General features: G+C 53.0%; 62 protein-coding genes and 1 pseudogene (1 of these 63 only partly in view). 27 read left to right on the top strand and 36 right to left on the bottom strand.

What is annotated here, in order from left to right:
• On the top strand, positions 1–817 hold the 3' portion of the coding sequence (locus AC3IX4_RS29075) for an MFS transporter (RefSeq protein WP_489261564.1). It extends 401 nt beyond the left edge of the window; only the last 817 of its 1,218 coding nucleotides appear in the window; its start codon lies beyond the left edge, outside the window; its stop codon occupies positions 815–817.
• Positions 818–870: 53 nt separating this feature from the next.
• Here the strand turns inward: AC3IX4_RS29075 and AC3IX4_RS29070 are convergent, their stop codons facing one another.
• The 5 genes from AC3IX4_RS29070 to AC3IX4_RS29050 form a co-directional block, all read right to left on the bottom strand.
• Complete coding sequence (locus AC3IX4_RS29070; RefSeq protein ID WP_489261563.1) at positions 871–1,941, bottom strand: flavin-containing monooxygenase; 1,071 nt, start codon at positions 1,939–1,941, stop codon at positions 871–873.
• 38 nt (positions 1,942–1,979) lie between these two features.
• On the bottom strand, positions 1,980–2,330 hold the full coding sequence (locus AC3IX4_RS29065; protein WP_460163331.1) for an ArsR/SmtB family transcription factor: 351 nt from the start codon (positions 2,328–2,330) through the stop codon (positions 1,980–1,982).
• A 318-nt stretch (positions 2,331–2,648) separates the two neighbouring features.
• A complete protein-coding gene (locus AC3IX4_RS29060; RefSeq protein WP_489261562.1) occupies positions 2,649–4,433 on the bottom strand; it encodes a UvrD-helicase domain-containing protein in 1,785 nt (594 codons plus the stop codon).
• On the bottom strand, positions 4,433–6,571 hold the full coding sequence (locus AC3IX4_RS29055) for an ATP-dependent nuclease (RefSeq protein ID WP_489261561.1): 2,139 nt from the start codon (positions 6,569–6,571) through the stop codon (positions 4,433–4,435). Before AC3IX4_RS29055 ends, AC3IX4_RS29060 begins: the two co-directional genes overlap by 1 nt.
• Positions 6,572–6,714: 143 nt before the next feature.
• On the bottom strand, positions 6,715–6,999 hold the full coding sequence (locus AC3IX4_RS29050; RefSeq protein ID WP_489261560.1) for a hypothetical protein: 285 nt from the start codon (positions 6,997–6,999) through the stop codon (positions 6,715–6,717).
• A 916-nt stretch (positions 7,000–7,915) separates the two neighbouring features.
• On the opposite strand from AC3IX4_RS29050, the gene AC3IX4_RS29045 reads away from it, so the two are divergent.
• On the top strand, positions 7,916–8,335 hold the full coding sequence (locus AC3IX4_RS29045; protein ID WP_489261559.1) for a hypothetical protein: 420 nt from the start codon (positions 7,916–7,918) through the stop codon (positions 8,333–8,335).
• Positions 8,336–8,517: 182 nt separating this feature from the next.
• Here AC3IX4_RS29045 and AC3IX4_RS29040 read toward each other — a convergent pair whose 3' ends face one another.
• From AC3IX4_RS29040 to AC3IX4_RS29005, 8 genes and pseudogenes are all read right to left on the bottom strand, one after another.
• Positions 8,518–8,772: a hypothetical protein gene (locus tag AC3IX4_RS29040; RefSeq protein ID WP_489261558.1), complete on the bottom strand. Its 255-nt coding sequence runs from the start codon at positions 8,770–8,772 to the stop codon at positions 8,518–8,520.
• A gap of 662 nt (positions 8,773–9,434) precedes the next feature.
• Positions 9,435–9,761 (bottom strand): DUF6388 family protein, encoded by a 327-nt coding sequence (locus AC3IX4_RS29035; RefSeq protein ID WP_489261557.1) that lies wholly within the window; start codon positions 9,759–9,761, stop codon positions 9,435–9,437.
• Between the two features lie 413 nt (positions 9,762–10,174).
• Positions 10,175–10,504 carry a nucleotidyltransferase family protein gene (locus tag AC3IX4_RS29030; RefSeq protein WP_489261652.1) on the bottom strand — a complete coding sequence of 110 codons (330 nt, stop codon included), beginning with the start codon at positions 10,502–10,504 and terminating at the stop codon, positions 10,175–10,177.
• Positions 10,505–10,970: 466 nt separating this feature from the next.
• Positions 10,971–11,608, bottom strand: a pseudogene (locus AC3IX4_RS29025) (SOS response-associated peptidase).
• Positions 11,609–11,671: 63 nt separating this feature from the next.
• On the bottom strand, positions 11,672–11,947 hold the full coding sequence (locus tag AC3IX4_RS29020; protein ID WP_411961253.1) for a bacteriocin immunity protein: 276 nt from the start codon (positions 11,945–11,947) through the stop codon (positions 11,672–11,674).
• Between the two features lie 7 nt (positions 11,948–11,954).
• Positions 11,955–13,286: an S-type pyocin domain-containing protein gene (locus AC3IX4_RS29015; protein ID WP_489261556.1), complete on the bottom strand. Its 1,332-nt coding sequence runs from the start codon at positions 13,284–13,286 to the stop codon at positions 11,955–11,957.
• A gap of 259 nt (positions 13,287–13,545) precedes the next feature.
• On the bottom strand, positions 13,546–14,481 hold the full coding sequence (gene sppA, locus AC3IX4_RS29010) for a signal peptide peptidase SppA (protein ID WP_489261555.1): 936 nt from the start codon (positions 14,479–14,481) through the stop codon (positions 13,546–13,548).
• 17 nt (positions 14,482–14,498) lie between these two features.
• The gene (locus AC3IX4_RS29005; RefSeq protein ID WP_411961250.1) at positions 14,499–14,864 is read right to left on the bottom strand and encodes a DUF1294 domain-containing protein; all 366 of its coding nucleotides are present in this window, start codon (positions 14,862–14,864) and stop codon (positions 14,499–14,501) included.
• Positions 14,865–15,333: 469 nt separating this feature from the next.
• On the opposite strand from AC3IX4_RS29005, the gene AC3IX4_RS29000 reads away from it, so the two are divergent.
• Genes AC3IX4_RS29000 through AC3IX4_RS28990 form a run of 3 tightly spaced genes read left to right on the top strand, consistent with a single transcriptional unit; the run spans position 15,334 to position 18,348 of the window.
• On the top strand, positions 15,334–16,098 hold the full coding sequence (locus AC3IX4_RS29000; RefSeq protein ID WP_489261554.1) for a toxic anion resistance protein: 765 nt from the start codon (positions 15,334–15,336) through the stop codon (positions 16,096–16,098).
• 13 nt (positions 16,099–16,111) lie between these two features.
• Positions 16,112–17,242, top strand: a complete 1,131-nt coding sequence (locus tag AC3IX4_RS28995) for a toxic anion resistance protein (RefSeq protein ID WP_411961248.1) — start codon at positions 16,112–16,114, stop codon at positions 17,240–17,242.
• Between the two features lie 11 nt (positions 17,243–17,253).
• Positions 17,254–18,348, top strand: coding sequence for a hypothetical protein (locus AC3IX4_RS28990; protein ID WP_411961247.1), 1,095 nt, complete (start codon positions 17,254–17,256; stop codon positions 18,346–18,348).
• A gap of 32 nt (positions 18,349–18,380) precedes the next feature.
• Here the strand turns inward: AC3IX4_RS28990 and AC3IX4_RS28985 are convergent, their stop codons facing one another.
• Entirely contained in the window at positions 18,381–20,159 is a 1,779-nt protein-coding gene (locus AC3IX4_RS28985; protein WP_489261553.1) for a hypothetical protein, read from the bottom strand.
• 475 nt (positions 20,160–20,634) lie between these two features.
• Between AC3IX4_RS28985 and AC3IX4_RS28980 the strand changes: the two genes are divergently transcribed.
• Together AC3IX4_RS28980 and AC3IX4_RS28975 are read left to right on the top strand one after the other, a co-directional pair.
• Positions 20,635–21,048: a hypothetical protein gene (locus AC3IX4_RS28980; RefSeq protein WP_489261552.1), complete on the top strand. Its 414-nt coding sequence runs from the start codon at positions 20,635–20,637 to the stop codon at positions 21,046–21,048.
• Positions 21,045–22,238 carry a helix-turn-helix domain-containing protein gene (locus tag AC3IX4_RS28975; RefSeq protein WP_489261551.1) on the top strand — a complete coding sequence of 398 codons (1,194 nt, stop codon included), beginning with the start codon at positions 21,045–21,047 and terminating at the stop codon, positions 22,236–22,238. Before AC3IX4_RS28980 ends, AC3IX4_RS28975 begins: the two co-directional genes overlap by 4 nt.
• Here the strand turns inward: AC3IX4_RS28975 and AC3IX4_RS28970 are convergent.
• The 4 genes from AC3IX4_RS28970 to AC3IX4_RS28955 form a co-directional block, all read right to left on the bottom strand.
• Positions 22,198–22,584, bottom strand: a complete 387-nt coding sequence (locus AC3IX4_RS28970) for a hypothetical protein (RefSeq protein WP_489261550.1) — start codon at positions 22,582–22,584, stop codon at positions 22,198–22,200. The genes AC3IX4_RS28975 and AC3IX4_RS28970 overlap by 41 nt on opposite strands.
• A gap of 258 nt (positions 22,585–22,842) precedes the next feature.
• Entirely contained in the window at positions 22,843–23,520 is a 678-nt protein-coding gene (locus tag AC3IX4_RS28965; protein ID WP_489261549.1) for a GNAT family N-acetyltransferase, read from the bottom strand.
• A gap of 333 nt (positions 23,521–23,853) precedes the next feature.
• Entirely contained in the window at positions 23,854–24,498 is a 645-nt protein-coding gene (locus AC3IX4_RS28960; RefSeq protein WP_411961242.1) for a hypothetical protein, read from the bottom strand.
• A 49-nt stretch (positions 24,499–24,547) separates the two neighbouring features.
• On the bottom strand, positions 24,548–24,742 hold the full coding sequence (locus tag AC3IX4_RS28955) for a hypothetical protein (RefSeq protein WP_411961241.1): 195 nt from the start codon (positions 24,740–24,742) through the stop codon (positions 24,548–24,550).
• Between the two features lie 707 nt (positions 24,743–25,449).
• On the opposite strand from AC3IX4_RS28955, the gene AC3IX4_RS28950 reads away from it, so the two are divergent.
• Positions 25,450–25,806 carry a hypothetical protein gene (locus AC3IX4_RS28950; RefSeq protein WP_489261548.1) on the top strand — a complete coding sequence of 119 codons (357 nt, stop codon included), beginning with the start codon at positions 25,450–25,452 and terminating at the stop codon, positions 25,804–25,806.
• An 8-nt stretch (positions 25,807–25,814) separates the two neighbouring features.
• Positions 25,815–26,330 carry a hypothetical protein gene (locus AC3IX4_RS28945; protein ID WP_489261547.1) on the top strand — a complete coding sequence of 172 codons (516 nt, stop codon included), beginning with the start codon at positions 25,815–25,817 and terminating at the stop codon, positions 26,328–26,330.
• 485 nt (positions 26,331–26,815) lie between these two features.
• Here AC3IX4_RS28945 and AC3IX4_RS28940 read toward each other — a convergent pair whose 3' ends face one another.
• On the bottom strand, positions 26,816–27,046 hold the full coding sequence (locus tag AC3IX4_RS28940) for a hypothetical protein (RefSeq protein ID WP_489261546.1): 231 nt from the start codon (positions 27,044–27,046) through the stop codon (positions 26,816–26,818).
• A 130-nt stretch (positions 27,047–27,176) separates the two neighbouring features.
• The gene (locus tag AC3IX4_RS28935) at positions 27,177–27,434 is read right to left on the bottom strand and encodes a hypothetical protein (RefSeq protein WP_489261545.1); all 258 of its coding nucleotides are present in this window, start codon (positions 27,432–27,434) and stop codon (positions 27,177–27,179) included.
• A gap of 385 nt (positions 27,435–27,819) precedes the next feature.
• Here AC3IX4_RS28935 and AC3IX4_RS28930 point away from each other — a divergent pair, with 385 nt between their 5' ends.
• From AC3IX4_RS28930 to AC3IX4_RS28915, 4 genes are all read left to right on the top strand, one after another.
• On the top strand, positions 27,820–28,365 hold the full coding sequence (locus tag AC3IX4_RS28930) for a hypothetical protein (RefSeq protein ID WP_489261544.1): 546 nt from the start codon (positions 27,820–27,822) through the stop codon (positions 28,363–28,365).
• A gap of 52 nt (positions 28,366–28,417) precedes the next feature.
• Complete coding sequence (locus AC3IX4_RS28925) at positions 28,418–28,693, top strand: hypothetical protein (protein WP_489261543.1); 276 nt, start codon at positions 28,418–28,420, stop codon at positions 28,691–28,693.
• Positions 28,694–28,806: 113 nt separating this feature from the next.
• Positions 28,807–29,601, top strand: a complete 795-nt coding sequence (locus AC3IX4_RS28920; RefSeq protein WP_489261542.1) for a hypothetical protein — start codon at positions 28,807–28,809, stop codon at positions 29,599–29,601.
• Positions 29,598–29,798: a hypothetical protein gene (locus AC3IX4_RS28915; RefSeq protein ID WP_489261541.1), complete on the top strand. Its 201-nt coding sequence runs from the start codon at positions 29,598–29,600 to the stop codon at positions 29,796–29,798. Before AC3IX4_RS28920 ends, AC3IX4_RS28915 begins: the two co-directional genes overlap by 4 nt.
• A gap of 474 nt (positions 29,799–30,272) precedes the next feature.
• On the opposite strand, the gene AC3IX4_RS28910 is transcribed toward AC3IX4_RS28915, so the two are convergent.
• From AC3IX4_RS28910 to AC3IX4_RS28870, 9 genes are all read right to left on the bottom strand, one after another.
• Positions 30,273–30,704, bottom strand: a complete 432-nt coding sequence (locus tag AC3IX4_RS28910) for a hypothetical protein (RefSeq protein ID WP_489261540.1) — start codon at positions 30,702–30,704, stop codon at positions 30,273–30,275.
• A gap of 237 nt (positions 30,705–30,941) precedes the next feature.
• Positions 30,942–31,370, bottom strand: coding sequence for a hypothetical protein (locus tag AC3IX4_RS28905; RefSeq protein WP_489261539.1), 429 nt, complete (start codon positions 31,368–31,370; stop codon positions 30,942–30,944).
• Between the two features lie 438 nt (positions 31,371–31,808).
• Entirely contained in the window at positions 31,809–32,372 is a 564-nt protein-coding gene (locus AC3IX4_RS28900; protein WP_489261538.1) for a thermonuclease family protein, read from the bottom strand.
• Positions 32,362–33,111 carry a hypothetical protein gene (locus AC3IX4_RS28895; RefSeq protein ID WP_489261537.1) on the bottom strand — a complete coding sequence of 250 codons (750 nt, stop codon included), beginning with the start codon at positions 33,109–33,111 and terminating at the stop codon, positions 32,362–32,364. Before AC3IX4_RS28895 ends, AC3IX4_RS28900 begins: the two co-directional genes overlap by 11 nt.
• A 124-nt stretch (positions 33,112–33,235) precedes the next feature.
• Positions 33,236–34,198 (bottom strand): phosphoadenosine phosphosulfate reductase domain-containing protein, encoded by a 963-nt coding sequence (locus AC3IX4_RS28890; RefSeq protein WP_489261536.1) that lies wholly within the window; start codon positions 34,196–34,198, stop codon positions 33,236–33,238.
• A 67-nt stretch (positions 34,199–34,265) separates the two neighbouring features.
• Positions 34,266–34,892, bottom strand: a complete 627-nt coding sequence (locus AC3IX4_RS28885) for a hypothetical protein (RefSeq protein WP_489261535.1) — start codon at positions 34,890–34,892, stop codon at positions 34,266–34,268.
• Positions 34,893–35,161: 269 nt separating this feature from the next.
• Positions 35,162–35,428, bottom strand: coding sequence for a hypothetical protein (locus AC3IX4_RS28880; RefSeq protein ID WP_489261534.1), 267 nt, complete (start codon positions 35,426–35,428; stop codon positions 35,162–35,164).
• A gap of 354 nt (positions 35,429–35,782) precedes the next feature.
• The gene (locus tag AC3IX4_RS28875) at positions 35,783–37,459 is read right to left on the bottom strand and encodes a DUF4942 domain-containing protein (protein WP_489261533.1); all 1,677 of its coding nucleotides are present in this window, start codon (positions 37,457–37,459) and stop codon (positions 35,783–35,785) included.
• 534 nt (positions 37,460–37,993) lie between these two features.
• The gene (locus tag AC3IX4_RS28870; RefSeq protein ID WP_489261532.1) at positions 37,994–38,791 is read right to left on the bottom strand and encodes a phosphoribosyltransferase family protein; all 798 of its coding nucleotides are present in this window, start codon (positions 38,789–38,791) and stop codon (positions 37,994–37,996) included.
• An 84-nt stretch (positions 38,792–38,875) separates the two neighbouring features.
• On the opposite strand from AC3IX4_RS28870, the gene AC3IX4_RS28865 reads away from it, so the two are divergent.
• From AC3IX4_RS28865 to AC3IX4_RS28850, 4 genes are all read left to right on the top strand, one after another.
• Complete coding sequence (locus tag AC3IX4_RS28865) at positions 38,876–39,265, top strand: hypothetical protein (protein ID WP_489261531.1); 390 nt, start codon at positions 38,876–38,878, stop codon at positions 39,263–39,265.
• An 81-nt stretch (positions 39,266–39,346) separates the two neighbouring features.
• A complete protein-coding gene (ligD, locus tag AC3IX4_RS28860; protein ID WP_489261530.1) occupies positions 39,347–40,312 on the top strand; it encodes a non-homologous end-joining DNA ligase in 966 nt (321 codons plus the stop codon).
• Positions 40,313–40,347: 35 nt separating this feature from the next.
• Positions 40,348–40,623, top strand: a complete 276-nt coding sequence (locus AC3IX4_RS28855; RefSeq protein WP_489261529.1) for a hypothetical protein — start codon at positions 40,348–40,350, stop codon at positions 40,621–40,623.
• 67 nt (positions 40,624–40,690) lie between these two features.
• On the top strand, positions 40,691–40,933 hold the full coding sequence (locus AC3IX4_RS28850) for a DUF2188 domain-containing protein (RefSeq protein WP_489261528.1): 243 nt from the start codon (positions 40,691–40,693) through the stop codon (positions 40,931–40,933).
• Positions 40,934–40,938: 5 nt separating this feature from the next.
• Here the strand turns inward: AC3IX4_RS28850 and AC3IX4_RS28845 are convergent, their stop codons facing one another.
• On the bottom strand, positions 40,939–41,982 hold the full coding sequence (locus tag AC3IX4_RS28845; protein WP_489261527.1) for a hypothetical protein: 1,044 nt from the start codon (positions 41,980–41,982) through the stop codon (positions 40,939–40,941).
• A 370-nt stretch (positions 41,983–42,352) separates the two neighbouring features.
• Between AC3IX4_RS28845 and AC3IX4_RS28840 the strand changes: the two genes are divergently transcribed.
• The 7 genes from AC3IX4_RS28840 (at position 42,353) to AC3IX4_RS28810 (ending at position 44,895) form a co-directional block, all read left to right on the top strand.
• Positions 42,353–42,571 carry a hypothetical protein gene (locus tag AC3IX4_RS28840; RefSeq protein WP_489261526.1) on the top strand — a complete coding sequence of 73 codons (219 nt, stop codon included), beginning with the start codon at positions 42,353–42,355 and terminating at the stop codon, positions 42,569–42,571.
• A 52-nt stretch (positions 42,572–42,623) separates the two neighbouring features.
• On the top strand, positions 42,624–42,902 hold the full coding sequence (locus tag AC3IX4_RS28835; protein WP_489261525.1) for a hypothetical protein: 279 nt from the start codon (positions 42,624–42,626) through the stop codon (positions 42,900–42,902).
• 19 nt (positions 42,903–42,921) lie between these two features.
• Positions 42,922–43,176, top strand: a complete 255-nt coding sequence (locus tag AC3IX4_RS28830) for a cupin domain-containing protein (protein ID WP_489261524.1) — start codon at positions 42,922–42,924, stop codon at positions 43,174–43,176.
• A gap of 107 nt (positions 43,177–43,283) precedes the next feature.
• A complete protein-coding gene (locus AC3IX4_RS28825) occupies positions 43,284–43,553 on the top strand; it encodes a hypothetical protein (RefSeq protein WP_489261523.1) in 270 nt (89 codons plus the stop codon).
• A 103-nt stretch (positions 43,554–43,656) separates the two neighbouring features.
• The gene (locus AC3IX4_RS28820) at positions 43,657–44,040 is read left to right on the top strand and encodes a hypothetical protein (RefSeq protein WP_489261522.1); all 384 of its coding nucleotides are present in this window, start codon (positions 43,657–43,659) and stop codon (positions 44,038–44,040) included.
• A 101-nt stretch (positions 44,041–44,141) separates the two neighbouring features.
• Positions 44,142–44,390, top strand: a complete 249-nt coding sequence (locus AC3IX4_RS28815; protein ID WP_489261521.1) for an antirestriction protein ArdR — start codon at positions 44,142–44,144, stop codon at positions 44,388–44,390.
• A gap of 100 nt (positions 44,391–44,490) precedes the next feature.
• Positions 44,491–44,895 (top strand): hypothetical protein, encoded by a 405-nt coding sequence (locus AC3IX4_RS28810; protein ID WP_489261520.1) that lies wholly within the window; start codon positions 44,491–44,493, stop codon positions 44,893–44,895.
• Between the two features lie 271 nt (positions 44,896–45,166).
• On the opposite strand, the gene AC3IX4_RS28805 is transcribed toward AC3IX4_RS28810, so the two are convergent.
• Positions 45,167–46,060, bottom strand: coding sequence for an eCIS core domain-containing protein (locus AC3IX4_RS28805; protein ID WP_489261519.1), 894 nt, complete (start codon positions 46,058–46,060; stop codon positions 45,167–45,169).
• Between the two features lie 399 nt (positions 46,061–46,459).
• Here AC3IX4_RS28805 and AC3IX4_RS28800 point away from each other — a divergent pair, with 399 nt between their 5' ends.
• The 3 genes from AC3IX4_RS28800 to dnaB (AC3IX4_RS28790) all read left to right on the top strand — a co-directional run bounded on the left by AC3IX4_RS28800 (position 46,460) and on the right by dnaB (AC3IX4_RS28790) (position 50,006).
• Positions 46,460–46,717: a hypothetical protein gene (locus AC3IX4_RS28800; RefSeq protein WP_489261518.1), complete on the top strand. Its 258-nt coding sequence runs from the start codon at positions 46,460–46,462 to the stop codon at positions 46,715–46,717.
• A 288-nt stretch (positions 46,718–47,005) separates the two neighbouring features.
• Positions 47,006–48,529, top strand: coding sequence for a replicative DNA helicase (gene dnaB / locus AC3IX4_RS28795; protein WP_489261517.1), 1,524 nt, complete (start codon positions 47,006–47,008; stop codon positions 48,527–48,529).
• Between the two features lie 82 nt (positions 48,530–48,611).
• Entirely contained in the window at positions 48,612–50,006 is a 1,395-nt protein-coding gene (dnaB, locus tag AC3IX4_RS28790; protein ID WP_489261516.1) for a replicative DNA helicase, read from the top strand.
• 32 nt (positions 50,007–50,038) lie between these two features.
• Here dnaB (AC3IX4_RS28790) and AC3IX4_RS28785 read toward each other — a convergent pair whose 3' ends face one another.
• The 5 genes from AC3IX4_RS28785 to AC3IX4_RS28765 all read right to left on the bottom strand — a co-directional run bounded on the left by AC3IX4_RS28785 (position 50,039) and on the right by AC3IX4_RS28765 (position 55,251).
• Positions 50,039–51,913: a DUF7380 domain-containing protein gene (locus tag AC3IX4_RS28785; RefSeq protein WP_489261515.1), complete on the bottom strand. Its 1,875-nt coding sequence runs from the start codon at positions 51,911–51,913 to the stop codon at positions 50,039–50,041.
• Positions 51,914–52,064: 151 nt separating this feature from the next.
• Positions 52,065–53,195, bottom strand: a complete 1,131-nt coding sequence (locus AC3IX4_RS28780) for an AlbA family DNA-binding domain-containing protein (RefSeq protein ID WP_489261514.1) — start codon at positions 53,193–53,195, stop codon at positions 52,065–52,067.
• 81 nt (positions 53,196–53,276) lie between these two features.
• On the bottom strand, positions 53,277–53,675 hold the full coding sequence (locus AC3IX4_RS28775; protein ID WP_489261513.1) for a hypothetical protein: 399 nt from the start codon (positions 53,673–53,675) through the stop codon (positions 53,277–53,279).
• Between the two features lie 113 nt (positions 53,676–53,788).
• Positions 53,789–54,430, bottom strand: a complete 642-nt coding sequence (locus AC3IX4_RS28770) for a hypothetical protein (RefSeq protein WP_489261512.1) — start codon at positions 54,428–54,430, stop codon at positions 53,789–53,791.
• A 77-nt stretch (positions 54,431–54,507) separates the two neighbouring features.
• On the bottom strand, positions 54,508–55,251 hold the full coding sequence (locus AC3IX4_RS28765) for a replication initiation protein (protein ID WP_411961168.1): 744 nt from the start codon (positions 55,249–55,251) through the stop codon (positions 54,508–54,510).

Raw genomic sequence — 55,251 nt, 5'->3', positions numbered from 1 at the left:
CCTGGGACGACTTTTCGGGGAGGAGGCTCGAACGTCAATCACCGGGCTGACCTTGTTGGGTGGCTTCGCCAGCACCATAGGTTGGCCGGTGATAGCGGGACTGGAGAGTTGGATCGGCTGGAGAAACGCCTGCTTTACCATCGCCGCAGCTCATCTGCTAATCGGATTGCCCATTCATGCGCTGTTGATTCCTGGAAGCACAAAGCAACCGCCCCATCCCGTAACAGTAGAATCACCCAATGCATCCGAGCTTCGCCCTATGGCTACCAACCAGCTGTTCTTGTTGATTGCCGCCATGCTGACGGTTCTGGCGTTGGTCGTATCAGGTATCTCAGTACACCTGCTCAACGTCCTCAAGCAATTGGGAATCGCGACTGCCGTTGCCTTGGCCATCGGCATGGTGATTGGTCCTTCGCAAGTCCTGGCACGGGTGGCGGAGTTTTCCATAGGTAGGAACCTCCATCCAACCTGGTCCGCACGAGCCGGTGTGTTGCTTTGTTTGATCGGGCTTGGACTGCTGATCTCAGGCCTGCCTTGGCTGGCCTTCGTGGCGATAGCACTTTACGGAGCCGGTAACGGCATCCTCACCATCGCTCGCGGTACTCTTCCATTGGCGCTGTTCGGGCCTCAAGGGTATGGCGCACGAATGGGACTGCTCGCAAGGCCCGTCCTTGTCGCCCAAGCCTGTGGCCCTATCGCCGCCGCTTACGTTCTGGACAGCTTCGGAGCATCGGTACTGCTTAGCGTGATGTGCGGGTTTCTGTTGCTGTGCTTCATCGCCACTTGGCGTCTGCCAATTACGCAAAAAGGTAGGTAATTATGATGTTCCGGTAGACGCAGTGTTGAGCAGAAAAAAGTCGATACCCAGCATCAAGCGAACACTGGATACGATGCATTGTGAATGAAGCGCATCAAGCTAGGGATGATGTGAGAAGCATCTGGTCCAACGCCTCTAAGGGTTGCCGAAGCAAAGTTGCGCTGCTTCGGTAATCCCACAAAATACAAACCCTGCACGTGCTCCGCCTTCCCGTTGCGTTGGGTCAGGCTTTCATTGCCCGCCACGTGCAGACCTGCCAAAAAACCAAGGTTCGGACGAAACCCGGTCGCGAAAACCAAACTGTCCACGTCAGTGTGCTGCCCATCAGCCCAGATCACGCCCGTTGACGTTACCTCCGTGAACATCGGCTTGCGCTCAAAAAGTCCCTGCTTCATGGCTCGACGATAGGTGCCATCATCCAGTACAGGAGTACTTTGATCATTCAGCCAACGAGTCTTCTCCATCCCTGTCCACTTGAGCCAAGCATGAAAATCCACACCGAGGATCTTTTGCGGAAAAAACCGAATCGATTCCCTTGTCGCCAATACGACGCTGCTGACTTGAGCCAACTCATGGGCAATTTGTACAGCTGAGTTGGCAGCACCTATGACCACTACTCGTTGATCACTGAAGCCGTCGACATTTCGGTAATCAGCACTGTGTAAACGTTGCCCGCGAAAACTCCCCAGCCCCTGAATGTCAGGGATGAACGGCTGATTGAATCCGCCAGTGCAAACGATCAATGCTTTTGAGCAGAAACGCTGACCATCAGATGCCTGAAGCAAAAAGAGTCCATCCTCCCTACTCACTCTCTGGACTCGTATGTTCTGCCGAATGGGTAGCTGGAAAGCGTCCGCGTACTGCTCCAAATAACGTACGACTTCATCGCGTAGCGGATAGTGCTTAGCTTCAACTGGGAAGGGCATCCCAGGCAAAGACGAGTAAGCAGCAGGAGAAAATAATCTCAGACTGTCGTAGTAATTGCGCCAGTTCCCACCTGGCTTGCTCTCGGCATCGAGTATGAGAAAACTGAGATTCTGCTGCCGCAGATGCCAACCGCACGCGAGCCCAGCTTGGCCTGCACCAATAACGATGACATCCGTGGGCCCATTAATTATGTTCATTTATGCGCACTCATGCATATATTGAAATGATAAAAAAACTACTCAGATACACCAGGGCAGCAAAACGGAGCCAGACTCTTCATGTGCTGAAGCATGGCTTCGAGCCGTGTCACTACTGCCGGCCCATCCACCTCGTAGAACATCTGCCTGCTGACCTTGGTAGCGCGGACGATGCCCGCCTCTAATAGCACTTGCAGATGACGGGACACCACTGAACGCTCTTGAGGTAGCCCTTCGGCAATCTCACCGATATCTGCTCGCCCCAGTTGCATGACTCGCTTGAGCACAGCTACCCGCGACGGCTCGCACAGAGCTTTAAAGAAGGCTCCATCGAGAGAGTCGATGGCAGCATCAATTGCACGGGAACGTGTAGAGGTTCGGTTTGTCATGCGGATGACTATATGTGCATTTCCATGCACACGTCAATTGTCCGAATGAACGTCAACAACAGATATCAATAGCGCCTGATCAATGCCTGCAAGCTCCAGAATGATGAATTCTACAATCAGTTTGGGGTCGATTTCTGCCTTCCACGACAGGCAGTAAACGGCCAGAAGCAGTCAGTCAGCGTCCACAAAATTGGGCCAATCAAAAATAGGCGGACACCATCGCCCTTAATTTGGGAGTTCGGTAGGCGTGTTTGCCGTTCGCTTACAGCAATGTGCCCGGACGAGGCGTACTTCCGATGGCGAAACTCAGGCGGGATGCTACTCGGCTGCGTCGTAGTCAAAGGCACATGAGAACAGTACCTCTGTAGCCGCATAGTGCCCATAGCGGCCTTGTGGGCGCCCGCTCTCAGAAATCAGATGTAGATTCTTGCGGGCACGGGAACCTACGACATAGAGGAGCTTGTTCGCGGCATCCAAGCTTTCGGCCTCAGTGAAATGAGGCACCATCCCCTGAAGAAGGCCGAACGCGATGACCACATCGTACTCGGCACCTTTTACACCGTGGATCGTCGAAACGGTGATACCAGTCCGCTCGCGAAATACCTTCCTGAAGAAAGAGATGTCGTTGATGTACGGGGCTCCGTCCTTTTGGAGCCTGTCGATCCGAGATTGTGAGCTGCGAAAGAACGCATCGCGATGCTCCACCAATGCGGGGAAACTATTCAGGGCTACACCGAGTCGTTCAAGCAGCACGGTGAAGGCTTGGTCAAGGTAGGCAATCCCATCCGTCTCGGAGATTGAAATTGAGTTGCATTCTCTCAATAGGAGCCGCTGCGTCAGACGCGATGTATCAACGCCAAGATCACCCAGGTCGCTGATCACATCCCTTGCCCATCGCATGCGACGAACAAGCATCTTCGGCGATGACTCAGTCAGGATTATTTTCGAAACTTTGAACCAGAAATTGTCTATATCGTTGCTAAAGGGGACTAGACCCGGGCCGTCAAATTGTTGATCCGGAAGCATCCTTACTAATTGACGCGTCGTCGATGCCAATAAAATCCACCATGGGGCGAGCACGCAGATCTCCTCAGGAGGATGCCCTGCAGCAAGGCTTGCCTGGATCAGTCGTACTAGCTCGTCATGCAAATTGGTGAGTGTTACGTGCTGGTTGTACGAAACTTTGCTCGGAAACGACGCATTCGATCCTGCGCTCTCGATTGATGTCGGATAAACGTTGAAATTCGAGAATTGGGAAATGATCCTCTTGCTCGAACGGTAATTTCGGGTAAGTGCCATTTCTCTTATCGGGATGCCAGCTTGGGCACGAAAATCAGCCACCGGAATTGCGTAGCCACCGAGCGAGCCGTAGATAGCTTGGTTCGGATCGCCGACGATGAAGGTCTTCGTTCGCCCTGCTCCGGCACGCAAAATAGCGGTAAGAAGGCCATACTGAATTTGCTTCGTATCCTGATACTCGTCTACCAGGACATATGAGAAGACCGAAGCGAGAATCGATGCAATATGCTTTTGATCACGCATTAGTATCTGCGCATACCAAAGGATCAGCTCGAAATCGATCTGACGCGCTTCTGCGAGTTCGCGAAAATACTCTCCAAGAATTTTATGGAGCGTCTCATGCTTCCAAACATCTTTGCAGCCTAGGTGATAGCCCGTTTCGCTGAAGTAGTAATCGCAATCCCAGTGAGTGATCTTTGCGTAGGGCGCGCATAGCCGATCGAGCATGAGTTCGCGGTCGTGCTTGTCTAGGACTCGATAACCGCGGGAAAGCTCTGGAAGGTAGATGCCATATGGCTTAATAATCCACTCGAGGCAAAATGAGTGGATGGTCCCGATCCACAGCTTTGACGTATCAACACCGAGATCTTCTATGCGTTCCTGGATTTCATCTGCTGCGCGGTGCGTATAAGTAATCGCCACGACAATCCGCTTGTCCATGCCCCGCGAAAGCTCATAAGCAATCTTATAGGTCAACGTCCGTGTCTTTCCGCTACCGGGGCATGCGATGAGGAATACGCTCGAAGGTTCCTCCACTGCGGCTGACTGCTCGGCGTTCAACTCACGGGGATCCCAAGCGAACATCAGGCAATGCCCGCCATGAACGAGCCAATGGCGTCGTTCGGCAACGCCAGGGCTACCGCAGCTTTGAGTCCCACCAGATCGATATCCCCTCGTTGATAGCGGTCAAGCTCAACCCCAAACAGCGCTAGTCGTGGCTGAGTTGAAGGATCGACTTCGATTTGGCGGGCAACGCGATACTGTAGAATCCTGGCGAGCAGCGGGGGCGATATGTGCCCATGCGCAAAGTGGATGGCCTGCAGGATGTAGGGAGGGACCGCTACCTGATGATCCAGTTCTTCGGCGAGCATGATCGCAAACCAGCCTTTCCCCGCATACTCAGCCATTAGTAACGCCCGAAAGCTTACGAGATGGGGTTGGACTGATCGTAGGTCGTTCACTGCTTCGGTGATAGTCTGCGGCGCTTTATAGACACTGCTCACAGTTTGGACAAACGCCTCCCGGTTGCCCGCTAACACGAGTTCAACTTCAAAAGTGCGTGGTGCATAGAAGACGGAGAGCCAAGGATTTCCGGCAATAAAGGCGTCGAGATCGACCTTACGTTCGCCGCCAGCCTTTTGCGAACCTATTGCCTTGCGCTTCCTATTGGCAAGAGCTTCAGAGTCCGTGGGCTGCGGCGCTACATCGAAGAAGGTAGTGTCAAGGTCAGTGACTATCGCGCAGCGCTTGCGGATTCGGAGGTCGTTAAAAAGGACGGCAACGTTTTTGAATCCCGTGCTGCGTATGTTAATGACGCTAATACCCAGCTCATCAACGCTCAGCCCTAGCGCCTTCTTTACCAAGATGGGGATCAGTATCTCCTCTGCATCGCCTTCAACGAGCACCACACTTTTAGCAAAGAGCAAATTGCTACGCACAGCGTCCAGGTATCGCTGGATACTTCTCACCTCGGATGGCTCAAGCCCCGTCGCGGGCTGATAGGCCTCGCAATATGGGCCTTGCCTTCCAATAATGTTGACGTTGCTCACATTGCTCACTTCAGAGATGTGGGTCGAATGTGTCGTGTAGATGACCTGGGCGTCACTGTAGGAAATACGTTCGAACAAGGTCTTCTGGATATGGGTGTGGATGTGCGCTTCGGGCTCCTCGATCAGCAGAAAATTGGCAATGGCAAGCTTCTCGCGCTGATACTTGAACTCTAGAAGCTTCAGAGTCAGATAAATGAGGTTTGCTCCGCCCAAGCTCAGCTCATGGATCCCCCCCTCATACCCGTCATCGGCCTCGCCTACAAAGAGGCGCAGCGACTGAAATAATTTTTCCGCTTCGTCTGGTAGGTCAGATTTAATCGAAAGCGAAGCAGGCGAGTAGGTTTCTCCCGCCGCATCCTTGATCGTTTCCCGAATGTGGTTACGAACCGACTGCACGTCTTCGAGGCCTTCAATAGAGGCATTCAGGTCCCTGACCATCTCGGTTATGGGGAGCATCGACACTGGATCGATCTCGCCACTCTTGCTCTTGAGAAGCGCAAACAACGGGTTCGTTCGGTTGTTGTGAAACTCGGCCACGACATCCCGGAGGGCCTGGATGAAGGTCAGTGACACTTCTTTCGTAACCGAGAGAAATCCGGGGACTTTAGCCCCGATCTCAGGAAATTCAGTCTCGGCACTGAAAATACACGTATCGAAATCGCCCACGATCGATTGGTAGACGGAAGGGTCGCTGAAATCGGCGCTGCTTCTTCCTGTGAACACAGTTTCGTAGTCGTCAATCGTGATGGTATTGCGTATTTTCTTAAGCTCCTCATCATCAAAAACGTCGAGAGCAGCCAGCTTGAGCCGAATCTCCTTTTTCGGACGGAAGATGAGGTTATAGGTGGCCTTCGCCAGCGGTCCGCCTTCGAGCGCAGCCGTGCCATGAAGGAATAGCGCCTGCACGGCTTCGTCGGCGCTGATATCTTCGAACTCAACACTGATGATGATCCAGTGGCCTCGCCATTCGCCGAGCGATCGGCAGAAGTCCGATTCCTCCAGTCGATAGGCGGCACGCACCATGGTGTCATCCAGTAGTAGACGGATTGCGCGTAGGATATTGGACTTACCTGAGCCATTCTCGCCGATGATGGTGTTGACGCCCCGCTGAAACTTCAGCGTTGTATTGCTGAAGTTTCGGTAGTTGACCAAAGTCATTTTGGAAATGTGCATAATTCTCCAGAGCGCCAACGCTCATGAACAGCCTTGTCCGTTTGTGAGCGATGGTAGCGTGAGGGTGCATGATATTCCCACAGAAGCCGCTTGCAGGCGCCCAGCAGTAGGCGCGGCGATTGCGCTGCTCCGCAATAGCTTTATCACATGATCGCAAGCATTGGGGCGCAGACCAAAACGTGCTCCAGCGTGACGTCATCGTATTCGTCAGGGCTGACGGACATGAAGATTTCCACCGACTCGCCTAGCCCTGCGAGTGTTTTTCTATTTTCTGAAGAAATTTCCTCGCCCCACGGGAGAAGCTTAATCAGGGCCTCATGGATAACATTGGGCGGCCATAAAGCCAGAACGCTGACTACTGCAACTCGCACATTTATATACGCACTGATGTCATCTGCTGAACACTCCAACGCTCTGTTCAGTTCCATGGTCAGGTCATTCTGGCTAGGCACCATATAGGTCCTTTGATTCGGTGATGGGACTTGCGAAAAGAAAACTGATGATGCTCGAAAAAGCCCGGAAGGCCAGGCTAATCTTGAGTTCCTCCAGACTGCGGATCAAGAATGTCGAGTAGCATCTTGTCGTGCGATGCGCGTGTTGCCGTGTAGAACATGCACCGATCTAGAAGGATCCTTTTCATGCTTCGGGCGGAGGCAAGTTGCCTGGGCTCTACAGAGATTGTCGCGGTACTGCCACTCCGGGTATCGGTCACCTTCAGGTGGTAGCACCCAATCAAGCCGTCCTCTCGCGTGGTGTGGCCTAGGCATTTGAAGGTGAGAGAGGTTTCTGACACGTTGGTCTCCAATGGCCTAGGCATCCCACATACCTGAAGACCCATTCTAGACCTTATAGAATGGGGGCTTTGTGTATATGGCTAGGGTAGTAGCGGGTACATAGGGCCTCAGTTGACCGTCATAGACTAACCTCCACCTCTGACGAACGCTCAAATGAGGGGTTGCCATGAGATTGCAATGATGCAGATTGGCAGTCACTCAATCGTTCCACGCGTAAAAAATACGTGAAAAATAGTTAGATTAGGTAAGTGACTGACTTATGGAAGATAAAACACATGTAACTGTTAGCAAGGCTCCAGAACTTATGGCCCATACGACTCGACCCTACAGCCCCTGCACGATTTCAAAGGCTGGAACAGCGCCTCGACCGGCTACGAATCCTTTAACTATCAGGAAGAATTCGACGCCGCGCTTAAGAATTTGCATCAACACGCGATACCAATGGACGAAGCGCCGGATCAGCTCCCGCAACCGTTTCGACCAGTCAACCTAATAGCTTGTCTGTACGTTCCTGTTTAACCCCCCTCTCCTCTTACTAGAGACCAATGTAATGAAGCTCAACCCCCTTGTTGCCTTTCCAATCGCTGCAGGAGTTATCGGTGTCGTCATCCTCTGGAACTCGTTCCACCATAAGGTGAGTGATCTGGCCGTTGTGGATGCGCAACCGAGCGGAAAATACTTTCTGTTGCTGAAGGAAACCGGCCCAGGTCAACACGACTCAGCAATCGTTTTGAAGGAAGCGGAAGGGAAACAAGCCGTCATTTCTGGCGTGGCAAAAGGCGACATTAACAGCCCCGTGTTGAACCAACGGTTGATCACCTTCACACCTTCGGACAAATCGTGCTTTGGCACGACGGTTTTGCTGCAGCAATCCTCTAATGAAGTTCTCGTTTTTGAAATGAGCGCCACCGATCCGGGATGTACCTTAGGCCAAGCGATCAGCAACGGCACTGTGCTCAAAAAGCTGTGATAACGACCTTCATGGTCTGATCTGTACTGCTGCTACCGAGGCCGCACCCTACAATTACCGTCCAGATATGACTGGTATACCGGTAATGACTGAATTCTTCGGTGAACGTCAGCAAAATTATCGGTACGAAAAACGAACGCAAAAAAAATAGGGGCCGTGTAAAAACGGCCCCTATTCGTTCTTCACAGCATGATCCCTGGTACCCGCTGAACCATCTTACCGACGGGTTGGGAAACGCGTTTTTCTTCGAGTGGCGCTATCCAGTTACAGACCGAATTCTCGCCAATCATTTGGCAGTTCGGTGCAATTCGAGGCAACGGAAGCTGCACATAAGCCTGATCGGGACTCGTGGAACGGTCGGGATGCCCTGAGCAACCCAACAGAACTACAGAAACCAGATAGAGGCCGATGTCACGTGCGCTGATTGCAAAGTTCATGTTTGTGTCTCCAAGCAAAGGAGGCACGACTACCCCGACGGGGCAATTGCGCCCCGTATGGGTAAGGATTGGTGGGTGTTTGTTTTGAGTGGTCACCAGTCACTATCAAACGATCAGTCTCAAGACTGAACGCAAGAATCTGCTTTCGTCGGCGTCCGCGCCGCGGAAGAAGACTCAGACCTAAGAGTACCAAAAAAAATAAACGTCGCCTCTATCGCAGCGGAACAGACCCCTGTTCTGGGGGTTGCGTTTTTTGGCACCACGGCATCATTGGTTTCAACAAACAGGACGAACTTTACGTTCGAATCCTCCAACCAATCCAGACGTCCAGAAGGCGGTCCCTGCCATAAGTGGGATAGAGCCTGCAGAAGGTGCTCTCGGCGCTGTACACCGGCAAAACAACTGCAGTTAGTGATGGTCCGCCGACTCTGTGTCACTGAGATTGGGAGCATTCCTTTTCCGGAACGAGCAAGTCACCTCCAGCGGGTTTTTCGGCTTACCCCGATCGACCCGTCCCAATGCTACTTGTAGCAATGGCCCACACCCGGGAAGACCAGGCACAACCGTAGCCCCGCGATAAGGGGCATTAATTCAAAGGCCCAGACATTGCTGGGCCTTTTCATTTCTTCGATCTCCGGCGCCGAAGGCGATGACAGTGGCTGTCACTCGGCTATTCGGTTGAGTGTTTTGCACTCACTCCAGTCAATGCCAAGGATATCTGCCTGACGTCGATGCCCTTCCAGTCGCCACGCGTTCGCTTGCTCTGGTGACTCCGCGACAATCTGAATCACAAACTCACTTACATCGAGGCCACGATCGCCTGCTGCCCGAGCGAACAGCTCGTCACGCCGTTGATTTTTAAACTCCTCTATGCCCACGCCAATTGCATCAGCCTCGGCGGCGTTTAAAGAGTCAAGCTCCAAAACGATATGAGGGTTATGAGAGAAAAACTTTTCTTGCGCTAGTTTGTATCGCTGGGCTGTGTCCACGATGTTCCTTCCCTTCAGAGCAGATTTAAAGAACCTACTTTACCGGTTGCGCGACACAGACAGGAGTTCCAACTGCGCCGCTTGGAAGATCCTTCGTCTACTGCTCCCCCGCCGACAAGCAATCCGCTTTGTTGTTGAAGCCAGGAATGTGGTCCACCGCCACTCCTTGTGGCACCGATCCAATGGAGGTAAGTGTGAGGATTAGGATCCACGATCCCGATAACGTTGCGCCCATCTCGATACTCCCCTTTGTTAGTCAAAACGCTCATGTGAAGCCCTTCACATGATACGAAGTGATCATCCCATGCCGAGTGGACACGAAAGGTTGAAGACTACGCCTGGGCGGGGGGCAGTCAGAAAGGAAAAATCAAAAGGAAGGCTTTAGCCTAGCGCCACGCTAAGCGTTACTGGCGCTATTTGCTTGAGAGGGCGATGCAACCAGCCTCGTATACTAAGAGTCTGCCAGCTTGGATGCCTGCATGCACGCAGGGCGTTTGATCTGGTCCGCCATACCAATCAAGGTCCACGGGGACGGATACAATCCCCACGATGGAGGCTTTTAATCGCTGCCCGTTCCGTTGCCATGTGCAACCAGGATCATCCTCTCCTGGTTCTTCCAGAAGCTCGACAGCAACGTCCAGATCGCTGTCTGTTCGACTGTTGCCTTTTACTCGGCTGCCAAAGACATATGCCTTGCCCACGAGTGGCTCAGCCCTGGCCCACTTCGCCACAGCAATGGACATTGCTTTGATACTGAGAGTCTCTGCCATGCCCGCTGGTATCCAAGGAAATATGCGCCATAGGACGTTGCCCGCCCAGTGATTGCTTCCAGCATTCAGGCAATGGCGAGGACCATCGCGAGAGAGAAACTAACCACGGTCGTTACCAGCCATTTGACTGCAGCTTTCCGATGGCAAGTATAGAAAGACTCAGCAATTGTTCTGGTTTCACGTTCATTGAGAGATCCGTCGCGTTGGGCGTGTGCTGCGATGCTCTGCCATCGCTCTGCCTGTTCAGCATCATGCTTTGAACTTACGTATTTGATGGTCGCGAGGCCAGAACGACAAGCCGCGAAGGTACCCACGCACAATAGAATCAACACAATCCAAAACGATAATCCGTAACCGGGGGGTGTATGAAGTGGCATGCAGTTTCCCTACAAACAATATAAGGGTGGGCAGTCGTGTCAGAGTCCAAGCAATAGTGCCGTTAGAAGCTACTGTTGGCCACTAGCTTGTCAGCTGGATATTGCTGCATGAAACTTCGGCTGAGGTCCGTCGGTGACCGGAGCCAGTCGTTAATTGCGCCGTTTGGCAATATAACCACCATCCGTTTTTCGTCATCAGGTTTATGAAATTTTTTCATTAAAGTTCGTCAGCGTTCACGGTCAGCATCGAAAACGAGTGGATTTTATCGCCTTCTGGGCTCGTCCATACCTCCCATAATCCAGCAATAGACATGACCCCACCGTCCGTTCGCGTGATCCTAGTAGGAACGGCTTTACCTGAACGCCAATCTGGTTCGTAGATAGCTGCAGCTGGAATAATGCAATGCTGTGCCTTTTTCCATGCCGAACGGTAAGACGGCTTGCTGTCTACTGTCTCCGACCGCGCGTTGTATGTTTGACGGCCTAATTTACGATCTTTCGCCCAGAAAGGGAGCAAGCCAAACTGGCCTGAAAGTGCTTCCAGCTCCGGCTGATCGTCGTCTCTAAATTCTTCGTCTCTCAATCTGATGAAGGGACCTAAGTAAGTCGGCCACAGGTCTTCAGTAAATGGCGTAGCTGGACCGACGCCGAATCCTGCCATCAGACGTTCACGGGATGGGGCCTCGTAATGGGAGCACATAAGGACCTCAGAAAAATGGGGACATTAAGCGTAGACCACACCCTATGGTATTAATTACCTGCATTACTCGTCTTTGAACCCCGGCAAGCCCTGAGCAGCACGCCACTCCTTCACAATCTGCGTCACGCCTTCGGGGGAGTTATCTGCTCCGGGCTCCGGGTAGTAAATCAAGTCTGACCCCGCTGGATGCTGGCTAATCTTCTTGAAATGCAGAAGAAGTAGGTCTGCACGATCATCGTTCTCGGCTTCTTCGTCTTCCTTGGCGAGTTCTTCTAGCAGCCCGATGAACTCCGCTTCGGTGTACTCAGAGAAGCTGTTTTTCAGCAGTGTGTCTGTCATGTCTGGCCTATTCGTTCCGGTGAAGATCAATGTGGTTTCTTGGCGTGTTTACCCGCAGGTTATCAACGTCGTAGACGCCACCACCCTCTGATACTTTTTCGAGATGGTGTAGCTCATAGGACAACCTGCCTCCTACGCTGTCGGCGTCTCTTACCCTTGGGGCTCTGCCTGTACGCATACGACTGACGTTCTGCTTGATGAAGTGATCCGCCGCTGCCGATTCTGAAACCGCTTCCCAAAGTGCGGATCTGAATTTATCGAAGCTTTTGAAATCACGCCCTCTCAACGTATCCGCCACTTCCTTTGGAATTGGAACACCTACTCCCGAACTCGCCCCGATAAGCCAGATACCCGTAATGTCCTCGCCCTGGCCTGTAACAGTGCCGGGGGTCTTGCGAACATTCATCACGATATACAGCGGCTGCACACCAGAGCCAGCCGGGAACACAAGGATGAAATCCTTGTACTCAGGCGGATAGATCGGGTTGACGATGATGTTATCAGCCTGTTCGGTAGGCGGATAAATCCAAATCTGGGGGGCTTGGGGTGCCCCCTCTAACGGCGGGATTCCTGAGGTGCTGGATGGATCAACGGCAGGAGTCCATATCAGTGTTATGCCATCTCCAAAATCAGCCACTTGCTTGGCGTCTTGAACAACAAACGCCACGACAGGAATCATTTCCCATTCGCCGTGTTTCTGAGTGTTGTACCCGTATCCCTTCAAGGTGCCATTAGCTTGCTGCTCAATGTGCAGTCGGACACGTGTTCGGGCTTGCTTGAGTGCCTGGAGCTGTTCCTCTGTATACAAGGAGCTGTCACCCAAGCTCGAAGACCACAGCAACACAGCCAATCCGCCTAGGGTTCCAGCAGCAACAACACCAGCAGTTCCTACCCCGGCACCGCCAGCAGCACCCGCACCCGTTGCAGCAGTTCCGGTGGCAACAGCAGCTCCAGCAGTGCAGAGCCCACCACAGGACGCGCTTGCAGCAGTGGCCGCCCCGCCTAGTAGGAGTGTTCCCAGTGCAGTTGGTAAGACGCTACCACCGATCTTTTTGAGGGGAATATACCCGTCTGCGTCTGTTTCACGACCACCAAGAATGGCGAACTCGCCGTAGCTCGCCACCTTTTCGACAGGAATAAACCCGGCAGGTTTCTTGTAATCGATAACGCCATCAGGAAGATCGCAGCTCTTAGCGAACACGCAGCCCACGGTGTTGGGCTTGGTGTCTTTCTTCGGCGGGAGGTCTTTGTATTCCGCCCAACGCTGGGCATGGGTATCAACAGGTTCAACGCCGCTATTGCGGTAGCCCTTCGGCGGGTTGGGTACGTATCCGCTCACGTGAGCTTCCTTTTCATCCTTGGGGAAACCAGCTTGTAGCTGGGGCAGAATGACGTTACCCGGAAACGCTAGAGCAGGCTGTAGGACAAATCCTAAATGTCCCGCTCCACAATCCTTTTCCATGTCATTACTTGCAAGGAAGGATAACCGGTCTGGTGCAAGGTGTTGAATGGTGGCGATTAGCCCTGACCAAAGCGGTTAGATCTGACCACAGTTACTGGACGTCTGATCCTTGATTTCCCGAATTCATGTTGATCATTTATTGTAATCGAGGCCCCGAGAACCCAACCATTTGAGATACCTCGCTCGCGATTGATGCTCCGAGCTTAGTAGCGAAACGGTCAAACGGATTTTCCTTACGAGTAAAATCGACCACTCGATCTTGCTGGATCACCTCCCTGGCAACAAAGTCAGTGTCACCTAGCTTATCGACCAACCCCAATTGCAGTGCCTGCTCACCAGTCCATATCAGACCAGAGAAAAGCTCCGGGTGATCAGCAGCCTTAAGCCGGTCGCCACGCCCGTCCTTAACTGCAGCAATAAATTGCTGGTGGGTGTTACTGAGTACGCTTTGCCAAAACCGGGTTTCTTCTTCGTTACGAGGCTGGAACTGATCGAGAAAAGCCTTGTGTTGGCCGGATGTGTAGGCGCGACGCTCAACCCCGAGTTTCGTCATCAGATCGACGAATCCAAAGGTCGCCGCAGTGACGCCAATGGAGCCAACGAGGCTGGCTTTGTCGGCATAAATTGCGTCCGCCGCACTGGCAATGTAGTAGGCCCCAGATGCCGCTAAATCACTGACCACAGCGTAGACTTTGACATCAGGATGGAGTGCTCGCTGACGCCGAATTTCATCATAGATTTGCCCGCTGTGTACTGGACTCCCACCGGGACTGTTTATTTCAAGAATTACCCCGCGTGTTTTGCTGTCCCTGAATGCGGCCACCAAGCTCCGCTTCACATTCTCAGAACTCGCGGAGGCTCCTTCTTCGATCGGACCATTTACTTCGATCTTTGCCGTTTGAGCACCGCCACCCTCATCCCCCGCCAGTGTTAGAAGATTTTTCTGTTGTAACACCACGACGACCACCGCAAGCGTCACCAACCGAAAAGCAATCCTCCAGCGTCTTGCTCGGCGCTGCTCGGTGATATTCGCCTGAAGCGTTCGCTCCAGGACTTCCATGCTCTTATCCATCGTTGCCTCTTAGATCATCAAGCCAAAACCAAATCGGGATTTATCCAGGCGGCACTCAAAACACACGTAATGTTGAGGACGACAACGATGGCAAATCTGCCGCGAAATCCATTTTTGAGTGAGCTATAGCCGACTAACCCTCTTGCGACCAACCCACCTACCCATCCACCAAGAATGTCGAAAATAAGTAATTGCCACTCAGCCAATCGCATCTTCCCTGCGATAGCCTTGCGTTTATCCAAGACATGCACGCCAAACGACGCCGAGCTGACCAGCACCAGGTACAGCAGCAAACCATGTTCGGCCTTCACGATTATCCAGTTGATGAAGAACGCCCCCGCAAGCGCAATGAGCATCAGTAACAGTCGATAAAGGCGTTTCATGCAGAGGCTCCAATAGTCTCTATTTCCGGAAGATTCTTCTGCCGTCCGTTCAGAACAGCCATAAAGATCCATCTCAGCGTAAACGACACCAGCAGCTGAACCCTCTCGTATCTGCCCCCACCAAAGGGGGATATCCCTTCACACAAAACCTCCCGCTACTCCCCGCGTAGGAAAACGATGCCATTTCACCGCATGCAATTGCCCCCTATGAGGGGGTGAACTGGATGCAGTTGCGCGGCCTCTAGGTGCAAACATTCCACCATCACTCAGATGGCACGGAAGACAACTTTATGAAACTCGAGTCGCAGCGCATCACGCGCCAGCTGCCTTTCAGCACTTCACCTATTCGGCACCTCCCCTGAGTACTTGCATTTTTTCTGAGCAGGGAAAAATCAATTCGCTTAGTCAAATCGAACCCCTCGCTTGATCCACGGCGAGCACCTACCCCCAAGTAACACGGGAACCACGCATGAATACTGAAGTGGAACACCTGAAACGCGAGGTCATACCGAAGCTTTTTCAGGACTCCTCGCTCATCGGCACGTATGGTCGCGATGAGCAGAGCACCCTGGTCATAAATGGACATTCGGATCTGTTGGAGCACTCGCCCGTCGCGCAACTGACCGAAAAGCTCTCCCAAATAATGGCGAAGCTGTCCGACGCTGACCCCAAAGCCGTCAATGACAAACCAAATTGGGTTCAACGTTTTACGGGCAAGGCCGTGGAAGCGAAGGCGCGCTACCAACACGCTCGAAAGACGCTCGAAAACCTGCTCGCCGATGCTCAGGAAATCAGCAAGAACGTCGGTCGGATGGTATCCAAAATTGACGAGATGCTCGTGAGCAGTAGTGCTGAGGAGGCAAGACTCAGGAATCTCCTCCAGGCCGGTCGCGAATACCTTGAGGAGAACCCGCGCGCGGGGATCCCTGCCGAGCAAGAAGTCTCGTTTGATAAACCCCGAGAACGCTTCGCCCGCAAGTTAACCAATCTGGCCACGTTGCAGGCTTCTAATGAGCTTAGTAACAACCAGCTCAGGTTGGCCCGTGCCGTAGCAATTGACATGCTTGATCGTCACGGAGAAACCGTAGGCACTCTGTTCCCCGTCTGGCGACAACACACGCTCGCACTCATCACCTCAAAAAACCTGCAACCCGAAACCATGGCCGCGGCCACCAAAGCTCACGATGCCTTGAAGCAGAGCCTTGCAGTTTCGCTTATGAACCAGAACGGATAACGGAGGCTCTACGATGAAGACCCAATCAAACCAGCCCAACGAACTAACAGTTGCGAACACCTCCGCCTTTCTCCCTGCCGCTCTGGATCAGCGCACTCTCGAAGGCTTAGGCGTAAACGTGGACGACATGGACCGCATCCGGGAAGTCGCCCAAAAGCTTAATCCGAACATTGTTAAAACAGTCTCCGAGTTCGGGCGCGACATTGGTACCGCCAAGATTGACGCCGACGATCTGCTCGGTTCAGTTACGACCGGCGACCTGGACGAAGCGGGAAAGAAGCTGTCTCAAGTAGTCCATATCGCTCGGTCCATCAATCTAAAAGGCGCTTCCGCCCTGCGATCAAAGATCCCCCTTATTGGCCCTTTGATTGACCGCATCAGCTTATCCACAAGCAAAATTCGGGGCCAGTTCGAGTCGGCGAGCGCACAGATCGACACGCTGGTTGGCGAAGTCGACCATACCCAGGAAAACCTAAGTCGCCATAACGAATCGCTCGAAAATATGAAGGTAGCGGTCAAGGAAGAATATCGTGAGATGGGCATTCATATCGCAGCGGGCAAGCTGCGCCTTGCTGAGCTCACTGATGAACTAACTCATCTGCGCGCATCGGCAAATAGTCCTATGGAAGTGCAACAGCTTGCTGATCTGGACGCTTATGTCTCCAACCTGGACAAGCGTATCGGCGACTTGACGGTTTCCCAGCACAGTACGTTTCAAGAGCTACCGATGATTGCGGTAATTCAGTCCAACAACGGAATGCTGATTGATAAATTCAGCACCATCCGAGAAATCACCGTGCCTGCTTGGCGGCGACAGTATCGTCTCGCTCTTAGCCTGAAGCATCAAGAAAACGCCGTGGCCATGGCCAATGATATCGACAACGCTACTAACGAATTGATTCGTCAAAACGCTCTTCTCCTCAAGCAAAACGCGGTTTCGACTGCGAAGGCGAACCAGCGCTTGGTCATTGATATTGAGACCCTACAGTTCGCCCAGGACACTCTGATCAGTACGGTCGAGGAGGTGATTAAAATTCAACAGAGCGGGGTTGTAGAGAGGCAGAACGCTGAAAAGCGGATCGTCGGAATGCGCGGTAATTTGCGCAACCGGTTGAGCAATACCAGCAGCCCATCTGTGCACTGAGGGTCGGGGACATGACCGAGATTAAAATCGACAATGCAGATCCACAAACGCACTCCCAAGAGCAAGATAAGCCCGACTCGCGACCTACTTTCATAGACGAGGTCGACGCGCTGGAAAAAAGGGTTGCGAAAAGCAAAAAACTAGGCGGAATCATGGCCGGAATTGCTTTTGCTTGCTGTTCGGTGGCGGTTTGCGCCGCGCTGATGACTGGCTATATCGGCCCGGATTCGACGATCACTAAAATTGACGTCCCCAAGGTACTACTCCAATACCTAGATGGCGATCAATCAACTCCAGCTTTTCAAAGGATTGAATCCCGTAGCGGTAACTCAGAGGAGGCCAGCAACCCACTCGAAAATCAAACCTATATTGGCAACCCTTTTGAGTCTGTCACCGTCGCATTTGGTAAAGTCGCCACTTTTGTAGGGCCAGCTCTAGGCATCCTTGTCCTAGCTATGGCAGTCCTTATGGGACGATTTACATTGATACCGGCTGCACTGGCATTAATGGCGGTGCCTACCATCATGAACATTTTTATGGGCACCTCATCATCTCTCCCTACTAATACCGTGCGATTAGAAGAAAGCAGCAAAACGCGAAGGGAGATATTCAACACAGCGGTAGAACATCTGGATTACGCAAAGGTTCGAGAGGTTATCACCGGCAACAATCACCCCCTTGCTTCACAGTATTTAATGGCTCAAGTTTCTGTCGCAATTGCACTGAAGGACGGTCCGAGTACAAACACTGGCACGGACATCCCGCATAATAAGGCGCGTGCTCGGGACGACGTCGCGAAGCTGTTTGCATTTGACGATGGTCGCTTCACTGGTTTCGAAAGCAGCGACCAGGCTCTGTACGCCTTAGACGCATATGGAAATGGTGAACCCACAGTTCAACCTTCAAAGGTTTACAAAACTGAGCGTATGGAAGCCGTTTCGACAGCTGATAATGTAAGGTCTATTACCTCCAGCACTGCTTGGGTCTTGGCACTAATCTCAATCATGATCTTTTCGTTCTCGGCGTTCCTTGGTGCACGAGTTCGAAGAATCAAAGAGCTGCTACATCGAGCGTTTGATCCCAAAAGTTGGATACCTATGAAGTAGAAAAAAGCCCCAGATCTGGGGCTTTTTTGTTTTCAGTTCGTCGACACGACGGTCAGATGTTTTCCACAGTAACCGATCACCACGACGCCCTTGATGACTTCGAAATAAAGACGCAATCCTCGCACTGGGCCCGTGCAGGTTCCTATCCTCAGGTGCTTTTCAAAATATACATCCTCACCGTCGACAGAGTAGGTGCGCTCTGCGCGCATCGTTGGCGCCGAGCTGACGGTATGTGATTCCTTGGCACTGTAGGCCGACCCAAGAATATTCCTTGCTTCGGAGTCAGGGCGACCGCTCCCTATTGCATCCCGATAGTCGAACACAAGAAGGTCGATTAGCTCGATCAACCGGTCTGAGTACTCAAACCTTTTGGACTCTTGGGCTGACCTCCATGCCGAAGGAAGAACCTTCATACGCTCCTTGGCTACGCCAGACATGATCGTCAAAACGTCAGCTGGAGAGAGCAGTTTAGGTTCCCGAATGATTTTTCGCAGTAGAGTCACCGGAATCGACTTGTCGTCTATCGACACAAGCGCCCCCTCCGACGACTGACGTGCGGTTTTTGCTAGCGCCTGGTGATTGTCTCGCTTCAAATCGGATAACTCAGTTTTTAAAACCGTGACTTCATCCTGTGCGAGCGCCAGCAACTGCGCGTCATCCTCCGATGCACCAGAGCGTTGTCCTTGCTCCGCGGTTACGCCCAACCAAGCATCGATCACAGAGGACAGCATCTGACTCAGGACAGAAATCATCTGAGTGACGTATAAAATCTTCCCTTCGAATTTGGTTGTCGACGCCGACACGCGGGAAGCCTCGCAGCCGATCGCCGTAACATCCAGGTGCTTTTCTTGGGAAAGTTCAACGATACGCGCCCTACTGTCTGCTATCTCTTTTGCGAGTGCCTCGGCCTCACTGACCAGTGTCTCGATTTCTTGAAAATACCCTGTGAAATCGAAACGCAACCAAAGGGGAGACAAAGCAGCCACGTGGAGGACGGAAATTGCCGTTTCGATATCGCTGAGCTTGAAGGAATCAATCAGTTCAATTGAGCTTGATGAGGTGCGAGCTCCTTGATGGGCCGCAACCTCTGCTTCTTCAAGGCGGAGTAAAAAACCTTTCGCTTTCGGCAGCACGTAGGTATTAGCCACTTCCTCAGCCGCGGCAGCAAAGCCTACCCGCCCCTCCCCCCACATTGAGTGGAGGCTAGACATCACTCGAAGTAAATCGGATGGATCAGACCACCCAGTACTAAGACGACGTGAATGCGCCCCAAGAGCTGCGCGTAACGAACTTGCCGCTGCCAAAGGAAGAAACCCATCTGAGCGCTGTGCTTTCTCTTTGGCTAACTTGTAAGCAAGAACACCGCCCAGGGCGTTGCGAATTTTTTCACTGTGATGGATCTGTGCGAGGGGGACGTGCGTATCGATGAGCTCCCTCATGCATGCATACGCTGCGAAGCACGCTTGGTAATATCGCTTGCCGCCTTCGGACTCTATGAGGCCCAGAACGTCAGCTAGGACTGCCAGTGCTTGATAGGATGTCTCTCCCCAGCCGTAGCTGAAAACATAGCGGGAAGCGGGGAATCGACTCAATATTTCCCGCTCGAAATTCGCGGAATTGTCACCATCCTTTATCTGCTGGTATCCATTCGTTCTTTCTCGCCCAACCAACTCCCCGAGAAATGACATGGTGATAGACATTGGCTTGTACTGTTGAAGCTGATGGTCCGTCATTTGCTTGGCCAGCTGATTAATCAAATCTGCCTCCGAGTAGAAAGCTGTCAGCAAGTGAGCATCCTGCTGAAATTTCATATGCTTTCTGGAGCCCCAGGCGCAACGAACTTTTACTTTCCGGAGCTTTTCCGCGAACTCACTCACCCGCTTATTCGACCCCAATATCGCGGCCCAAGCCTCACCACACTCATCAGTGACGAAACACAGCGGTAGCGGAGGTACCTCAAGTGAAACTACGGATTGGGGGGTCACGGTTTCAAATGAGTCTGACGTTCCATGACTGAAGGTCCGTCTGCCAGCGGCCTGGTCAGATAATGCCATATTGATCCTTGTTCCTTGTGTGGAGGGTTTAAAACGTGCCCACCTTACATTCAGGTTTCCTTATCGAACTTCACAATTACCCCCCGAATTGAGGACATTCTTTTATCGGCAAATACACGGCTGACTAAACCCCTTCGCAATCAATTCTGGCCCTGCACCCAAATCCGACCCCATTCAAAGTTGCATTCTCTGCAGCCCCTTCAGACTCCCAATAATCCAATGGGAGTGCTCCATGAATAGTCTCAAGAAGAAAATCGAAAGCAGAGTCTCCGGACTTCAATGGTCGGTTACGAACAGCAACCGGACCCGACAACTATGTTGGGGTTACAGCGTGACTCTCGAACGACAGGATGACGCCTGCATAAAGCAACGAAGCTTTCTTCGTGTGTATCTGCACACGGAAATTGATGGTGAGTGCCTTCAGGTGCTAGATACGAATCTGTTTGGCCAGGACGGCTATTACGCCGCCTGCAGTCAGGCAAAAGCCTTTATTCGGAACAATGTGGCTCCCCTCATTCCGGAGCTCATAGGCAATCTCTTCTCTCCAGTGACCGGCCCAAATGCGGGAGTCGCCAAGCCTCGTGCCAGTGGCCTTTCAAGCGTTCGCATTCACTGCCCATCGACGCTGCGGGAGTGCCTTCAATGAAGATTCTCTACCCGAACATCCCGTGGACGGTTCGCTGGGATGCCATTAAAGAAACCTTGCACCAGGAAGGTCTGTCGTTTGAAAAAATCGGCCGCGATTTCGACGTGTCATCTCCTGCCATGGCGAAAACAAAGCACTATCCTGCCGCCCAGCAAGCGATCGCCAGCGCACTACAAATAGCTCCTGAGGTGCTGTTTCCTGAGCGATACAAGACGGTGTGGAGTGAGGACCATCAGAATCAAATAGACCTACTGATGGGCCCTTTACTGGGTCTCAGCGTGGGTGAGGCTAAACACCAACTCATGGAACTGATCGAAGGCTGGTCAGCTGTTCCCGCGGACATCGCCGCGATGCCGACAGACGCAAAAGCCAAGTGGGGTTGGATCATGGAACAGCTCAAAGCACGCGGTATGGCGATCAAACAGCTGGCCAACGAGCTCTCATTGCGTCGGAGCGCCATCTACAATCTGGCGAATCACGCCTACGACCAACCTCAAACGCTCGTCGCAAGATGTCTGGGGCACCTGCCTCAGACAATCTGGCCGGATCGTTACAAGTCAGATGGCGCGCCACTGAAATCGCGTAGCGGTAAGCCCGCTTTTGCGACGCAGCGCGTGATTGATCCCCGACACATGCTTGACCTCGCAACCGGCCTCTGGCTTCCCCTCACAACCGTCGAAGGCCTCCCAGGCATTGGTTCACGAAAACAATATGTGGACGCTCAAGCAAAACGAGAGAACTGGGTACTTCGAGAAAGGGAGGGGCTGATCGAGGTGACGTTTAAGAGCCTACCTACGTTGACCAAGCTGCACTTAACGCGAGGGTGGAGTCCGCAGGACATCGTGCATGCAACTGCAGAATGCGCTGATCTACCGGCCAATAGACGTATTGAGCTCAGTAGAAATCCATCTTTAAATCAGCGCTATGTCTTGTCGGTTTCGACTGAACCAGGTGCCCTCATCACTCTAACGCTCTGCTGCTTGAACTGCAGCTCGGGCGAGGTTATCAACGAAATGACGACCACCATCACCGGTACCGCGCTCAAGCACTGGTCGCATTTCTTACTGCCGCAAATCAGCCGCCAGCAACGTAACGGTCGAATTGGAAGTAGAGACGACAGGAGTGGGCCGCCCCTCTACGGCCCACGCCTTAGAAGTGCTCACAGGTCCCAAAAAAAACGCCGTCGTTGAGCATATAGTTGAACGGTTTCTTTTCGCCCGCAACGAACTCCATGACGTTCAATGCAGACACGTTTGACCCTGGCAAAAACTCATTAGTTCTTACGTACGATACCACTTTGAAAGAATTGTCTTTGCCCCCTCGGTCAATCACCTGAGGCTTTGCGTCGACTGAGTTTTTCAAAGCACCGATGGTAATTCCTGAAAATCGGTCGACGGTAAACTGCTTCCCCACGAATGTGCTCTGCAGCATTCTAAATGTTGGGCCGGAATCACCCTCCGCGCGGGAGTAGCGCTCAATCGTGCACCGGTAATCCTCAGCAGCTTGTGCGGCAGCGGTTATGCCAAGCGAAAGCATGATTGCAGCGACCCGTTGGAGGCTTGAAGGAAGTTTTAGCCTCATAAGCGCCTTACCTCTGTCTGAACATGTCTGTTTGTCGATTCGCCGGATCTGACTTGGGTGTATTCAGGGGGTGGCCTAACTAACGACGTACCTCGGTGAGCCACGCCTTGTACGGAGAGTTTCGCGCTCTCCGAATGGATAGGCCTCGGCCAGGGCCTTTCGCAGAGCCTTCATATCAGTCCGCCCTACACGGCGAATAACTCCCCGATTCAATCAAAGACGCTCTCGGACGTACGATGCGGCTTGACGTGCGAGTTGATCCGCGTGCCGTTGAAGCTGTTTCTCAGCATTCGCCATAACCTTAATACCCCACCTGTTCACCAGCTGCGCATGAATCTCTTTGGCTTGAGGTGACTGGTAGATGGGTGCCACGTCGACAATCCCCATCAAACCCGTCGTACTTGCCGATCGAGTGTTCATCACAACCTGTGTGTTTTCCGAGTCAATAACCTGAAACCCCAATTGCTCGTAGAACGGTACTTTTTTAACGGGGCAAGTCAACTCAACATGCGGGTACCTGGCAATCGCCTGTCGCATCATGGCAGTGCCGAAGCCCCGCCGACGGTGCGACTGCTTCACGGCCATGTAGGTAACCCCGCAGGCGTCAGGGTGGGTTGGAACGGGCAAATACAACAGGAATCCAACGGATTCCGTAGGATTCATATCGTCGTAAGCCACAATTAACTCAACGGGGGCAGCGGGCATCTGCCCAATCCGCTGAAGGTACAAATCGACTTCGCAGGGCAAAGTCCAACGGTAGACGTTATAAAGGGGGTTACTAGGCGGCACGGCCAGCATGCTCAGGTCAGTTAAGTAGGTCACCACCATTTGAAGAACCTGGTGAGTCACTTGCTTTGAGGGAGGCGTATCGTGATAAAGGACTGTAGGCATTGGTAACCCTGGAACGTGATTTATTAAACTGGGCGGATTTGCTTCTACTGATGCCAGTACTCAGCGAGGTGGAAGAACGACTTTCTCCTGCAGTCTGGACGGCTGGCCCCCTTCCTTTTGTGCCACTGTTCCGCTTTTCAGCATTCGAATGTCCTGAGTCACAGTGACAATACGGTGCGGAAAAGTCTTAGCCATCCTGGCGAGCACATCGTCGAGGTTCACGGGTGGGTTTGAATCTTCAGGCATAACAATCTCCCTATTGCGCTAAAGGTGAGTGGTTCTTCTACTGACCCGGCCCCGCATTGCGAGGCCGGTGGTACAGTTTTCTTGTCTCTACTCGATGGGGTCAGGTCCGATGCTGGTTCGCATGACTTCGCCGAGCGCCTGACCGAGATCGGCGCTTGAGCCCTCGGTGTAATCTGGCCAAGGAGCAAAGGGCGCCCCACCAAATTGGTTAAAGAGAAATCCAGTTGGGCACCGATATTTGGCAGGCTCTCCCTCCACATAATTGGCAATAATGATGTCGCTTTCGCACTTCATGTCATGCACTTCCGAGCGAAAAACTTCGAAATTCACCATGCCAGAATGAGAGTCGACAAAGGACAACTGTTTACCTGCGGCGACAGCTCCAACACCGCCTAAACAAATGCCTATGACACAAACGCCCATCGACCAGAAATGCACGGTCTTGTCTGTACTCCAAATCCGAAAAAGCCCATACATGGCTTGAAGAACGATCAAAGAAGCTCCGACCAGGGAAATGATCACCGAGACGGTTCCTTGCGTCGGCGTCAGCCCCCCGCCCGACTGAAACATGTAGGCGTCATAGAATGACGACCAGATTGGGGCCCCCATCATCAACGGTGCTACGGCCCATACAATCGACCGATGGAAGCCGTGAATGTCTCCGAGCAACATCGGCCTCATCATCTTGTAGGACGCCAGGGCAAGCAGAAGAGTACAGGCAGTGAAGTACATGATCAGTCCATGTCAAAAGGCTCATTGGAATTACCACGAGCGATATTGTTTAAGGTGTTGCCAGCAATGAGTTACAACGGCGCCCCAGTAGGTCACTGAGAAATTCAGCTTCGTTTGCAACATCGACAGGGTCTCGCGCCAATGCCGCTTGCAACGCCTCTTTCAGCCAACCACTGGACGATGGGTCGGTCATTACTGCATCAATTTCTTTGTCCAGCTCGGCTAATGCTATCTGTTTGCACATGGTCGCTCATCCCAGGAAGGTGTAATTACCGATTCATTGTGGGATGGCCATAGCTCAGTTCGTTCGTTCGATTACCCCCCGGCAGGGGATGGTTCGTGGCCGAGGACTGCAGCACACCGCTCAGCAATGATCCCTTCCCCGTTTTTCTCGCACGGCTCCAGAAAATCGGGGAGGATTTATTTGATACGCCGAACGATGTCGTTGCGTGTCTCAGTCGTGGCAAGAATGCGACCGCTCTTGTGCCAATGGTCCGCGGTCCCGCACTCCACGTAGTCACCGGTACATTCAAAATCATGCCTTGTCGAAGCGCGCTTAATAGTGACCTGGTCCCCACCCCGAGTTAGGTATTCCCCTGCCCCATCGATAACGAGAGGGAGAGATACCAACGGGACGAAATATTCACTCATGATGCTGTCCTCAGCAGTCTTGTAGTCAGAAAACGGATTGAGCCGTAAGCCATGCTCGATACTGGAATTTTCCCATAGCAGCAGAAAACGCAAAGCAAGAAAGGGATCGAGGAAGAGTTACCCAACGCTGACTCGAACTACAAAGGGCAGAGCAGATGAGCAGTTGTCGTTAGCCAATCCCGTTGTCAGGACTGGACCTTGTTGGATAGCCGACAACATTTCCTACTCGTCAGGCCTGCAAAGCATTTTGAGTTGGCCCCCACCTAGGGGTCGATTTAGGATGATTTGAGAGTTCTTCCCATGAAAAAATTGCTTCCTCTTACAAGGCTTAGCACCGCCTCCGAAGCGACAGTGCACCCGCCACCAATGTCTAAAGGGGCGTTTATGAACCGTTCGGCAAAACTTCCCGATTACCAGGCAGCCAGCAACCATCGTCAGTGCTGGACTGGAGAAACGGATGTCATCAACTCAACAAACTTTGCAGGCCAGCAAATGCTCGCTATGCAGTGGGCCGATGACGGGACTGAGTACGCCCTCATTTTTTTAGGCAAGATATCTGCAGGATTCGAGTCGCTTGATTGCGCGAAAAACGCAGCACGCGACTTCGCGATTTCCGTTCTAACAGACATGACGGCGGCAATCTCAAAAAGTGTGTGAGATGGTTCTTGGCCGTGCTGGAGCATCTCCCTACAATGAGGTTTTTTCCCGAACGCGGACTGCTCATGCCACACCTAGATCCTGCTGCGCTTTTCACTCTTGGGGATTTTAAAGCTGAGATTTCGAAGCTTTTACAAACCGCCCCTGTCATTTACGTCTGCGAGCAAAGCCCCGAAGGGGTTTACGTTGTCCAGTTAGATAAAACCAAAAACCTTGTTGTGGACGATAAACAGGGCCTAGCCGTATCACTGGGCGACCTCACCGCGAAAGTTAAACCAACGAGGGACGGTGGGTGCATGGAATTGAGATTCCGGGCGGTAGAGTTGGACGTGTATGGAAGCGGTGACCGTGCCCAGGTGAGTTCTGAGCACGGCCAGGGCGTCGTTTTTAAGGAAGGCGCGAAGGTCGTACTCATCTTCGGCACAGATGCGCCAATTGAGACTGGTGTAACCACCGTACTGAAAAGCGCGATCGCTAACGTCGCTAAATGGAGAGCTGGGGTTCTGCGATTCAAGGCCGCATAGGAAGAATCTTCTCCACCGCCGCCACGCCTTTCCAGGAACTCCCGATTCGACTTGATCTGCTGTTATGCCCCGACTGGCGGTGCATGGATCGCTTAGGGCTACGGCTGACCTTCGTAACCTTCCACAATCCTTACCTCTCCGAAAGCTGACAGGCTTTGGCCAAACAGACTGTTCGCAATTGACCGTGGGCCACGAAGCACTACGGCACCGTGCGCAACGGCATCAGCAAACCATTGCTGGGTAATTTCCGACTCGGTGAAACACCCCCCATCTACGACACCATCAGCACCCACCGCAATGTAGGCCTCCTGGCTCTGAAGCGGTGAAATATGTGCCTGAACGCCGGTAAACCCATAGGGTAGTTGAAACGTGATAAGTAGGTTATCCATCATCAAAATCTCTAATTCCGTAGACGCGAATTGTCGTCCACGAAATTTTCGCACCCGTCCAGAAAATGCAACGCTCTCGGCGAGATTCGAGTATCTCTATTCACCATCATGCGCTTGCGTATCTGCGGCGGCTCTGTCCGCTTCATGCAGCAAGGCCTGCAATCGATGCGCCCTTCCGAGCATTTCGTTTGCGTCCAATAGCATTTGAGCTAGTGCGTCTTGCACATCAACTGGTTGACCGTGCAACAGATCACCATAACCCTCTTCGTCAAGCAGCTCGCTGACCTCTGAATAAACCGCGGTCTGATAGGGCGTCAGCACAGTCATCGATTGTCCTCCGCAGCTTAATGAACGACCTGGGGCACTCCACCCAAAATTACCGCTAAAGAATTGAAGTTTTCAGCGGCCTTTTGATTGATTCCTGTGCTTCTTGTACTTGTCCCCATCCAGTGATTTGTCATGCACCAGGCTTCTCTTTGCGATTTAGCTCCTCAGTCAATTGCGCCTCAACTCCGAAAGCATACGCGGCGTCAGCCTGTTCGAGCAGATCAGCCAGTTCGTCAGGATTAATCAATTTTCTTTGGTGCAATTGATTGGCCAGCCCGATCAGCAAGAACTGCTGTCCCTCGGGATCTTGGATCAGTGCGCTCTGATCGTTGTAATGATCCTCCCATCGTTGAAGCTCATTAGACTTCATTACCGAATCTTCGCTCATAAGTACCGGGGCCTCTCTTTTCAGCTTGGGAATTGCCAGGCCCAGAGCAAGATTTTTTGTGGTGCATATAGGATTGGGCCGGTGCTCTACGCGGTTCACCTGGAACGATTCATTAGCGTCGGACCACGACGCCAATGACGTGGAGCATTCGCCATTTCACAACCAAGAAACCCATCAGCTTTCGCGATTGCAGCAATGCCTCCATGACCATTGTGACAAGCGTTGAGCTGCGAAGTTACGGTGATGTTGTTGAGGTGAAGGGGCGCTGGTTTAACAGCTGTGGCGTTGCATTATTTCTCATCATGGGAAGATTTATTCAGAGCGTCGTTAGCCTAGAACGGCGAATACGCAAAGCCAATCGCAGCCCCTGATCACGGAAGTGAATATGAACACTCCAGCACTCACCGCCAAAGCCCTTCGCGCAGTCAAACCTGTGACCAAGATGAACACGACTCAGCGCAACCAGCTGATCACCAAGGCAATCTTGGATGCTATCACCGCTGGTAAGGGCGAGTGGATCACCGGCATCGTCCCAGCCGTGACCGCTCTGAACGTCACCAAATCGAACAACGGCCTGAAAATTCGTAACTGTCTCGGCAGCCTGATCGATAAGGGGTTGGTATATCGAGTTTCGTTCACCGCTGATGAGGTCTACGACCTGACTGCAAACAAGGTCGCCCCAGTTTCTCCGGAAGGCGGCTTCACCATCATGGATGGTTTGTACAGTGGGGAGTTGGTGAATCTCATCTCGGCTGCCCATTGCGCGGCCTACGACGATGAAAAAATGCCTGACTCTGTTACCTGCACGGTCACCGGTATTACGGTGTTCTTGAAGGTCGAAAAAGGCCAATTCGTTGAAACACTTCAAGACGGAACCGACGTTTCCGAACTGTTCAGCGCAGCGCTTGATAAAGCCGTTGGCATGGCGTGACAAAGTGAAAACGTTTGAAATCCAATATCTGAATTACTAAGGAAAAGGGCAAATGGACATCGAGCAATGCGGCTGTTTCGCAAACCTTGAGGAATCGCAGATCGGCCTTTGTGGCGACTGCCAGCAGAAAGATGAGGCTGGCAGAGAGTGGGTGAAATTGCTTCACGAGGAGTGGCCTGAGTTTTCTCTTAACGGTCAGCGCTGGTCGTTCGGCCCTGTCGAACTGGCGCTGTGGGACGACGAAGAAGAAGGCTTTCATTTCTACGCGAACCACGGACTTGCCGAGCCAACCGTTGAATCACTGATCAGATTCATCGAGCAACAGTAACAACCCGGATCCTCATTTCTCGCATGCGAGAAAACCACTAAGCCCTGCCGTGAAAGCGGGGCCAAGCAGTAGAAGGACGCCAGATTCGCGTCCGTGAAAAGGATATTGACCCCGTGAAATTGACGTTCCCCGTTACATCCGCTGCCGATAAGGAACCGCTGCCGTTTACCCCGGACCAGCAGGCCGAAATCCGCGCAACGGTGAAGAAGATCCAGCAGCACCTGCAAATGATCCCGTTCTTTTTCGACAACGAAGGTCTGTCGCGGGAGATGGCCAGCGGCGCACTGAACTTATCCGAGATTGACCTCGCCACCCTAGGCAAGCTGATGGGCGTGGCCACAGAGTCGGCCGAGCGCATCGAGCAGCGCCATGGCGATATTCGTCGCGCCAACCTGCGTGTGCGGGAGGTGGAGGCCCTGTTGGGCCAAGCGCAGCCCATCGAAGCCATCCAACCAGCGCTGCACGGCTTAACGCGCCAACTGTACGCCTGGTGGCAGCTGGAGGGCTTCGGTCATGTCAGTGACGTGGCCTTTGGCGAGCACAGCACCAGGGTGTCGTTTTCTTGCCAGTTCCTAAGCTGTCGTCCGCAAGTGGTGGCGCCGGAGGGGGCTACACGCAAGGAGCGCATGGCGCTGTGGCTGGCCGAACTGCGTACTCGTGGTTTTGTGCTTCTGGACGACGAAGGGGACAAGGGAGTCCAGGATTGTCAGCAAAGCCGCGAGGCGCTGCGCTCACTGTTCGCCCAGCGCCTAGGGGATGCGCGGATCGGTCAGTTTGTCAGCCGCGAAAACCGCAACGGTTCGCAATTGGTAAGTGTTGAGGTTTACCTCTATGACCTAGCGAAGATTCGTGCGCTGCCGGTGCCGCCTGCCGATGCCGATGCCGATACCGAGGAAGTTGACGTATGAAACGTCGAGTGCATTTAGAAATTATCACCTGCGCACCCACCGAGGCAGATCCCGAAGGCGATTCGGAAATTGCATGCGGCACCCAGGCCGAATTTGATGCGAAGCATCTTACGATTTACCTGGATCACGTAAGCTGCAAACGTTGCTTGAAGCGCATGCAGGTCGAGAGCCTCCAAGCAAAGAAAATGCCCGCGTAATTCCAAATCAACCCTTTTTATTTCGTTGAATCCATTAATCAATGGATAGCCAAAGCCTTTGAAAAAAGGGCCGAAATGAAAACTGTAAATGACCATTCGATCGGGGTTCCACCGATCCGGCCCCGCCATCCCTTGCTGGCGGTGCTGTCACGAATGGAGCAACAACATGCCAAAATTTCGCAGTTGGGTTAAGAAATGTCTTCAGTGGTTTTTTCGAATCGCTTGGAGGGAATTATTGCGGTGGTTGTTCGAACTGATGGTCGAGCGTTGCGCTGATGATCTCGACTAATCGTAATCTCTGAAACGAACACGGGCTCAATACGAGCCCTTTGTTCATTGCCGATTTCAAATTCATTGGCAGAATGCTTCACCAGCTCGTTTGGACTGTCACCCAGCTATAAGCCTTAGAAGCACTCTGCCAATGAAGTTGCCGCCGCACCCGATTCACGGTACGTGAACGACAACGCATGTTACTCAGTTAGAAGGCACGTGGAAATAATCAGCTCCGATGAATACGCCTTCAGGCGCTTTCGGCCACTCATTGCGAATAGCGTCAAAATCACCGCTTACCCAGTACCGCAAAAACGCTTGGCCCTTTGCCTCTGAAAGTGAAAACTTGATTGCCTCCATTGCCGCATTATGAGACTCGTTATCGCTTGCTGATGCATCGATAGAACCGAAGGTTCGCGCGCGTTCAGACTCGATCTCGCGCAGAACGACGCCAGCGTCCTCACTCATACCGCTGTTGCTCATCAAAGCCAGTTGCGTAAAAGCACCGCTGCTTAGAAACGCGTCGATCAAACTCTGGCGTTCCTCCATGCTGAACTTCGTCTTCCCGACAAACGATTTGATCGTCTGCAACTCGTTTTGCGCGAGCTCGATAATTGTTTCTTCAAGCTTGATCATCAAAAACTCCTGGTGAAAATCGATATCTTGCGGCCTAAGGGTCTCGCCCATGAGAACGACGCTGTCCTCGTCGATCTCTCCTACCCCAGAAACACCTTGATCTGTAGGAACGCACAAGGAGCGCATCAAATAACGAGGCTATGCGCTCGCTCAACTATCTCACAGCATTGACAAACGCAACCAAATGCCCAGGGAAAGCAGCCAAGCACCTCTCCGCTGCAAACGATTCAGCACCATTCAGACCACATCATCGACTAAATTGGTCGTACGCATGATCTGAACAGAATCACCGTCTATACGTTGGGCTCCCCGCGCCAGCATGCGTTGATAGAATGAGTCGACCATATCTACGATTAACAAGTGATACTCGTGCTGAGCACAAGCTTCGTACATTGCTTTGATTACTCTCTTACCGAGCCGATTCCGCGTCATCGCTTCGGGCATAAAGATGTTCGTGATGTACACCTGCTTTTCGTCGTGCAGAAATTCTGCCCGCAAAACTTTCGTCCGGACGTCAGAGTCAGTTCGCTGTTGACACAGCACCAGGAGCTCTCCCCTATCGTGCATATCCCCAGGCTCAAGATCAAAGTCATGCCATGGCATGGTTTCAAGCGGTGCTGCCAGTAAGCCCTTCACCGCTTCCAATACAGTGCGTTCAACGTCCATCAGATCAATTTCCAAAAATAAACGGCAGAGATACGTCGAGCTCTTCGAGACCCGACGGATTGTGGCAGATGCTACCTACCAGACATCACTAAAGCGAGCACCTTACTATCGGCTCAATGAGTTCAAGCGTTGATCTATAAGCGTCCTTGCGCATCGTCCATTTGCCAGGTGAGAGCAAGGCCATGGCGCACTGCATTCAACGTCATAAACGGCTCTAGCAACTGAGGAGCCAATTCCAGACATGGGCGAGTCCAGTCGCACCACCGTAAGAGTGATGCTTCGATCAATAAGGGTACAGCGGATGTTTTTGGATACGTGCATGTGAAGGCCTCACAAAAATAGAAGAAGCCTGATCATGGCGTCACGACTTGAGGGGTGGCGCGAATTTGGCGTTCATTTCTGAACCAGCGGATCTACATCGATCTGACTCATCACCCCTCACTCGGCGCGACGAAACAGCCATGGAGCAATAGGATTCTTGTCCCGCCACAACCCTAATTGGTCGCGACGCGCCTGCGTTTCGAGCGAAGGGAGCTCATTGTCACGGTTGTACCGTGAGTAAACCCAAGCAAAACCCGATTTAACTTGCTCAGCATTTACATCGATACCATCAACCGAAATCGATCCCACCGTCCGACCATACTGATCGTTGCCGCGGTCAACGATCTCAACCGTTTTTCCACCGACCATGGCAGCCAAATGTTGCTTCGATCGTTGGCCGTAAGCCTGGCTTTTTTCAGGTGCATCAATACCCGCTAATCGAACTCGAATTTTCTCACGCTTGTCGGTAACCACATCGATGGTGTCACCATCGAGCACCGCCACCGTTCGCCCCTGAAACCTTTCTTCAGATAGGCCTAGCAGAGGAGTAATGATTGCAGCGCAGAACGTAAAAATCGCCAATGAACGGTTTAGAAGCATGCGATAGCCCTTTTGGCGCACGGCCTGCGCTTCAGGCGCAGCCCCCTCAGTGCGGACGAAGCTCGGTTCCTCAGTATTCACAACAGATTTCCCCGAGAATTACATCGGGCTGCCGAAGGGAAGCGCGCTCATGAACCAGGTCAACGATTTCGAACAAAGCCACTTTTAGTGGATGAGAACAAACTTCCAGCTCTGTCAGGCGTGTTGCGACTCTTTTTTTCCTGAGTTCAGGATCAGGGATCTGACTGTGAATCAGGCTCGGATTGTAAAAAACCAAGCTGTAGTCATCCCAGGACACAACGGTATAGGTCAGCCCCGCGTCACGAGGAGCTGTTCGGCCTGGCAATGCATCATTCCAAGCAGCCTCTCGAACCTCCCATTGGGCCTCAGGAATGTCATCCGGACGATCCGTTGAGTTCTGATAGTGGTAGTCGAGAAATCCAACGCTTAACAATGCCTCTCGGTAGCCAAGATCCGCTTCCACGTAGTAGATGGCCAAAACATCGTTGCCAGATGGAATCAGGCAAATGTCGAAAGTGAAATCCCACTCAGTGTTCCGGACGCCCTTTCCAAGCACTGAAATTTTAGCGGTCTCGAACTTTTCGATGAGTGTCCATGCCTTGAATGGCTGCTCACGCGTACCCAGCTTGCAGAAATTTGCTGCCAGATCAGCCGAATAAGCCATTTCACGGGCACACACGCTTGCCGCAGCTTTTTCAGCGGCTTCAACGCACCGACGCTTAATGGAAACAAGTTTCTTAAACGCCTGCTCCATGGAGCAATCACGCAGAATTAACCCGTTGTAGATTTTGGTACTCATTAGCCGGAATCCTTAGTCGATGCGTAGCATAGTGCGGTGCCCAGACTCATAGTTTCATGCGAACCATGACTTCAGGGACTGGGTTTCACCCCCTCGCGGGGGCAGTTATTTGGGAGTATTGATTTCAGTACGCTGTTGCCACGCAGTGGCCATGGCTCATTCGGTACTGCTTGATTTGCTCATCGGACCAACTGAGGAATTTTGCAGTAGCTTCCTCGATCTTTTTGGGAAGGAGATCCAGTCCGAAGACCCCATAATTACGGTTGACCACCTGCGGACCGCGCTTAGAAATGACGATCACGCTTTCCTTATCCCGGTGCTTTTCAATCTTGGCAGCCTCGAGCGCGATCCATTCTTTAAGATGGACTGGTTCGAAGCGTCTGAGGTACTCAAGCTCCTCAAGGCTCAGCCAAGGGCAGCTCCTGCAGTTCGAAGGGGGTGGGACAGCCTGTCCAAGACTCGAAATGAATTGCTGGCACGCGGCCCGATCCATTCCTAGATCGATCAACGGATAGAGATTCGAAATGCTTTCCCGGTACCACCGATTTGGATTGGTATCTGGCGCAGCCACCCTCCGCTCTTCACCCTTTGCAATACCCAACATCACATTGATTTTGCCGTAGGTTGCAGCGAACTCACGGATGCCCTTTTTCCTGTTGCAGGAAACCCCGTACTTGTCGCTCAGCCATTGTTCAAGAAACCGATAAATCGGCTGTATTTTGAGACGATCGGTGCAGGTTTTTGGATAAGCCTTGCTGCCAATTGTCGCCTTCGTTCGATAAAAGTGCTTAAGCGACTGCCAACTCTCAGAGTGAAAGCCCATGTCCGCTGTCAAGAAGTGAAATTCAATTCCTTTAGCCAGGCAGCGAAGGCGTGTCTCTTCTACGTGCGAGTAGGTTTCGGGGTACTCGTCACCGGTGTCACTCATCACGACCATAAAATCGCGAGGCGCGTAGCGTTCCCGAAAGCCAACATCGTTGATGTACAGCTCAAGGAGAGCCGTTGAATCTTGCCCGCCTCCAAAGCTGAGCACAGTAAGGCGTGAGTCGCGGGGTTGAAACAGGTCAGGTGTTTGAAAAGTCGTCATACCGAAGGCACCCAGATATTTGAATCTAGTGTCCTACGCCCTCAGAAAATGCAACTCGCCCCACATTTCACGTTGGAGGGGCGCGATGACCCAGTTCAACGGCTACCTCTTGTTGCTTCGTAGATAGCGCGGACCAAAACGCATGGACGTGATGAATGGCCATAGCCTTCAGATCCTGCTTTAGCTGCTCGGACTTGAGATCGATTTTGAATGCTTTGGGATTGTGATCAATCCGGTGGCTGCTCAAGCGCCAGAAAATACTGTAGGCATGCTTAGGTGAAAGCACGTTGTTCGTCCGGTAGTAATCCAAGGCCAGCTGCAGGACGGTGCTTCCTTCACTTGCAGCGAGCCGTTGCAGAGCAGCTAAACACGACTCCATCTGCATTTTTTTCATCAACAGATTGAGGTGTTTTTTTGCATCAGCATCCGACACGGAGGCCCCCTGCTCGAAAACAGGAACGCTGTATTTGAGGATGCATTGAGACCCGACCCACAACGTCTTCTGAGTAAACCGGTTGCGGATCTCGAAATGGTACCGAAGTGACTCTTGCTCGCAGAGCTCACACGTTTTTACCGGCTTACCGTAGTCGTATGCCCGTTCGGTAAACATCCATTCCGTAAACACCTCAGGCACAGTGTCAGCAACGGACAGCGGCACAATGTTGTCGATAACCCGTTGCGGGAAGGAAGCCATTCCGATGCTCCATTGGCTAGGGAATCGTCACCCTAAGACACACCGCGGTAGACGAATATGTGTATTGTCCCCCTCATTGGTGGTTCAGCGCTGGTATTGGATCTGCTGCGTTCCACCAGATGCATTAGCGCTGTCGACGCGACTTCTCATTTTCCCCCTAACCAGGGATGAGGAATACGGGAGTACAACCCGGTGCTCACTTTCCTTCGCCCAAGTGATCACCCGCTCGCATAATCCGCAAGACTGGGCACCAGGTCCTCGAAGGGCTTTCAGCCAGGGTCAATAGGGGGCAGATAAGGGTCATTCGCTGCGATTGGCTGCTCTTCCAGCGTCAGCTGCATTTCCTGTGCAAAAGCATTGCTCTCTTGCAACGTCAATACGCCGAACGCTTGCAGCTCCAGTAACCGGCCATGGATCAAACCTTGCCGCCAAATACGAAGGTCTGGGTCATTTTCATTCGCCGCGCGTGCAACGTCTTCGCGCAACTCGGCCAGTTTGCGCGCCTTCAATGTGGCGAAGGTTTCGCTCTCATGCATGGTCAGTGTCCATGACTATTAGGCGCCGGTGCGGATCCTCTTAGGTGTAATCGACTAATTACATCCACAGTGCGATTTCGTCCAAAAGTCCAAGCGCGCGTCATTTCATCGTAGCCTACGAGATTTCATCAGCAGGATTCTATCTCGCCCAAATATCGGTCGTTGGCGCGGGTTCCAGCTCACGAAAACTCACGCCGTTCTACCCTGACGACGCTGATGTTTTAGGATGATGGCCTAAAAAATTCAGTGCCCAATATAACGACTTGGCCCCGCAAAGCAGGGCCGGTGGATGATTCGATGTTCAGTCTTAAAAACCCAATAGAACCCGAAATATTTAGTCGATGGGCAGATTGCTCATTTCAACGTTGCAGTCAGGATCACGACAGAGACCGTGGTACCGGCGAATTCGTTCGCGTAAACGCGAGACCACTCCAGGTCGTAACCGGGAAGTAGGTTCTTGCCTCTGGCACTTGCTGGAAGAATGGCCACAAGTCGGCCTTTGGGGGCGAGCATCGTAAACGCATGTTCTAGGTGCGCTATCCATCGTGATTCGCTGAAAGGAGGGTTCATCACGATACGATCGAACCCGCGAAGCCCGGTTTGCCACTTCAGGAAATCTGCTTCCTCTACCTGATAACCCTTGGCCTTCAGAATCTGACAATGAAGCGGGCTGATCTCAATGCAAAACGTCTGATCCTTTGGCATAAGGTCCGCTAAACCGCCCTGCCCCGCTTGAGGCTCAAGCCAACGCATACCCGGCGCCGCGCCCACATTAGCTTGAGCAATCGCTGCTTCACCTACGCTGGTTGGGGTTGGGTAAAACTGGTGAGATTTCTGATCCGGAATGCAGCCAGAGCAGACGATCTGATCGAGGACGTTGCCAGGGTTATAGTCGAATTTCCAATAATGTTTTTCTCGAACGCCACCGATTGCCTCCAGCACTTTTTCACCTTCGGCCAGCACCGCTTTGTCGTGATCGCCATAGTCAAAATTCCGCGCCATGGGAACAGTGCGATATCGCTCAGGCCATGATGGTTCAATGCGCTCACTCACTTCGCGTATCCCTGCAAGAAGGGCAATGACCGCGAAAGGCAATGGTCGATCGAAAAGCTCGAAGTCTTTGAGTTTTTTCCTGGTCTTAGGTCTTTCGCGGAATTCTGCAGGGATAGCCGCAGGATACAAGCTGGCAAGGATGGCATTTAATCGCCAAGCCATTTCCGGATGCACTTGCAAGTGAGCGGTACCACGCCCACCGTACACACGAATTCGTAGTGCGCCGCCGTCGACTGCCATCCACTCACCGTTCTGTCGACTTGCCGCTTTGATGACGGGTCCTGTCGCGCTGTGCTTGGGTTCATCACGCCCCATGAATTTTGCAATTACACAGCGCAAATCGTTGATGACGCCTTCAGTATGCGAGCCGAAAACCCCTTGAAGAATCAGTTTTTTTCGGAAGCCTTGAGGTTGATTAGTCACATGATCGCGGCTTAAGGAGCGAAAAATACCGTCGACCCGCTCACCGAGAAATTTCGCTCTGCTGGCGAGCAAACTTCCCAGTGTTGAACGAACGGTATCCTCCTCAAAGGCAGGGAGAGCCGCTATTTCCCACTCATCTGGTTCATTACGATTCCAACTATTGCGAGGTTTTTTCTTACCACGCGGGTTCCGGATCTGCTCAAACCATTCCTCTCGCCGTTTTTGTGGCATGTAGTCGAGCACATCGGTCAGGCGAAGAGCCTTGTTCCAGTATTGAGCGTTCAGTTGCGCTACCGCACCGTCAACTTGGAACAATTCCGCCACAGTGCTGGGCATGCTGTATCGCTGCTCCTTCACGTTTCCTTCTACAAAGTAGTGCAGCACACTGGAAAAGTGCTCGGCTCCCATTGCCTCAGCCAAACCACAAATTTTTGACTTGAGGGAGTGGTATTCACCGACGAGGCTGTCCACTAGGTCCGATGCCATCGGGGCAAAAAACTCGCCTGCATCATCGACCAGGACGCTCCCGTTTGTATTGATTTCCAGGGCCTGCATTGTTGACCTCACTACGTGGTTTTTTGGGACCTCGTCCCACACGTCTGAATTGTCTAACACGTCAAAAAAATGCAAGCAGGACGCACTTCGGCCCTAAACCATGAATTTCAGTCATCAATTTTATGCTGGGGACAACGACACGGTCTGATAAGGACGCTGAGGGGTACAAATGAGTGTTCGCACGGTCTCGCCACCTGTCGGGATGGCTCGCCATGTATCGAATTTGAGATCAGTACGAACGGGACAACACAGAGGGTCGCTGGATAGCACCTCGTTTGTCCGGAAGGGGGTAATGGTGCAAAAAACAAACACCAGAAAGACGAAAAGGGAACCTGTCTCCAGGCTCCCCTTTCATTTTGCATCGTTAGCCGATACCTAACGTAGCGATATTTGGCTCTTAAAACCTGACCTCGCTTGAGGGTGCTCGCTCGGGCCCGCAGGCAAGCCTGCTTCATATTTAATGACCACTGGGCATACGAGTGGTCGGTTTACGCTTCAAATTTGAACACTGGAGGCAGGTGTTGTCAAGCGCTATCAGGTTCGCGGCTTACCCTTCCCTAGAGAGCTCAGCAAGCAAAGTGCGCTTACACGCTGGGCGCCAGCCTGAATGATAAGCCTTCCCGCTGTTGAAAGCGATGTCCCTGATGAAAGCAGGTCGTCGACGATCAAAACCCTTTGATCTGCAAAGCTCACAGACCCGGTCAATTTGAAGGGGTTGGTATAGCCGCGTAGGTGATTATCAACAAGCTTTAGCGAAAAAAGCTGATCTGGTGAGGTACCGAGAGAGTGAATTAGCGATGTCACACCCCGGCGATCTTTGCTAGGAATGAGCCGAGCTTGCAGATCTGCTTGTAGTCCTTGTGCGACTTCTGCGTTCGAGCACTTTTCAAAAATGTCGAAATGCATAACGGCTTCACGCTGGTACCGGCCAGCGATTTTTGCCAACGTCCCGGCTATTGGGTGGCTGGACGGCAATGCAACAATTGCGTCATACGGCTCCTCCTGCATAGCCACCTGGACAATGCAGCGAAGATTTGGCATGAACTTTAGAACTTCAATCAGCTGAATCCGCCACCCAAAACTCCTTTTAAGGGCATAAATCAGTGGGTTGCCGTCACCTTTGTCATTGTTGCTGGCCGTTCTCCTACGGAAAACCGAACGAACCGGAATGCCATGGGCTATTTGGCTGAAGGGGTTCTTCTCGACGGATGTATCAACGAGTTGCTGATGCTCCTCGGTGTAGAACACCTCCTTGCCTTCTACATTGATGCCCACTTTAAAAACCCAAAAATCCCAAACGTTGCGCGTTTTACCATATTGTGCGGCTGGCACCTAGCTCATTTGCAACGCTGTTCGCCTGCCCGCTCAGGCAACCAACGGCCTCGTAGTCCACTTCGAACGACAAGGAAATTTTCATTGAAGGACACACTGATACCCGACCACTACACGACCCTCTTCGCCCGCCGACTCCTGAATTTCACTTTCGAGTCAACCAAGGAACATTTTGAGGAGAATCCACCCAGCGCGGGCCAAACCCTCATTTTGTCGATGCAGCAACACCATATGAATCGCTATCGCTTGGTAAGAGTCGTCAATCCGGCGAGCGGGCGGCAACGGAGAATTATCATCAGCCACGGTGATGCCTACGCGGGTGCCTCCTACTATCGAAGTGGGAAGAGCTGCTTCGCCCCGACTGGCCAGACGAGACTATTGCCACTGGTACCGGCTGTTGCGGAGCGATTGTCCTTTGACCAGGAGACCACATTGTCAGATGAGGACCTCGCTGTGCTTCTTGCTACTGGCTAAGCCACCCGCCCCGCATTTTCCTTGACCTTTTGGTGACCTGAAGAATCAACTGACTATCGCCCTTGCATAGAGGCTGATGTGATGAAATCGCCAAAGGTCACGCCCTGCCCCGAGCGTATCAAGCCGCAGCTGTTAACCATGGCCAGTCGTCCACCGATTAGCGGCGACTGGCTTTATGAAATCAAATTCGACGGTTATCGCATGCTCGCCCGGATCGAATCGGGTGTAGCGTTGTACACGCGCAACGGCTACGACTGGACGCGCCGAATGCCTCGACTGGCTCGCGATCTGCAACACCTACCCGTCGAGTCCGCATGGATTGACGGCGAGGTGGTCATTCAGGACGATGAAGGCCGTCCCACTTTCCAGCCGCTGCAAGTGGCTTTCAGCTCGGGCAAGACCGATGCTATTGTCTATTTTGCATTTGATTTGCTGTGGGTCAACGGCCTCGACTTGCGCGCACGGCCCATTGAACAGCGCCGCCAATTGCTCAGCGAGTTGCTGGCTATCTGTTCACTCGACCGGGTGCGTTTTTCCGAGACGCTGGACGTTGACCCCCACCATCTTTTAGAAAATATTTGTCGGCTCCAGATGGAAGGCGTGGTCGGCAAGCGCGTCGGTAGTGCGTACACGGGCGAGCGCGATGGCAACTGGATCAAGGTCAAGTGCGAAAATCGGAGCGAGTTCATCATTCTTGGCTTCACCAAGGCGGCTGCCGGTATTGGTTCGCTGCTGGTTGGTCTGCACAATGATGTGGGGCAACTGGTCTACGCCGGTCGAGTCAGATCCGGCTTCAACAGCCGCACGCTGAAGCTTTTGCGCGGCAAGTTGGGAGCATTGGAACAGCCCGAATCGCCGCTCCAGATGCCGCCGTCAGTGGCGAAAGGGCTGACCGTCGTATGGGTGGCCCCGCAGCTCGTTTGCGACGTGAAGTACGCGGAAATCACACCGAGCGGCAAGCTGCGTCACGCCGTGTTTTGCGGGTTGCGCGAAGACAAAACCGCCGCTGAAATCAGTTTGCAAATGGACTCACCCGAATCTCCATAGCGGGAAGTCCACCGGCTCCATGCCGGGAGGTTTTCGTGTACGAAGTCAGTTTTGAAGGCTTTGTGCTTCAGTGCGAAATCACCGAGCTGGTGAATGTCGAGCCCAATCCCTCGACGTGGACCAGCGACTGGGATGCCAAGGGCTACCGCGAACTTGAATTTCGCGTGGTGTCAGGCGTGTTTTACGATGAGAACAATGTTCCCACGGAGCTAGGCCGCAACGGCTGCGCGGAACTGGCCGAGCGTTATGCCGAGTTCATCGAAAGCGAATTATGGCGGCAACTCGATGCCGAGCGCGAGGACGTGGCTTAGTCAGCAAGGTGGAACTCCGGCGCGTTGCCGATGCCCATCGAGAAACCCACCCCGCAGAGAGCAGACCATGGAGATTTTCCACGTCGTCGCCGATGGCATAGGTTGGAAGCTGCACGCCCAGGGCAAAGAACAGACCTTGCTCAATGCCCCGACCAAGGCCCAATTGCTGCAACAGCTCCCCGACTACATGGCGAGCCGCACCGGCACCGTCAAGATCCACACCGAAACAGGGCCGATCGAGGACGAGCGCACTTACCTGCGCAGCGCCGATCCGCGCCGCAGCAAAATAGTCTTAACCAATTTTCCATAAACTATTTACCTCTGCTCGAATCGCCAGTTGTCCTCGGCGCATCTGTCGCACAACGTTCCCCCCTCCCTCGTAATGTGTTCGGCGATAGGTTGCTCGCACTGAGCGCACTTTGGCCACTTCGTCTCATGCCCACACCAATGACAGGTTGAGTCCGATATCAGATACATCCCCACGTTACAGAATCGGCATTCCTGGATTCTCTCAACCTCCATTTGAGCGAAGGGATCCTCGTGAGCATCTGAAAAGTTTTCTTCCAGAAAAAGGATCGCGGATTCGACCTGGCCGCACGCGTAACACTGAAGCCGAAAATCTGTGGTATCGATGGAGATGCAGTTATCGACGTCTTCCTGCAATGGCCTTAGCAGTGATGAGTAGCAAGCCCTGCAGATACACTCACCCATGAATTCAATTGCGGCGAGAGGATAATCAAGAGCCGCCCATTCCTGACTAATCTGTGCCTGGCAACTTGTAAAAAATTCGTGGGTATCGAGCATCGTAGGCCAGGCGTCACCGAGTAAAGCGCCAGGCAGCTCCCCTAATTCCTGCGTAATGAAGCGTCCGAGCATGGGGAACAGCGCGGCGATAGATGCTTGGATACCACTTACAGGGTCTGTTGGGTGCAAATGTTCAAGAGCATTTCTACAGTCCCGAAGCGGCGTTAGCGCACTCCAGTCGTGATAGATGCCTAAGCTCTTCAGTCTCGCTTCGATCATGCTTGTATTGATGGTATTTCGGGCATGCGGCGTTGGAGACCATGCTATTGCGCCAGAGTCCGTCACATGAGGAAGTATAGCTTGGGGGATATAGATCAGCGCCTTTGCCTGCTCTGGCGTCTTAGCCAGAGATGCAATTTTATATTTGAAAAGTAATAACACTCCTGCATAGATATTTCTCGCTGCCGAGAGCGCCCGCGCGGATTGCCCAGGCTTGTCTCTGCTGATAACGAAATCCTCAACACCAAGCTGTATGGAACTGACCGCGTTCTTGAGAATCTCTACGACCTCAAACTGATCTGGCCCCTTGTTTTTTGGCCGTCTGGTACTCGCCATGTCCTATCTTCCAAATAATTTAGCCTGGGCGGACTCTAGTCGATTTCCCTCCGCGATCTGTCTTGCCGCGCTCGATGCGTGGATTGCGGTGCGTCATCGGCACCGCTCGGGGTTTTCCAGCGAACGCGACCGGGCCTGCGCCCCAGTTCGGAGCTCGTCCTTCCACACAAGGGGCGGTCATTCTAATTCGCGTTCAAACATACCCAGTTGGCCAGCGGCCCGATCGCATACCGTGCGTGTGATGCGTTACAGCAGACGATCACCTGGCTTTACAGGTAAGCCGCGATCAAACATCGATCGTCACAGAGTGGCATTATTTCCGAATACGGTAAAATTTTCTCATTGAAACGAATCACTGAGGACGCTCGCAATGACTAATAAGACCGCCCTAAACCTTGCTCTTGAAGCCTTAAATCTTGCTGCTGAGTCTGGCGGCGAACTGGATCGCGAAATTTTCGTAGTGGCGGAGCAAAAGTTGAAAGCGATGGTGCGTGCTGTCATCGAGCTCGGCGAGAAGATGGACAGTGATGAGCGGGCACCGGAAGGTGATGATTACAATCAGTTGGTCTCGATTCTCGGAATCAACTGATCCCGGCGCCCGGCACGCAGGGCCGCTTAACCAGTTAAAGGAAAAGACACCGATGACAATATCCCCTAACAACCTGACCTTTGCCGCAGCGCTCGATGCCTACGCAGCGGTGTTGCAAGACCTGCCGGGCAAGGCGCTACGTCAGTCGAATGGCGAAGCTGTATTCCTTGAGGATGGCCAAGTATGTTCTGTGACTCTCAACGAGGCCGGCGAGTGGGATGTGGCCAATGCTGGTTGTATCAGTCCTGTGGCGTGGGAGGAATGCGTAGACAGCGCAGAAATCTGCGCCTCGGCGGTTAACTCCCCTGTGTTCGTCAACCTCCCCGTCTAATCAAGGAAGAGCCAATACAATGAGCAAAGCCGTTGGCGTTAAAGTTGAAGGAGGCGAAGTCGAATGGCACGCCGCTGGAGTAGTGCACGATTACGATACCCTCTACGGCCTCGATGCAAACGACCCTAGTGAAGGGATGCACGGCACCGTTGAGGCGCCACGGGGGCAAAGAATCACTTGCGTTGAGTGCGCCTCGATCTTTGTCCGCACTCAACAACTGGGCCTGCGCCGGGCGAGCTTCGACAGTCGAGTGCTGGCCGGGGCCGAAGACTGAACCTATCTGGAAAAATCGCAGGAACAACCAAAGCCCCGCCATTGTTGTGGGGCCAAGGACGTAGAGGGACGCCAACTCGCGCGTCCGTGGATACGAGGGAATGACGAATGACGCAAAACATGCAGGCTGGGAAGATTTATCGCATGCGTCCGGTTGGGCACCAAACGTTTACCGAAGGCTATTTTCAAGATAACTGTTTCTTTGAAGGTGGTTCTTTTCACGTCGGCGATGTGACGGCTGACGGTGTATTTTTTTACCGCGTCAACTTGCCCGATGGCTCGCCGAAATTCCCAAATCATGTCGCTGGTCACGTTGCTGGTCTGACGCTAACCCGTGTCGATGGAACAGTTTTTGAGTTGGTCGAGCAGGAAGGGTAATCAAGTAGGAATGCCTACCAGGCACGCCAAAAGCCCCGCAAACGCGGGGCCATGTGCGTAGAAGGACACCCATTTTCGCCTCCGATAAAACTGAGGAGTACCCATGACCGATACTCGCTACTACTTGCCCGTCACCTTGGACCAACTGCAGAATCTGCAATCAATACTCGATACGGTCTCGGCTCGCGAAGCCAACCCCGACGCCGAGGTATTTCAACTGCTGGAGGTTGTGCGCAAGACGCGATCTGACGCAGCTAAATCCTGGCAGCAAACACAGGAACACGCTTCCAAATTGGGTACAGACCCAATCGACCCAGCCTTGTCCAAAATGAAGTGGCTGCGCGATGAATTACGTGCAATGGGTTTCGCAAGCGAATTCACCATCCGCGCACCCGGCTCAGCACGTGCACCAGTGGTCTACCTGTTCACAGGTATGACCGACTCTGATGTAGACCAAGCCAATGCCGACCGCCGCCTCGGCTGCTGAGAATAACGCTGCATACCTCCCAGGCCCCGTCTTAAAACGCGGGGCCGAGGCAGTAGAGAGGCGCGTTTTTTTCGTCCGCGCAAACAGACAGGTAATCGACCATGAGTCAGCTTATCGATGAACTACACGCAACCGTCGCCCAATGGCGCGCAGGCAACCAAGAGCGCCATGGCGGCGTGGTACTGGTTTGGCAGGGCGAGGTATATGGATGGAAAAATTGCTTGCGGGACGCGATCCACGAACGCCCAGGGGCGTATGCCCTCGATGAAGCTGGCCACGTCTTTATCGCCGAGGGAGGTGATGATCAAAACGGTGCCAAATGCTGGGTAGTGGTCGATCCATCCAGGTAAGGGAAACTATGAATAATGAAATCGTGCCACCGAAGAAATGATTCGCGGCACCGCCTTCGGCTACGCAAACCACACCCGCTAGTTCTCACGGAAAAATGACATGATACGCATCACCCTATTCACAGTTGCCCTATCTGCTGCCCTTGCAGTCACAGCGCAAGCCGACCAAACCAACTCCGTTTTATGGAAGGTCAAGATGGACTCTCGGGGGGCATCTGAGCCTCTTGCGTTCAGTCTGGTCGTCCCAGACGACGGTTGCCAGACAGCGGAAGTAATGAACCAGGCTTCTGCAACAGTCGTCCCTAAAGCCGCGCTGAAAATCTGCATGGGCAACAGCACACTCGCTCCGCACGCAGCTTACGGCTGGCTGGTCACAGACCCGCAAGAAGCCGCTAAAGCCGGTCACAGCAAATATGAAAAGGGCGAACGTTTCATTCTGGGTTTCTCTGGAGATTATGGCTCAATAGACGGATCGCTCTACTCCGTACAGGTCTCCAAGCAGTAAATAAGGACGTGTAAGGGCGACTGGTTTTAGAGAATTAAAACTGTCGCAGACCTTTAAAAGCTGCGCACCAAGCCACAGATGATGGGGTATACACCCATTATCCCACCGGTGATCAGCGGTTTTTTGGATGGCCACGCCGGCAGTCTGTCGCACCGGAGGCGTTGCCAGGCACGCGGTCCAATGCGTACCGCGTGGTGCCGACACGGTCACAATCCTGCGCAAGCGCCTCCGCGCGGTTTTCTTGCGACAGTTCTATTTCTCTAATTTCGTGTCATTGGCAAACCCATCCGTAAGGTCTACCACCTGCGTAGCAGAAGCCTGAGCATGCCACCGCTATGTTTGTGCCGCTCGCGCAGCTTGAGTTTGGGTTAACGCCAGTCGTAGGGCCCCAGCAACCGCAAGGCTGGGTTACCGCGCCACGCAGCAGGCCGACGGGCATTGGCATCGGATTAGGCACGGGGACAGGTATCGTAGGTGAGGACACCGTGGCAGTCACCACTTGGCCTGGGCGCACCTGCTGGGCCCAAGCGAAGAAGCCATCCCCTTTATCGTAAGCTTCGTCTTCAACGCTGTTGGCATTACGGGCATACCGCACGGCAAAACTGGTGACACCCCAGCGACTGTACTGATCAACATGTGCTAGCTCATGTGCCCATAACGAAGGGTCAGCAGCGCCTGTTGGATCTCTGAACACTATGACGTCAATCAAGGTGACTGCCTGTGCAGCGCCACCCTGTTCAAGAAGGCGGGCCAGGTTCACAAACCCATTATCCCCGATCTTGTATCTGGCCTGATTCATGGAATCCTCCGACGCGTACCCTGTCAGCTGCCGCCGGATGGAGTCCGGTATAGGAACAGAGCCATTGATTGCCGTGTCCCGCGAAGCCCGTATGGCTTGCTCTAGGATCGGACCAGTCAATAAGTTGGCTTGTAGTTCGTTCACGGCATTCGCGACATCCTGACCGGCCTTCTGAACAGTATTACCTGCATCCTGGACGATAATTTCACCTTGTCTACCCAAGTTCTCAGGGCTCATGCCGCCATTCTGCAAGTTGCAGGCAACGTCGAAGACACCACCACATGCCATGGCCGATGATGAAAGGAGAAATGAGGCGATTCCGACGGCCAGGCGCTGCCAACGGCTATTGAGTTTAATCACACGCATAGCTATCCCCTTTGAGCAATGTCATCCACGCTCGGGACAGCAAAACACCGATAGATCGCTGGACGATCGATTGTCGAGTCGGTTCATGATGAACCGCTTGCTCTACTGGTGTTAGTCCCACTCACACGGGTTGTCAATCTGGGTGATCTGAAAGTGGCTGCTGCGACAGCTTTAATTCTCTAGCGCATCTGCCCAAACCGGCGTTCTGGGCGATCGCGACAGTTTTGCGCTTCCTCTCAATGAGGCTGAAGACCGTGAAATTCGTGGCCCTCCTGCGACAGTTTTAATTCTCTAAATCCACGACCTTTCGCTCGGCATTCCATTAATTTAAAACATAGGCAAGATTGCCTATATACTTGCTTAGGCAAGATTGCCTATTACCCATTAAGCGAGGAACGCGTGGAAAATCGCACACGTTATCTGCACTTGCTGAAGGCTTACGGGATTACCCAAGCCAAAAGCGCCGAGTTGGTCGCCGCTGTCACTCAACGGCCTTGCTCAGTGCGAACAGTACGATCATGGGTCAATGACCCGGATAAGCCAAGCTCCAGCCCCTGCCCTGATTGGGCCGTCGCTGCGCTCGAAAAGGCCATTGACTACATGCAGCGTGCCTTGGCGCGGCGCGACGAAGTTAATGCGCGTGAGAGCACCGAGTAAACAACCGACTGCGCTGCGCTGAAATGTCGGTCTTGTCTAGCAAGTACTTCGACCTGACCGGCAATCCGCTGACTTAATGAGGAGTAATCAATGCGGTATGTACTCAGTGTCGCTAAGCATTATTTGACCGGAAAAATCACGATTACCCACGCCACCTATGCTCTTCGAGTGAGGCCTGTGGCGGTCGCGAGCAAGGGGCAAATTTGGGTCATTGCGCCTGACTTCGAAATCTGACGAAAAACCATTTGAATCTCCGGCCTCTGACGGCACCGACTAGCAGAAATATTGATGACCCGACTCGCCACCGATGCGCCCACAGAATCACAGCGTATTCCGCCTCACTCAATCGAGGCCGAGCAAGCTGTGCTTGGTGGTTTGCTGCTGGACAATTCTACGTTTGAGTCGATGGTTGATCTGGTTGCTGTCGACGATTTCTTTTTGTCGGCCCATCGAACGATTTTTCGCGCTATCAGCACTCTCGCTGATCGAGGAATCGCGTTTGATGTCGTTACCCTTCATGACCATCTGAGCAACGAGCCTGAATCCGATCACGCAGGGCATCTGGAGTACTTGAAGGAGCTTTTGGCCAACACTCCATCAACCGCAAACATCGAATCTTACGCGAGCCTTATCAGGGAGCGCGCCAAGCTTAGGCGGATCATTACAACGTGCGATGACATTTCCCAGAACGCACAGAGTCCTGAAGGCAGATCCGCCGCTGATTTGATTGAAGACGCAGAACGCAGAGTGCTGACGCTCGTCACTACAAGTCGAAAGCGTGGTGGCCCTACGGGTGTTACTCAACTCCTGACCAGGGCAAAAAAGAAAATCGATGCGCGGTCCAAATCAGCAAAGACCATTACAGGTCTCTCCAGTGGCTTCACGGATCTGGATAAAAAGATCGACGGCTTACAACCTGCTGATTTGATCATCGTGGCGGGTCGCCCCTCGATGGGCAAAACGACATTCGCCATGAACCTCGTTGAGAATGCGGTGCTCCACAGCGAAAAACCGGTAATGGTTTACTCCCTGGAGATGCCAGGCGAATCCTTGATATTTCGCATGCTTGCCTCCATTGGCCGCATCGATTTGACCAAGATTCGCTCTGGACGACTGAAGGACAACGATTGGCCTCGTCTGTCTTCGGCGATCAATCTACTCAACGATCGAAAGCTGTTTATTGACGACACTTCCGGAATCAGTCCATCCGATATGCGCTCCCGCACACGACGCATCGCGCGCGAGCATGGCGAGCTCGGTTTGATCATGGTCGATTACCTGCAACTGATGCAGATCCCCGGCGCCAGCGGCAAAAATCGAACGAATGAGATTTCGGAAATTTCCCGATCGCTAAAGGCGTTGGCCAAGGAGTTCAATTGCCCGGTGGTGGCACTGTCCCAGCTGAATCGCTCGCTGGAACAACGTCCTGATAAACGCCCCATGAATTCGGACCTTCGTGAGTCAGGTGCGATTGAACAAGACGCGGACGTCATTATGTTTGTGTACCGGGACGAGGTTTATCACCCAGATACCAAATTCAAAGACACCGCGGAAATCATTATCGGCAAGCACCGCGACGGCCCTACGGGATTTTGCAGGTTGAAGTTCATCGACCGGTTCACCCGTTTTGAGACTCTTCTGCCTGGTACTCATGATTTCACTGATCTTGAACTCGGCATCGTTGAGGTCATAGATGAACACCCTCGCCTAGGCAGAATGGTTGCCTCAGACCTTGCCACTCAGAGCAAATTGGTAAGGGTCATGACCCCCGTGTCTGGGATCAGAAGAGGCGCCGGTCGACCCAAAAAATAGCAACGCCGATATCAGTAGTTTCCGATGCGCCCCTCAAGGTCGCTTGCCCAAGGTCCGTTTCTAACCCATTGAGCCCTAGTCTATGAACGAAATCTCCGCTCCCGAGCAGTACGATCTGCAAACCGCTGCCCTGAAGGTGCCACCGCATTCCATCGAGGCCGAACAGGCCGTGCTCGGTGGTTTGATGCTGGACAACAACGCCTGGGAGCGAGTGCTCGATCAGGTGTCCGACGGCGATTTCTATCGGCATGACCACCGCCTGATCTTTCGCGCGATCGCCAAACTCGCCGACCAGAACTCGCCGATCGACGTCGTGACCCTTGCCGAGCAATTGGACAAGGAAGGTCAGACTTCGCAAGTCGGCGGCCTCGGCTACTTGGGTGAGCTGGCGAAAAACACGCCGTCCGTCGCCAACATCAAGGCCTATGCGCAGATCGTTCGTGCGCGGGCGACGTTGCGCCAACTGATCGGCATCGCCACCGAGATCGCCGACAGCGCCTTCAACCCGGAAGGTCGCTCGGCTGAAGAGATCCTCGACGAAGCTGAACGGCAGATCTTCCAGATCGCTGAGGCCCGGCCAAAAACTGGTGGCCCGGTGAGCGTGAACGACCTGTTGACCAAGGCCATCGACCGTATCGATACCTTGTTCAACACTGACAACGCCATTACCGGCCTGTCCACCGGCTACACCGATCTCGACGGTATGACCAGTGGCCTGCAACCGTCTGACTTGATCATCGTCGCCGGCCGTCCATCCATGGGTAAAACCACCTTTGCGATGAACCTGGTGGAAAACGCCGTGCTGCGCAGCGACAAATGCGTATTGGTCTACTCGCTGGAGATGCCAGGCGAATCGCTGATCATGCGTATGTTGTCGTCTCTGGGCCGGATCGACCAGACCAAGGTTCGGGCCGGTCGCCTGGACGACGACGATTGGCCGCGCCTGACTTCGGCGGTCAACTTGCTCAACGATCGCAAGCTGTTCATCGACGATACGGCCGGTATCAGCCCGTCGGAGATGCGCGCGCGGACCCGCCGACTGGTGCGTGAGCACGGCGATGTCGCCCTGATCATGATCGACTACCTGCAGTTGATGCAGATTCCAGGTTCGGGCGGCGACAACCGGACCAACGAGATTTCCGAAATCTCCCGTTCCTTGAAGGCTCTGGCCAAGGAATTCAACTGCCCGGTGGTGGCGTTATCCCAGCTCAACCGCTCCCTGGAGCAAAGGCCGAACAAACGTCCGATCAACTCCGACCTCCGGGAATCCGGAGCGATCGAGCAGGATGCTGACGTGATCATGTTCGTGTACCGGGACGAGGTTTATCACCCGGAAACCGAGTACAAAGGCATCGCCGAAATCATTATCGGCAAGCAGCGGAACGGCCCGATCGGTACGTCACGACTGGCCTTCATCGGCAAGTACACCCGCTTCGAAAATCTAGCGCCGGGCAGCTACAACTTCGAAGACGAGTGAAGAACTTGCTGACTTGAAAATGCCGTCTCACGTCAGTGTGCGACGGCTTCGATTAGAGGCGCGATATCTTGCTTCCAGGTCCGTAATAACGGCTTGCAGGTCAGCCAATAAACCAACCAACACCCATAGATGGCTGAATGGTGATAGCAGTCGCCCATCGTGAGTTTTCCGTGCGCCAGCTGGTGGCGCAAATTAGGGCCTGCCTTGTGGTGAAAGAGCAGCTCGATCTCATTCACTAGATCTGCCCCAAATACTGCATCCATCTCTGGGCGCATATTCTGCAGCAAACCACTCAATGACCTGTCCTCCTCCAACAGATCGGGTTTGATCTTGGAAGATTCTTTTCTGGCGTTTGTCATGACGTAACGGATAGAGTTTTCGAGCTGTGGGATTAGTAGAAACGCCGCGGAGCAATAGTCACCTTGGAATAATCGTGCAAATCCAAGCGCGAAAACCTCCGCATGCCCTTGAGGAACGAAGGGGCTGGCAGCAACTATTGGGGGGAAATGGCGCTCCTCGATCGGAAAGCGCTGTATCGTAGTTCGTAATGCCGGGTCAATTGTAGACGCAACGGCGATATGCCTTCGTAGGTCTAACTCACGCAGCCATTGAGCTTTAAACCACTCTTCATCCGGCTCTCCGCTGGCATGCCCGTCCCCAGGAGAGGAAGCAGCAACCCTGCCCTTTCTATCGATGTAACTATTTGACATCGAATTGAATAGGAACTCTTCCCTGTTTCTCAGAGCGGCCACCCGCAGATCCGCGATTGGTACCGGTCTCCACCAGGCCGCAAACCGATAAAAAATGTCTGGAAGCGTCAGTCCTTCGAACAGCTCAACCGTGCCCTTCCGCTCTTCAGTGAAATCCATTGGGAAGGTGAAAACCGCAAGCTCATCTAACGCTTGATCCTGTAGCTCCGCCAGTTCGAGCCGAAGAGCCTTGATCCGATCTCGGTGGCCACCGATAGCACGTAATTCGCCGATAACGTCCATAGTCCAGGAGGCTTTGGCCATCGGTGAATGGACCTGATCGCGCATACGAAGCGTTTGATCCACTGACGCGCCTTTACAACGCCGCTGCGCCTCCAAATTATTCAGTTTCCCTTGAGCGTACGCCGCTAAATCCCACAGCCCCTTTACAGCCATTGGGTATGCGCCATCGTCAAGAGAAGACGCCAGAAGCTCCGTATCCTCTGCAACTATGCCCCAAGTCGTTAAATCATAGCTCTGCGCCAGGCGAGCGATTCGGATGAAGGGGGTAAATTGCGGCTGACCCTTTGCACGGTTGTACAGTTCAAGCACGCAGGCCTTTACTCTCGCGGGAATGCTAGATCGTTTATTGGTACCCGCAAGGATCTGCAGAGCACGCTCGATGAAGTCGATGAGATGCTCATCTACCCAATCCTCATCCAAGTAGCTATGTCGATACACACCCGACAAACGCTTTTCAACGACCTCGCAATAAGCGTCTACGGCGATTTCCGCCATGTCCCAGCGCTTTCGCTCGTTGTACCAGACCACATCCGCCACCCTTGCTCGTAAAGCTGGATGTGATAATGAAGGGACGACCACTGCCAACACTTGATTTTGCTCAGTTGAAATATCGCTTGCAGTGGTAGTGCGCTCCACCAAACCCCGTACCATGGGGGCGAAAATAGTCGCCGGGTCTTGTACTCTGAAGCAAAAGGCGGCGAGGGTCGCATGCAGTCGATAGGCGCAGGCAGCGCCCTGCTCTCCTCGGGCGTCCGCATCATCTGCAGCTTTGAAAAGAGGCGAGAAAAATGTGTACCCTTCGACCGTAGTCACACCGTCGAGCGCTGCATTGAGATCGATAGACTCAAAGTTCTCAACCGTCACCAGGTTCGCTGCATCACCTGCCTGGGGCGCGGTGTTTTCATCCGAACTCATAAATTTTCCTTATTATCGCGCCCCAGCGTTTACCTCGATCGGTATGCCGACCTCAGGCTCCTTAACACCGCACCCGGAATATGTAGTCGAAGGCTTTCCACTCCAACGGTAAGGATCACATGAGTCCGTTGTAATTTGCCTTTAAAAAGCCTCAAGATTCTGCCCTTTCGAGACCTGAAGCCCTCTCACGCAAGTCATTCATACTCAGGGCGTGCCTGTTTTCTTTCACGACTACAGGAATAGAAAAAGTTATGGGGACGCTGAGCTCATCAGCATGTACTCGCACTAGAATCGACGTGAGCTCCGCGGGAGGAGTGATCAAAAAAACGTCGCTGCTCAACACCTCCTCCCCTGCGTGAATTTTCCCGAAGCCGAACACAGCAGTTGTTCGATCAAAATCTTCCTGGACGTCGAAATGAGCATGCGCCGGATTGAGGATGTTTGGTGTACTGAAGTTAAATTCGGTACTCGGCAATTCGGTCATCTCGGGGACCAGTCGTAACGTCCCTCCAGGCTCAAAGCCAAGGTGCACTCTCACACTATTTGCCGGAGCTGTGCCCTTGTTTGCTATCCGAATACGGAATCCAAACGCCCCCGCTTTTTCCTGTTCATACAGCGCCAGCTCACGATAAAACTCTCGATTTTTTAACGCCATGTGGTTCAACACGTAGCCGTGCGAAGGAGCCCTATACTCGGGATAGTCCTCAAGGAGCAGATGGTTGTATTCAAAGTGAAATCCGCCATTGAGTGAAGACTGATCGTCGAGCCTAGACATCTCGATGCTGAGCAAGGGTTTGCCTGCTGCCATTTTTTGAGCGTCCATTGCACCCATTTTGGCGATCTGTTCCGGGTCCGCGATTGTTGTGGACGAACCGCGGCGGACATAAACGGTGTTCTGCTCAACATTCCCAAATTTTTTCTTGGCGAATATAGGGCGCTCCTGGACCTCAATCGTGTAAAGCCCAAGCGACTGATTTTTGTAGGTGACAGGCCGGTAAGAGAAAACTATGGGTCGGTTCGTTTTGGAGTTTATGAGCTCTTGGAGCCTTGAATCGTCGGGATGGCGGTCGACAGGAAAAATTGACTGATCCTTGTTGTCTACCCCGATCAGGATATACGCCGGTTCTGATCGCCAGGTATTACTGAACGCCAGCATGTCCTTCAGCAACTCACTTTTTGGCATGGGATCGGACCCGTCAGTTACGTACCCCTGCCTTTTGTAGTCCAGGGTGACGCCTTCGCCGGTGTAAAGCAGCCGTTCAATCAAGTCTTCATCTGTCATTGCAGCACCCTGTTGAACAATGTAGGAGAACCCCGCCCCTGCCCTGCAAATACAAAACTGGGTCGCTTACCGTTAACCGAATCATTGGCGTTCGATGACGATCCAGTTTCCGTATGGGGCCAGTTCTGATAGTGGCCGAAAAGGTGTGTCTCGCGGTGGCACGGCAAAGCTCGGTAGAGCCCATTGCAGCGGATCATGCACCACGACCCCGTACAAGGGGTGCCTCTCCGCCACTACCCAATGCCAATCAATTGCAGGACTGTCGCCGCCGCAGCGCACTTTGATAATCCCAGCGCCGCTTACGTGCTCCCAGCCTTTCCATCGCACCATGCGTGCGTTCAGGCCGTGCTCGTGCAGAGCGGCGATCAATTCTTTGAAATTTGAGGAGAACGGTTCACGCCGTGGTCGGCCAGGACCGAAACCAAGGCGAAGAAATGTCTTGCGTGCGTTCTCATAACTCTTGCCGACGAGCATTGCCAAACAGGCTACCCCGCAGCCGTAGTCGTCTACTTGTAGAACCCGTTGGAACGCGCACGAAGACTTCCAGTCCAGGACCGCCACAGTTCCCACTTGAGAGATTGATTGCCGCTGGCTCATTGCTGAAGCCACTTCGCGAGCTTTTCCACCTCCGAGATCGCTGCATGCAGATCCTCGCGACTCACGTGGATCGCAGGATCGATCATCCAGCTGCCACCGCGGCTTTTCATCAGCTTTTTCTCATAGTCACTGACGAACAATGGACTTGGATGCTTTTTGAGTGTCGCCGAGCTATGGCTAGCGCGTGTGTCCGTTATCCGATTGACATGCTGACTCGCATTTCTGGCAAGGACCACTTGCTCCAGGATGTTGAAGTCGGCTGGGCAGCTGCTCCAATTCACGCCGTGCTTCGCAAAACAGGTTCGGTACCCCTGAATAAACCCTTTCTTGAAAGGTCCGCACTCTTTCTCGCAATCAAGCCCCGCCTCTTGCTCGTGCGTGGCAAAGAAGACCTTCAAACTCTCCGAAAGCATTGAGACGCAAGTTTGCCCGACCACCTCTACCCCTGTTTGAGCACGAAGCCATTCGTCGAGAAAAGCGGGCTCATTACTCATCGTGTCAGGGTCGAAGTACGGAGGCTCGAACGGCGCCTCCTCAGAATCAATTTTCCGAATAGTCTCCAGAAAAGGTGCTGAGGCCTCGTCAAAGTAGTGTCGGATGAACGCGGTGCGCTGTTCGAGGAAATGTTTGATGTCCATCGACCTGATCCATGGCTGATTATTGTGGTGCTGCAACTGGCGCTAATTTTCAATCCCTGGCCAGGGTTGATTGGGAATCAACCTACAGCGGCCAATGCCTCAGGCGGTTCAGCAAGATCCAAACGCATCTGATCGCTTTCTTTGAAATGAAAGGTCAATCGCTTCACCGTACGACCTTCGGTATGAGTTTCGTAGGTGATATCAAGGTTGCTCTTGGCTTTAAGCTCCTTGATGGATGGATCAATGACCTTCTGGCGCAGGTTGTTGAACCTGGCATAGCTGTCTCCCAGCTCCAACATCTCGCGGAGGTCTTCCACTTCGATCGTGTACCAACCTGTCTCACGAAACTGCATCAGCAGCTCGAACATTCTGATCGAGTGAATGCTGTTCAGATGCGCAACGCGTTTTAGCTCGTATGTGGTGAAGTGTTTGTTGAGCATGCTGAGGTATGGCAGTACGTGAATCGTAAAATGAAGCTTCGCGTACCCCTCACCCTTCTCGTACTCAACGCGGTCGACCCAACGGAAACGGACGGTTTTGGATTTGCTTTCTTTCGTTTTGATGTCGCGATCGTACAGCGTGTTGCAGGCGTCAATCATCGCCTCATAGGCTTGCTTGAGGGGAAGATTGTAGACGTCAGCAAAATCCGTCGCGCGTACGGTAATTGGCTTGTTGATCGGCTTTCGGGAGTCAATCTGGCCAATCGCGATGAGCATCAATCGCTGTTCTTGAAGGGTCAGCTTGTATGAGGCCGACACGAGGTCATTCGCTTTCGTGACCTTGTGATTTGTTTGTGGATGCACTTCGACGATTTCGTTCAT

The organism is Pseudomonas sp. KH_021 (assembly GCF_057838865.1).
This window is presented reverse-complemented; position numbering and strand designations above follow the sequence as displayed.

What these genes read in the sequence shown, in the direction of transcription:
- AC3IX4_RS28905 (WP_489261539.1), bottom strand. Translation starts at nt 31,370, where the DNA reads ATGGACGTTGAACGCACTGTATTGGAAGCGGTGAAGGGCTTACTGGCA.
- AC3IX4_RS28930 (WP_489261544.1), top strand. Translation starts at nt 27,820, where the DNA reads ATGAACACTCCAGCACTCACCGCCAAAGCCCTTCGCGCAGTCAAACCT.
- AC3IX4_RS28925 (WP_489261543.1), top strand. Translation starts at nt 28,418, where the DNA reads ATGGACATCGAGCAATGCGGCTGTTTCGCAAACCTTGAGGAATCGCAG.
- AC3IX4_RS29005 (WP_411961250.1), bottom strand. Translation starts at nt 14,864, where the DNA reads ATGAAACGCCTTTATCGACTGTTACTGATGCTCATTGCGCTTGCGGGG.
- AC3IX4_RS29020 (WP_411961253.1), bottom strand. Translation starts at nt 11,947, where the DNA reads ATGACAGACACACTGCTGAAAAACAGCTTCTCTGAGTACACCGAAGCG.
- AC3IX4_RS29050 (WP_489261560.1), bottom strand. Translation starts at nt 6,999, where the DNA reads ATGGAACTGAACAGAGCGTTGGAGTGTTCAGCAGATGACATCAGTGCG.
- AC3IX4_RS28990 (WP_411961247.1), top strand. Translation starts at nt 17,254, where the DNA reads ATGACCGAGATTAAAATCGACAATGCAGATCCACAAACGCACTCCCAA.
- AC3IX4_RS28770 (WP_489261512.1), bottom strand. Translation starts at nt 54,430, where the DNA reads ATGGACATCAAACATTTCCTCGAACAGCGCACCGCGTTCATCCGACAC.
- AC3IX4_RS28965 (WP_489261549.1), bottom strand. Translation starts at nt 23,520, where the DNA reads ATGCCTACAGTCCTTTATCACGATACGCCTCCCTCAAAGCAAGTGACT.
- AC3IX4_RS28830 (WP_489261524.1), top strand. Translation starts at nt 42,922, where the DNA reads ATGAGCAAAGCCGTTGGCGTTAAAGTTGAAGGAGGCGAAGTCGAATGG.
- AC3IX4_RS28915 (WP_489261541.1), top strand. Translation starts at nt 29,598, where the DNA reads ATGAAACGTCGAGTGCATTTAGAAATTATCACCTGCGCACCCACCGAG.
- ligD (WP_489261530.1), top strand. Translation starts at nt 39,347, where the DNA reads ATGAAATCGCCAAAGGTCACGCCCTGCCCCGAGCGTATCAAGCCGCAG.
- AC3IX4_RS28835 (WP_489261525.1), top strand. Translation starts at nt 42,624, where the DNA reads ATGACAATATCCCCTAACAACCTGACCTTTGCCGCAGCGCTCGATGCC.
- AC3IX4_RS28825 (WP_489261523.1), top strand. Translation starts at nt 43,284, where the DNA reads ATGACGCAAAACATGCAGGCTGGGAAGATTTATCGCATGCGTCCGGTT.
- AC3IX4_RS28940 (WP_489261546.1), bottom strand. Translation starts at nt 27,046, where the DNA reads ATGACTGTGCTGACGCCCTATCAGACCGCGGTTTATTCAGAGGTCAGC.
- AC3IX4_RS29055 (WP_489261561.1), bottom strand. Translation starts at nt 6,571, where the DNA reads ATGCACATTTCCAAAATGACTTTGGTCAACTACCGAAACTTCAGCAAT.
- AC3IX4_RS29060 (WP_489261562.1), bottom strand. Translation starts at nt 4,433, where the DNA reads ATGTTCGCTTGGGATCCCCGTGAGTTGAACGCCGAGCAGTCAGCCGCA.
- AC3IX4_RS28820 (WP_489261522.1), top strand. Translation starts at nt 43,657, where the DNA reads ATGACCGATACTCGCTACTACTTGCCCGTCACCTTGGACCAACTGCAG.
- AC3IX4_RS28780 (WP_489261514.1), bottom strand. Translation starts at nt 53,195, where the DNA reads ATGACAGATGAAGACTTGATTGAACGGCTGCTTTACACCGGCGAAGGC.
- AC3IX4_RS29045 (WP_489261559.1), top strand. Translation starts at nt 7,916, where the DNA reads ATGAAGCTCAACCCCCTTGTTGCCTTTCCAATCGCTGCAGGAGTTATC.
- AC3IX4_RS28935 (WP_489261545.1), bottom strand. Translation starts at nt 27,434, where the DNA reads ATGAGCGAAGATTCGGTAATGAAGTCTAATGAGCTTCAACGATGGGAG.
- AC3IX4_RS29070 (WP_489261563.1), bottom strand. Translation starts at nt 1,941, where the DNA reads ATGAACATAATTAATGGGCCCACGGATGTCATCGTTATTGGTGCAGGC.
- AC3IX4_RS28895 (WP_489261537.1), bottom strand. Translation starts at nt 33,111, where the DNA reads ATGAGTACCAAAATCTACAACGGGTTAATTCTGCGTGATTGCTCCATG.
- AC3IX4_RS28950 (WP_489261548.1), top strand. Translation starts at nt 25,450, where the DNA reads ATGAAAAAATTGCTTCCTCTTACAAGGCTTAGCACCGCCTCCGAAGCG.
- AC3IX4_RS28840 (WP_489261526.1), top strand. Translation starts at nt 42,353, where the DNA reads ATGACTAATAAGACCGCCCTAAACCTTGCTCTTGAAGCCTTAAATCTT.
- AC3IX4_RS28980 (WP_489261552.1), top strand. Translation starts at nt 20,635, where the DNA reads ATGAATAGTCTCAAGAAGAAAATCGAAAGCAGAGTCTCCGGACTTCAA.
- AC3IX4_RS28985 (WP_489261553.1), bottom strand. Translation starts at nt 20,159, where the DNA reads ATGAAATTTCAGCAGGATGCTCACTTGCTGACAGCTTTCTACTCGGAG.
- AC3IX4_RS28995 (WP_411961248.1), top strand. Translation starts at nt 16,112, where the DNA reads ATGAAGACCCAATCAAACCAGCCCAACGAACTAACAGTTGCGAACACC.
- AC3IX4_RS28970 (WP_489261550.1), bottom strand. Translation starts at nt 22,584, where the DNA reads ATGCTTTCGCTTGGCATAACCGCTGCCGCACAAGCTGCTGAGGATTAC.
- AC3IX4_RS29000 (WP_489261554.1), top strand. Translation starts at nt 15,334, where the DNA reads ATGAATACTGAAGTGGAACACCTGAAACGCGAGGTCATACCGAAGCTT.
- AC3IX4_RS28875 (WP_489261533.1), bottom strand. Translation starts at nt 37,459, where the DNA reads ATGCAGGCCCTGGAAATCAATACAAACGGGAGCGTCCTGGTCGATGAT.
- AC3IX4_RS28805 (WP_489261519.1), bottom strand. Translation starts at nt 46,060, where the DNA reads ATGCGTGTGATTAAACTCAATAGCCGTTGGCAGCGCCTGGCCGTCGGA.
- AC3IX4_RS28810 (WP_489261520.1), top strand. Translation starts at nt 44,491, where the DNA reads ATGATACGCATCACCCTATTCACAGTTGCCCTATCTGCTGCCCTTGCA.
- dnaB (WP_489261516.1), top strand. Translation starts at nt 48,612, where the DNA reads ATGAACGAAATCTCCGCTCCCGAGCAGTACGATCTGCAAACCGCTGCC.
- AC3IX4_RS28975 (WP_489261551.1), top strand. Translation starts at nt 21,045, where the DNA reads ATGAAGATTCTCTACCCGAACATCCCGTGGACGGTTCGCTGGGATGCC.
- AC3IX4_RS29065 (WP_460163331.1), bottom strand. Translation starts at nt 2,330, where the DNA reads ATGACAAACCGAACCTCTACACGTTCCCGTGCAATTGATGCTGCCATC.
- AC3IX4_RS28785 (WP_489261515.1), bottom strand. Translation starts at nt 51,913, where the DNA reads ATGAGTTCGGATGAAAACACCGCGCCCCAGGCAGGTGATGCAGCGAAC.
- AC3IX4_RS28765 (WP_411961168.1), bottom strand. Translation starts at nt 55,251, where the DNA reads ATGAACGAAATCGTCGAAGTGCATCCACAAACAAATCACAAGGTCACG.
- AC3IX4_RS28880 (WP_489261534.1), bottom strand. Translation starts at nt 35,428, where the DNA reads ATGCATGAGAGCGAAACCTTCGCCACATTGAAGGCGCGCAAACTGGCC.
- AC3IX4_RS28960 (WP_411961242.1), bottom strand. Translation starts at nt 24,498, where the DNA reads ATGTACTTCACTGCCTGTACTCTTCTGCTTGCCCTGGCGTCCTACAAG.
- AC3IX4_RS28845 (WP_489261527.1), bottom strand. Translation starts at nt 41,982, where the DNA reads ATGGCGAGTACCAGACGGCCAAAAAACAAGGGGCCAGATCAGTTTGAG.
- AC3IX4_RS28955 (WP_411961241.1), bottom strand. Translation starts at nt 24,742, where the DNA reads ATGTGCAAACAGATAGCATTAGCCGAGCTGGACAAAGAAATTGATGCA.
- AC3IX4_RS28815 (WP_489261521.1), top strand. Translation starts at nt 44,142, where the DNA reads ATGAGTCAGCTTATCGATGAACTACACGCAACCGTCGCCCAATGGCGC.
- AC3IX4_RS28910 (WP_489261540.1), bottom strand. Translation starts at nt 30,704, where the DNA reads ATGATCAAGCTTGAAGAAACAATTATCGAGCTCGCGCAAAACGAGTTG.
- AC3IX4_RS28890 (WP_489261536.1), bottom strand. Translation starts at nt 34,198, where the DNA reads ATGACGACTTTTCAAACACCTGACCTGTTTCAACCCCGCGACTCACGC.
- AC3IX4_RS29040 (WP_489261558.1), bottom strand. Translation starts at nt 8,772, where the DNA reads ATGAACTTTGCAATCAGCGCACGTGACATCGGCCTCTATCTGGTTTCT.
- AC3IX4_RS28885 (WP_489261535.1), bottom strand. Translation starts at nt 34,892, where the DNA reads ATGGCTTCCTTCCCGCAACGGGTTATCGACAACATTGTGCCGCTGTCC.
- AC3IX4_RS28850 (WP_489261528.1), top strand. Translation starts at nt 40,691, where the DNA reads ATGGAGATTTTCCACGTCGTCGCCGATGGCATAGGTTGGAAGCTGCAC.
- AC3IX4_RS29030 (WP_489261652.1), bottom strand. Translation starts at nt 10,504, where the DNA reads ATGTCCATTGCTGTGGCGAAGTGGGCCAGGGCTGAGCCACTCGTGGGC.
- dnaB (WP_489261517.1), top strand. Translation starts at nt 47,006, where the DNA reads ATGACCCGACTCGCCACCGATGCGCCCACAGAATCACAGCGTATTCCG.
- sppA (WP_489261555.1), bottom strand. Translation starts at nt 14,481, where the DNA reads ATGGATAAGAGCATGGAAGTCCTGGAGCGAACGCTTCAGGCGAATATC.